Genomic DNA, 41,060 nt, shown 5'->3' with positions numbered 1-41,060 from the left:
ATTATGGTCATTCGCCGCCCGCGCGGCCGAGTTCGCCAGTCCTGCCGAGTTCGCCAGTCCTGCCGAGTTCGCCCATCTTGCCGATCTTGATGGTGCGCGCCCGGGATTCGGCCCGCGGCCTGGCGAGATCGATATGGAGCAAGCCTTTATCAAGCCATGCCCCTTCCACTTCGATCCCCTCGGCCAGGACGAAGCTGCGCTGAAACTGCCGCGCAGCGATGCCGCGATGGAGAAACACGCGCCCTTCCATCTCCTCGGTCTGACGCCCTTTGATCACCAGCTGATGGTTTTCCGTGGTGATGTGCAAATCCCCCATGCCGAACCCCGCCACCGCCAGGGTGATGCGGAGATGGGAGCCGCCGAGCTGCTCGATATTGTAGGGAGGATAGCCGTCGGCGGCGGATTTTGCGGCACGTTCGAGGATCTGCTCGAGATGATCGAAGCCGAGAAAGAGCGGCGATGGAAAGACACGTGACGACATCGGGCCTCCTCCTAGGAGCGAAGCTGGCACCGGAACCCGCTTAGGCATTCCGGCTGGAATTCATCTTGGTAGGGCATCGCGGCGTTGCAAGAGGCGGCAAGAGAGCGGCGCTCTGGAAACCGCGTCAGCGGCACGATATATGCCGGCCTATGTCCGCATCGTCCCTTGCTGCGCCGCTCACCATTTTGATCGCGCCCGACCCGCGCCTCAAAGCCCGCGCCCGCCCGGTGCGGCCTGAGGATGGCGCCGAGGTCGCGGCCCTGGTGCCACGCCTGTTTGACGCGATGTATGCCGCGCCCGGCATCGGCCTTGCCGCGCCGCAGGTCGGCGTTGGGCTCAGGCTTTGCGTCGTCGATCTGCAGCCGGACGATAAGCCGGCGCCGCTGGTGCTGATCAATCCCAGCGTCATCGCCGCCAGCGCCGAGACCGCGACCCGCGAGGAAGGCTGCCTTTCGCTACCCAATCAATACGCCGATGTCACCCGCCCGGCGCGCGTCACCGTGCGTTTCACCAATCTCGAGGGAAAAACCCAGGATCTCAGTGCCGATGGCCTGCTCGCCGCGTGCCTCCAGCATGAGATCGACCATCTCGATGGGATCCTGTTCGTCGACCATCTCTCGGCCCTCAAGCGCAACATGATCCTTCGCCGTCTCGCCAAGGAGCAGCGCCAGAAAGCGGCGGGCTGAGATGCGGCTCGCGGTGATGGGGAGTGCTGCCTTCGCCATTCCGGCGCTGGTTGCGCTCCAGGCGGCAGGGCATGAGATCGCGATGGTCTATTGCCAGGCGCCGCGCCCGGCCGGGCGCGGGCAGAAGCCACGGCTGGGTCCGGTGCATGAGAAGGCGCGTGAACTCGGCCTTGCGGTCGCGACCCCGCTCAGCCTCCGCGATCCGGCGGCGCAAGCGGCGTTCGCGGCGCTCGATCTCGACGCCGCGGTGGTCGCGGCCTACGGGCTGATCCTGCCGCCGGCGATCCTTGCCGCGCCCCGCCGCGGCTGCCTCAACATTCATGCCAGCCTGCTGCCGCGCTGGCGCGGGGCGGCGCCGATCCAGGCCGCGATCCTTGCTGGCGATCACGAGACCGGCATTACCATCATGCAGATGGAGGCCGGTCTCGATACCGGGCCGATCCTGCTCCAAGAAAGCGTGCCGATCACCGAGGAGACCACGGCGGCGGCGCTGCATGACACGCTCGCCGCGCTCGGCGCCAGGCTGATCCTGCGCGCACTCGATGAAACGCCGCCGCCGCGGCCGCAGCCGCCGGGCGCGACCTATGCCGCGAAACTCACGCGCGCGGATGGCCGGATCGACTGGGCACGCCCGGCGGCGGCGATCGCGCGCCAGATCCGTGCCCTCAATCCCTGGCCCGGCACCTTTACCGACCTCGCGGGGGCGACCCTCAAGATTCTCGCCGCGCGCGCCGAGGCAGGCACGCCGCCGGCGGCGCCGGGGACGGTGCTCGATGACCGGCTCGCGATCGCCTGCGGCGAGGGGGTTTTGCGCCCGCTCCGGGTTCAGCTCGCCGGCCGCGCTGCCCTCGATGTCGCGGATTTCCTCCGCGGCCATCCGATCGCGCCGGGGCATCGGCTCGCCTGATGGCGGATTTCGCCCTCGTTCTCGAATATGACGGGGCGCCTTTCATCGGCTGGCAGCGCCAGGGCGTCGGGATTTCGGTCCAGGAGGTCTTGGAAACCGCGGCGGCGCGGCTCAATGGCGGCGCGCCGGTCGCCGCGATCGCTGCCGGGCGCACGGACGCCGGCGTGCATGCCGCAGCACAGGTCGTCGGGATCGCCCTCGCCGCCGATTTCGCGCCCGCGCGTCTGCGCGATGCCCTCAATTTTCACCTCAAACCCCATCCCGTCGCGGTGCGCGCCGCCGCTTTCGCGCCGCCGGGCTGGCATGCGCGGTTTTCGGCGATCGGCCGCGCCTATCGCTACACCATCCTCAACCGCGCAGCGCGGCCGGCGCTCGCCGCCGGGCGGGTTTGGCACGTCCCGCACCCGCTGGACGCGGCGGCGATGCATGCGGCGGCGCAAACGCTGCTCGGGCGCCATGATTTCACGTCCTTCCGCGCCCGCGCCTGCCAGGCGAAATCCCCGCTCCGCACGCTCGACCGGCTCGATGTCACGCGCGACGGTGAGGAGATTGCGATCGCCGCCGAAGCGCGCAGCTTTCTCCATCACCAGGTGCGCAACATGGTCGGAACGTTGAAACTGGTCGGCGAGGGGCGCTGGGGGGCGGCTGACGTCGCGGCCGCGCTCGCCGCGCGTGATCGCGCCCGCGCCGGCCCGACCGCGCCGGCGGCCGGGCTCTGCCTCATCGGCGTGCGCTATCCCGAGACCCTTGATCCGTTTTAGCAAAGCTGAGAGCGTTTTTACTTCAGAAAAAAAGACTTTTTTCCCGTTTTCTGGGAGTTGCCAATGCCTAGGCACGGGCAGTGCCTAGGGCACTGCCCAACGGACAAAAAGTTTTTTGGTTCTTTTTTTCAAAAAAAGAACCACTTTACCTTTCGTGAGCGCTCAGGCGAGCAGATCGGCGAGGCCGGCCAGCGCGACGCCGAGGGCGAGATCGAGGAGGGTAAAGAGTGCCGCTGGCAGCCCGCCGATCGCGAGTGCCGTGCGGGTTGCGTACCATTCCAGCCAGATCGCCCAGCCCAAGGTCACCAGCGCCGTGGTCTGCTGCATGATCACGGGCGCGCCGAGAAATTCTGGCACCGCGCCGAGGGTGAGCAGGACGTATTGCGCGAAATTGCACCAATTCCACACCGCGAGATAGCGCGGCCAGAGCGGCGCGCGCCCGATCGCCGCAACCAGCGGCCGGGTCAAGAGCGCGAACCCCGCCCAGCCGATGATATAGCCGAGGAGATCGAGTCCGATCGCGTGCCCGGGATGCGGCGGGAGGGCGCCCTCGGACCAGTCGAGCAAGCGCAGCAGGAAAAACAATGGCAGCGAGAGGAGAGCGGCGAGAAAGCTGCGCCGCGCGCCGGCGAGGCCGGGTTCGATCGCGGTCACCCCGTCGGCCCGGCCGGCCGCCAGCAGGGCAGCGGTGCGCAGGCCCGCGGCGAGGGCCGCAACCCCGGCGTTCATGCTAGGAAATCCGCCAAAATCCGGGCGTAGATCGCCTTCAGCCGCCAGAGATCGGCGATCGCCACCCGCTCATCCACCTGATGCATGGTATCGCCGACGAGACCGAATTCTGCGACCGGGCAATAGCGGGCGATGAACCGGGCATCCGAGGTGCCGCCGCCGGTCTCGAGCGTCGGCGGCGCGCCGCATTCGGCCGCGATCGCCGCGACCAGACGCTCGACATCCGGCCCCGGCGCGGTCAGGAACGCCTCGCCGCTGAGCGCGGTTGCGATTTCGAAGCGCTCGGCGTGCTGCGCGAGGGTGGCGCGCAGCCAGGCTGCCAATGTCGCCCCGGTATGGCGGTCGTTGAAGCGGATATTGAGCCGCGCCGTTGCTTCGGCGGGGATCACGTTGGTCGCCGGGTTGCCGATATCGATGCTGGTGATCTGCAAGGACGAGGGCTGGAAATGCGGCGTGCCGGCATCGAGGGGGGCGGCGATCATGGCGGCAAGCGCCCGCGTCAGGCGATGGGCGGGATTATCGGCGCGGTCGGGGTAGGCGACGTGCCCTTGTGTTCCGAACACCGTGATCGTTGCGTTGAGGCTGCCGCGGCGGCCGATCTTGACCGCATCGCCGAGCCGGGCGCGGCTGGTCGGCTCGCCGACCAGGCAGAAATCGGGGATCTCCCGGCGCTCGGCGAGCCAGGCCATGAGCGGCGCGGTGCCGTCTTTCGCGACCCCCTCCTCATCGCCGGTGATGAGCAAGCTGATCGACCCCCGCGGCGGGCCGGCGGCCAGGTGATCGGCGCAAGCGGCGACGAAGGCGGCGATCCCGCCTTTCATATCGACCGCCCCGCGGCCATAGAGCCGCCCGTCCTGCACGACGGCGCCGAAGGGATCGAACGACCACGCGCCCGTGCCGGCGCCGCTCCCGGGCGGGACGACATCGGTGTGGCCGGCGAAGGCGAAATGCGGCGCGCCGGCGCCGATGCGGGCGTGAAGATTATCGATCTCACCGAAGCGCAGCCGGGTGACGGCAAAGCCGAGCCCGGCGAGCACTTCCGCCAGCACGTCCTGCGCGCCGGCGTCACGCGGGGTGACCGAAGGGCGGCGGATCAACGCCGCGGCCAGCGAAACGGGGTCGGCGGGGTTCACTCGCGGAGCAATTCGTTGATCGCAGTCTTGGCCCGCGTGCGGGCATCGACGCGCTTGACGATCACCGCGCAGGCGAGGGAGGGTCCCGGCCGGCCATCGGCGAGCGGCGCGCCCGGAAGGCTCCCCGGCACCACCACCGAATAGGCCGGGACGCGGCCGTAAAACACTTCGCCGCTGGCGCGATCGACGATCTTGGTCGAGGCGCCGAGAAAGACGCCCATGGCGAGGACGCTGCCGCGCTCGACGATCACCCCCTCGGCGACCTCGGAGCGCGCGCCGATGAAGCAATCATCCTCGATGATCACCGGATTGGCCTGGAGCGGTTCGAGCACGCCGCCGATCCCGACCCCGCCGCTGATATGGCAATTGGCGCCGATCTGGGCGCAACTGCCGATCGTCGCCCAGGTATCGACCATGGTGCCGCGCCCGACATAGGCGCCGACATTGACGAAGGAGGGCATGAGCACGACGCCGGGCGCGATATAGGCGGCACGGCGCACGATCGCGCCGGGGACGGCGCGGAATCCCGCCGCGGCAAAGTGCTGCTCGTCCCAGCCGGCGGTCTTGAGCGCCACCTTGTCGAAGACCGGCGCGCCGGCGGCGCCGGTCATCGGGACCGAAGGATTGATCCGGAAGGAGAGCAGAACCGCCTTTTTCAGCCATTCCGCGACCTGCCAGCCGTTTTCGCTGGGGGCTGCGACGCGGAGTTCGCCGCGGTCGAGCGCATCGAGCGCCGCTTCGATGGCGGCGCGCGCGGGCCCGGCGGTTGCGGGGGAGAGGGTGTCGCGTGCCTCCCAGAGGGCCTCGATGGCGGGGCGGAGTGTCGCTTCGGTCATGCGGTCTCACATCGGCTTCGCGGTGGTGGTGGCGGGCGCGGCGCGACCATGCGATCCCCGCCCGGCGCTGTCAACGCAAGGGAGGGCATCGGGCCGGGGCGCGCGGGGCCTCGCGACGAATCGTCAGCACGGTAACGCCACATTTACTCTTCCGGTGTCTCATTGTCGCCACAAGCGTGCACGAGAGCGAAGATGGCGGATGGCGGAATGGAAAGCGGGCAAATGGCGCCCCAATCGCAGGTATCGCGGCCGATGACCGAGGTCGATCGCAAATTCGCCGAACCGCTGATCGAACCGTTGCGCTCGGCGCTGTTCGATAGCCGCCAGCGCTGGCGGGAATTCGTTCTGCTGACCGCGGATTTCGTGTTCGAGACCGATATGGCGGGCAGGTTCACCTTCATCGGCCCCGATCCCGCGTTGGGCTGGTCGGCGCCGACGCTGCTTGGGCGCAGCGGCAGCGAGATTCTCGCCGAGCCGGCGGCGCAAGGCAACGTCTTCGTGCCGACGTCGAGCCGCCAGCGCCGCCAAGTGTGGCTGCGGCGCCACGATGGCTCGCTCGCCTGTCTGCGCCTTACCACCGCACCGATGATCGATGGCGAGGAACGGATCGTCGGCTTGCGCGGCTCTGGCGTCGAAATCACCGAGGAGGAGGACCATCGTTGCGAAATCATCGCCGCGCTCCGCCGCAATGAGGTGATCGACCATATTCTCTGGCACGTTCGCCAGGAGATAGTGGCCGCCAACATGGCGCGGGCTGGGCTCGGCGCGTTGTGCCGTGCGCTCGGCGCAGACGGCGGGGCGGTGATCGATCTGCATCGCGACGCCGCCCTCGAATGGCGCGGCGACCCGGTGCGCCATCAGACGATGGACGTTCCCGAAGAATTCGTCGAGGTTGCGCTCGAGCATCTCTGCCGGCCGCAGCAGATCGGGCCGATGCCGATCGCAGGGCCGCTCGGCGAGCGTCTTTTGGTCAGCTCCTGCGCCGCCCGTCTCGGCGGGGCGGCGGCGGTGCTGCTCTGGCGCGGCGTCACCGGGCGTGAGTGGGAGGCGGAGGATCGCGCGGTGATGGCCGCCGCGGTTGGCATTCTTCGTCTCGTGCTCGAACAAGAGAGCATCCAGCAGGACATGGCGCGCCAAGCCCGCACCGATCCGCTGACCGGCCTCTTCAACCGCCGCGCCTTCGTCGAGGAGGTCGAGCGGCGCATCGCCCGCCTCGATCGTGAGAGCCTGCCGGGCACCCTGATCTTCGTCGATGTCGATAATTTCAAGTCGGTGAACGATCGGCTCGGCCACGAGGCGGGGGATCAGGCGCTCATCATCACCGCAAACTTGCTCCGCGCGACGGTGCGTCCGACCGATCTCGTCGCGCGGTTCGGCGGCGATGAATTTGCCCTCTGGCTCGACGGCGCGGACGAATTCTCCGCTTCCGAGCGCGCCGCGGCGCTCTGTGAACGTGGCCCGAGCGAGCTTGCGCATCTCGCGGCCGGGGAAGCCGCGCCGATTTCGCTTTCGATCGGCATCGCGACGCGCTGGCCGAACGAAGGGCTCGATCTCGACCATCTCATGCGCCGCGCGGATCAGGCGATGTATGATGTCAAGCGGACCGGCCGCGGCCGCTGGCGGGTTGCCCGTGCGCCCCGCGACGGGGATCGGCAGTGATGCCGGCCGGGATCACCAACGCGCCTGGCGTGCCACTCGGGGAGGCCAGTGAGGCCGCGCGGGTGCGGAGCGGCGCCAGCCGCACCACCGCGCCGGCGGTGCTCGAACGCCTGGCGAGTGACCCCTCGGTGACGGTGCGGGCGGCGGTCGCGCTCAATCCGGCGACGCCGCCGGCCGCCGACGAGATCCTGGCCGCCGATACCGATGAACGGGTGCGGGTCTTGCTGGCCCGCAAGCTCGCGACATCGCTGCCGCTGATCGACGCCGGCGATCAGGCGCGGCTCTGCGAACAAGCCTATCAGACCCTGATGAATCTCGTCGCCGATGAAGCGGTGCGGGTGCGCGCGACGATCGCGGAGATGATCAAGGAACTCCCGAACGTGCCGCAAGCGCTGGTGCTTCGCCTCGCGCGCGATGCGACCAGCGTCGTCAGCGTGCCGATCCTGCGTTTCTCGCCGCTGCTCGAGAGCGAGGATCTGCTGGCGCTGCTCGCCGATCCGCCACACAGCGGCACCGCCAGCACCATTGCCCGCCGCGCCTTCGTTCCCGCCGCCGTTGCCGAGGCGATCGCGGCCAGCAGCGACAATCAAGCGATTCAGATCCTGCTCGAAAACCCGCGTGCGCAAATCCGCGAGGCAACGCTCGATGCCCTCATCGCCCGCGCCAAAGGCGAGCCACGCTGGCACGCGCCGCTGGTTCGCCGCCCGGCGCTGACCGCGAAAGCGGCGCGCGCACTGGCCGAAATCGTCGCGACCGATCTCCTCGGAGAATTGTCCCGCCGCGCCGATCTGCCGGCCGAGGCGATCGCCCTGCTTCGCCAGCGCTTGAGCGTCCGGCTGGGCGTGCCTGAGAAACCAAGCGCCCCGAACATCCCGCCCGATCTCGAAGCGGCGCTCGCCTGGGCGCGGGCGCGCAATGCCGAAACCCGGCTCGATGAGTCGCTCCTTCTCGCCTGTGTGCGGAGCGGCGATATCGTTCGCTGCATCGCCATTCTGGCGGTTGCCGCCGAGGTGCCGGCGGCGCTGATCGAGCGCTCTCGGCGGCTGCGCCACGCCAAGGGCTTGGTCAGCCTGGTGTGGAAGGCCGGGTTTTCGATGCAGGTCGCGGGGCTGCTGCAAACCTTGCTCTGCGATTTGCCGCCGGCGAGCCTGTTGTCGCCGAAAGCCGGCGGCGGTTTTCCGCTCACCGCCGAGGAGATGCACTGGCAGATAGAGTTCCTCGAGCATATCGCCGTCTGAGCGCCGTCTTACGCCCGCGGCGCGGCTTGCGCGGGCGCCGCCGCCGCGCCAGAACGGCGCCGGCCAGCGGAGGACGAAACAGCGATGGACCAGCGCGTTCTGGTGACTTACCGGGTGCGGGGCGAGGCGGCGACGATCGCCGAACGCGCCGCCGCCCTTGCCGTCGAGCAGAGCGTCGAAATGCCGCTTGCGGCAATCAGCGAGCGCTCTGTTTTGGAGGAGATCGTCGGCGAGGTCGCAACGATCGTGGATCGTGGCGAGGGCGTGTTTGAGGTCGGCATCGCGCTGGCCGTGGCGACGATGCTCGGCCGGCGCGGCGGCGAGGCCGGGCAGATGCTGAACATGCTGTTTGGCAATTCCTCGATCCATGAGGACGTCACGCTCTGGGATATCGCGGTGCCGGCCGGTTTCGCCGCCGGGTTCGCGGGGCCACGGCACGGGATCGCCGGGTTGCGCCGGCGCCTCGGGGTTGGCTCGCGGGCACTGACCTGTGCCGCGCTCAAGCCGCAGGGGCTGGGGCCGGCGGCGCTGGCGGCGCTGGCCTCGCGTTTTGCGCGCGGCGGCATCGACATGATCAAGGACGATCACGGTATCGCCGATCAGCCCTATGCGCCGTTTGCCGAGCGGGTGCCGGCGTGCGCCGCGGCGGTGGGCGCGGCGGCGGCGCAAACCGGTCACCCGACCCGCTACGCGCCCAATCTTTCGGGCACGCTCGATGATCTCCGCCGCCAAATCGAGATCGCGCGCAAGGCTGGGCTCGATACCGTCCTGATCGCGCCGTTGGTGGTCGGCTTGCCGGCGTTTCAGATGATCACGCGGGAAAATCCCGATTTCGCGTTTCTCGCTCACCCCGCCTTGGCCGGCGCTGCGCGCATGGCGCCGGCGCTGCTTTATGGCAAGCTGTTTCGTCTGTTCGGGGCCGACGCCGCGATCTATCCCAATCATGGCGGGCGGTTCGGCTATACGCCGGAGACGTGCCGCGCCATCGCCGAGACGGCGCGCGCGCCCTGGGCCGATCTCGTGCCCGCGCTGCCGGTGCCGGCGGGGGGGATGACACCGGCGCGGGTTCCCGAGATGCTGGCATTTTATGGCCGCGATACCATGCTGCTGATCGGTGGCGCGCTGCTCGCCGCCGGCCCCGCGTTGGTCGCGGAAACCAGCGCCTTCGTGCGCCAGGTCGCGGAGAGTTCCGATGTCTGATCCCGCCCTTCCCGCTTTTCGTGCCGCCGAGGCCGGCACCGCCGCCGACGCGCTCGCGCGTGGCGGTCTCCGCTGGGAGTCCGTGCCGGTCCTCGCCTACAAGGAGGACGCGACGACGCCGTTTCGCGCGGTAAACCGCCAGGTGCTGTTTCACACCCCCGAACTTGCCGCCGAGTGGCGCTATTTCGAGGTGGCGCCGGGTGGATATTCGACGCTGGAGCGCCATGAGCACGCGCATGCGGTGATGGTGCTCACCGGGCATGGCCGGGCGCTGGTCGGCGAGGCGGTGCGAGCGGTCCGCCCCTTTACTCTGGTATCGATCCCGGGCTGGACCTGGCATCAGTTCCGGGCCGCCCCAGATGCCCCCCTCGGCTTCCTCTGCCTGGTCAATGTGGTGCGTGACAAGCCGCAACTCCCGAGTACCGCCGACCTCGCGCGCCTGCGCCGCAACCCCGAGGTCGCGGCGTTTCTCGATGGCGGACATGAGTGACGCGCCACCTGATCCGCGGCAGGCTTATTGGAATGAACTCACTACCTGCAAAATTGTCGCTTGCTACGTCAAACGCTATCGTGACAGGCAGGCGGTTTGGATCAGGGCGATCAGGATTTTCAAAGCCACTGTGACAAGCAGAACCATTGGCGCTTGGGCGGTGTGGAAGGAGCACGCTTTCGTCTGAGGCATTCTGTTGGCCGCCGTGCACATCCTCGATGCCGTCAAGGAATTCATGCCGCAGACGAAAAACGTACGGAACGCCAGTGACTTTGTTACCTCACTGCAATAGATCCTCATCGATGCGCGCTTTGAGTGGTATGAAATGTTCAACGGCAAATATGATGCTGACGAGATTATGGCGAGGTGGCGGAAGGCCGAGCGGCGCCAAGCCACTCCCGCAAAAGCCGGCCGGAGAAGCCCCGAAGCCGGACAAGCCATCGTCGTAATTGGCAGTGCCGCAGGCACTGCCGGAGGACAAACGTTTTTTGGTTCTTTTTTCAAAAAAAGAACAATTTTCTTCCCGTTACCCCGGAATCAGCGCCGCGCCGAGGCGGGCGAAGGCGAGGGAGAGGTTGCCGACATCGGCGGCGTTGGCGCTTGCGGCGGTGCCGCGGCGGGCGCGGGCGGCGATACCCTCGAAGATCACCGCGAAGCGAAACAGCGCGAAGGCGGTGTGAAAGGGCTGCAAGGGTGGGGCTGGGCCGCGCCGGCTGCGATAGTAATGCGCGAGATACTCGGCCTCAGTGGGGATGCCGAGGGCCGCGAGGTCGAGCCCCTTGAGCCCGCCATAGTCCTCCGGCCGGCTGCGCCAGGCGAGCGCGCTGAAGGCGAGATCGGCGAGCGGGTGGCCGAGTGTCGCCAATTCCCAATCCAGCACCGCGACCACGCGCGGCTCGGTCGGGTGGAACATGAGATTGCCGATGCGAAAATCGCCGTGGCAGAGCGTCGTCGTGTCGTCATCGGGGATATTGGCGGCAAGCCAGGTGGCGAGGCGCGAGAGATCGGGGATATCGCGAAATCGTTCGCCCTCCCATTGCCGGGTCCAGCGGCTGATCTGGCGCTGGAAATAATTCCCGGGCCGGCCGAAGCCTTCGAGCCCGACCGCGCGCCAATCGACGTCGTGCAGCGCGGCCAGCGTTTCGGCGACCGAGCGGAACATCGCCCCGCGCTCGGCAGCGTTCGCCCCGGCCATCATGCTTTCGGCGAAAACTCGCCCCTCGATGCGCGCCATGATGTAAAACGGTGTCCCCACGATGTCGCGCTCGCCGTGATAAAGCAGCACCGGCGGCACCGGCACCGCGCTCCCGGCAAGCGCTGCGAGCACCCGGTATTCGCGATCGACGGCGTGGGCGGAGGGCAGGACTGGCCCGTCCGGCTGCTTGCGGAGCACGAGGCGGCGGTCATCGAAGGTGACGAAATAGGTCGGGTTGGATTGTCCGCCCGCGATCGGTTCGAGCCGCATCTCGCCCTTGGTGCCAAGCTGGCGGGTGAGAAAATCGGCAAGGCGTGCCGGATCGAAGGGCGGGGTCACTGGGGGGTTGGGCATAATCCTCGGTTTCCTTGGTCTTGTACGCCGAGTCTTGCGGATTGCGGGTCTTTCGCCAAGTCTTGGGCTATCGGGCATGGGAGCGCGGCGTTTGGTCAGGGTCTGGCTGTGGTTGTTTTTTCTTCTCGCCGCGCTGGCGCCGGCAACGGCCCAGGAGATCAAGCTCGCGACATGGAATCTGGAGTGGCTTACCACCCGCGATGCCGGCGATCCCGCCTTGCCGCCCGATGTCACCCCGAAGCGTCCCGAGGATATCGCCGCCCTGCGCGCCGTCGCCGGCCGGCTCGATGCCGATGTGATCGCGATCGAGGAAGTCGATGGCGCGCAGGTGGCGGCAGCGGTGTTCGCGCCGGAACGCTACGCCGTTTACATGACGGGGGATCGCGTGGTGCAGCGGGTCGGCTTCGCGGTGCGGCGTGATTGGCATGTGATCGCGCATCCCGATCTCACCGCGCTCGATACCTACCCGCCGCAAGTGCGCGCGCATTTGCGCAGCGGCGCCGATATCACCCTCGATCTCCCGGGCGGCCAGCTTCGCTTGCTCGCCTTGCATCTCAAGGCCGGCTGCCGCAGCGATCGGCTCGCCGAAAGCCGCCGCCCGGCCTGCCATGTGCTGCAAGCCCAGGCGCGGGTGCTCGAAAGCTGGATCGCCGCCCGTGCCCGCGCCGACGAGGCGTTCGTGGTGATCGGCGATTTCAATCGCCGGGCCGAGGGCGACGATGATTTCGCCGCCGCCCTCGCCGAGGCCGCGCCGCTCACCGAGGCGACCGCCGGCCACGCCTCGCCCTGCTGGGGCGGCGAGCCTTTCATCGATCGTGTTTTTCTCGGCGGCGCAGCGCAGCGCTGGCTGGAGCCGGATAGTCTGCGCGTATTGGTCGATCACGGCGCCGATCGTAAGACCTCGCGGCTTTCCGATCATTGCCCGGTCTCGGTGCGCCTGCGCGTCGGCGAGGGATCATGAAGCGGCGCGAACTCCTGGCGTCTGCCGCCGTGGTCGCGCTCACCGGCTGCGCGGCGCAAAGACCGGAGAGCGGGTTGCGCTTCTTGACCCCGGAGGAAGCGGCCAGTGTCGCCGCCATCGCCGATCGGCTGATCCCGCCCGATGAACTCGGCCCCGGCGCGGGCGAGGTGGGGGCGGCGATCTTCATCGACCGCCAGCTCGCCGGCGCCTATGGCAGCAGCCGCGATCTTTATATGCGCCCACCCTTTCTTCCCGGCCTTCCCAGCCAGGGGATGCAATCGCCGCTGATCCCGGCGGCGCGCTATCGCGCGGCGCTCGCCGATCTCGATCGCCATTGCCGGGCGGCGTTTGCGGGGCGCGGGTTCGCCGCGCTCGATCCCGCAACGCAGGACCGCGTGCTCAGCGATCTCGAAAATGGCCGGATCGGGATCAGCGGCGGCGGGCGGGCGTTTTTTGACCTCGTGCTGCGCGATACGATCGATGGCTTTTTCGCCGATCCCCGCTATGGCGGCAATCAGGGCATGGCGGGCTGGCGGCTGATCGGATTCCCAGGTGCGCGCTATGATTATCGCGACGTCGTCGCGCGGCACGGCGAGCCCTATCGCGCGCCGCCGGTCGCGCTCGCATGACGACACGGCTGAAACCGGTCGATGCGGTGATCATCGGCTTTGGCTGGAGCGGCGCGTTGCTCGCCGAAGCGCTGAGCCGTGCCGGGCTTTCGGTGATCGCGCTCGAACGTGGCCCCTATCGCGACACCGCCGAGGATTTTCCGCCGAGCCGCGCCCCCGACGAGTTGCGCTATGCGGTGCGCCATGATCTTGTCGTCAAACCCGCTGAAAATACAATCACTTTCCGCAATCGCAGCGATCAGACGGCGCTTCCCGTGCGGGCCTGGGGCTCGTTTCTGCCGGCGAGCGGGGCGGGCGGCGGCGGGGTGCATTGGAACGGCCAGACCTGGCGCTTCCGCCCGAGCGATTTTACCCTCAAAACCACCGTGCTCGAACGCTATGGCCGGCGCTTTCTCCCGCCCGATCTTACCATCCAGGATTGGGGCGTTTCCTATGACACGCTCGAGCCGTACTATGACCGTTTCGAATATCTCTGCGGCATTTCGGGAAAATCCGGTAATCTTCAGGGGAAAATCCAGCCTGGCGGCAATCCCTTCGAAGGACCGCGAGCGCGCGACTATCCAAACCCGCCGCTCACCATGCCGTATGCCGCGGCGCTGTTTGCGAAAGCGGCGGCGGAACAGGGCTATCATCCGTTTCCGCAGCCCTCGGCCAATCTTTCGCAAGCCTACACAAATCCGTTTGGCGTAACCCTCGGCGCGTGCAGCTATTGCGGATTTTGCGAGCGCTTTGGCTGCGGCAACTACGCCAAGGCGAGCCCGCAAACGACGCTGATGCCGCTGTTGCGCCGGCGCGCGAATTTCTCGCTGCGCACCGAATGTTTGGTGCTGGCGATCAACCATGATGGTGCTGGCAAAAAAGCGCTTGGCGTCACCTATAGAGATGCGAGCGGCGAGGATTTCTTCCAGCCCGCCGCGATCGTTCTTCTTGCCGCCTATACGTTCGAGAATATCCGCCTTCTGCTGCTTTCAGGGATCGGAGCACCCTATGATCCGGCGAGCGGCCGGGGAGTCGTCGGACGCAATTACAGTTATCAGACGACGTCCTCGGTGCAGCTCGGCTTTGCCGATAAGATCCTCAACCCTTTCATCGGCGCCGGCGCGCTCGGCATGGTGGTCGATGATTGGAACGGCGAACATTACGACCATGGCCCGCTTGGGTTCATCGGCGGCGCCTATCTCGCGGCGCTCGCGACCAATTCACGGCCGATGCTGAACCATCCAACGCCACCCGGAACACCGCGCTGGGGGGCTGAGTGGAAGCGGGCGGTTGCGAAATCCTATCTCCGTACCACACGACTTCTCGCGTCGGGCAGTTCGCTCAGCCATCGCGGCGCCTATTGCGATCTCGATCCCACCTATCGCGACCGTTTCGGCCGGCCGCTCCTTCGCTTGACTTTCGATTTCCATCCCAACGATCTTCGCATGTCTCATTTCGTAACCGATCGGCTTGCCCAAATCGGCCGCGCGATGGGGCCGGAATGGCTCGCGGTCGAGCAACGCAAAGCGCCCTACAGCATCGTTCCCTATCAGAGCACGCATAATGTCGGCGGCGCGATCATGGGCGCGGACCCGGAGACGAGTGTCGTCAACCCTTATCTGCAAAGCTGGGACTGCGATAATCTCTTCGTCGTCGGCGCCTCTGCCTTTCCGCAGAACGCGAGCTATAACCCAACCGGGACGGTTGCCGCGCTTGCGCTGCGCACGGCGGACGCGATCATCGGCCGCTATCTTAGGGCACCCGGGTCGCTTGCATGAAAACCGTGCTCTGCGCAGCCTTTTTCTTGTTGCTTGCGGCTCTCCCCGTGCGCGCCGAGGAGCGCGTGGCGGCGGGGCAATATCTCACCATCCTTGGCGATTGCGCCGCCTGTCATACGCCGCCGGGGGGCGCGCCGTTTTCTGGTGGCCGGCGGATTCCAACCCCGTTCGGCTGGGTGATCGCCCCCAATCTCACGCCCGATCGCGAGACCGGGCTCGGCGCCTGGTCGGCGGCGGCGTTTGATGGGGCACTTCGGTTTGGGCGAAGACCGGATGGGAGTTTTCTTTATCCCGCCCACCCTTTTCCCTATTTCGCACGCCTCAGCGCTGAAGATAGCGCGGCGATCCGCGCCTTTCTCGCAACCCTCCCGCCCGTCCATCAGCCGGCGCGCGGCGCCGATCTTTCGTTTCCCTTTGATCTCCGCTTCCTGCTCGTGTTTTGGGATGCGTTATATGCCAAGCCGGCGCCGCCGCTGCCCGATCCCAGCCATGACGCGCTTTGGAATCGCGGCGCCTTCATCGTTACTGGGCCGGGGCATTGCGGCGCCTGTCACACACCGAAAACCGCGCTCGGCGGGGATATCGCGGCGCGCGCGCTGAATGGCGGGGTGGTCGCGGGCTGGGTCGCCCCGGCGCTCGATGGCGATCGGCGCACCGGGCTCGGCGCCTGGCGCGAGGACGAGATCGCGCACTTCCTCGCAACCGGCGCGGCCCATGGCGCGCTCGCGAGCGGCCCGATGGCTGAGGTGGTGACGCTGTCGGGCGCCCGCATGACCGCGGCCGATCGCGCGGCGATCGCGCATTATCTGAAAAGCCTGCCGCCACCCCCACCCAGCCAAGCCGCCGCGCCGCCGCCGCAGGCCGCAATGGCCGCAGGCGAAGGGCTTTACCGCCTCCGCTGCGCCCCCTGTCATGGGCGAGACGGCGAGGGAACGACCGGGCTTTTCCCGCGCCTTGCCGGCAGCGCGCTCGTGCAGGCTTCGAACCCCGCGACCATCCTCCGCGTGATCTTAAACGGCGCCCGCGCCGCCGCGACCGACGCCGCCCCGACTGGTGCCGCCATGCCGGGTTTCGCGGGCGCGCTCGATCGTGCCGAGATCGCCGCGATCGCGAGCTATATCCGTAATGCGTGGGGCAATGCCGCGCCGGCGGTCGCGGCGGGCGACGTCACGCCGTAAGCGGCATCACATGCACCGCTTCCGGGGCGAAGGCGATCGCCGCCGCTTCCCCCGGTTGCGGCAGCGGCGGCCCGGCGCCGGGCGGCGGGCGCGGCACGACGAAGGCAGCGCCGTCGCCAGCGAGAAAGACGACGCGGGCGATCCCGGGCAAGATCGCGACCTCGCCGATACGCCCGGCGAGGACGTTGGCGGTGCTCTCTCCGGGTCGCGCGGCGTGGAGCGTGATCGCCGCCGGCGGCACCGTCCAGGCGATCGCGGTGCCGGGCGGGAATGGGAGGGAGCCGCCGGCGCGAATGGTCTCGCCCTGCCAGGCGATGCGCGTCTCGGCCGGCGTCTCGCCACTGGCGAGAATCTCGCCATCGAACAGATTCGGCAAATCGACGACGCGCGCGACGGCGCGCGAGGCTGGCCGCGCCATGATCGCCGCCGGCGCCCCGGTTTGCAGCGTCCGCCCGCGCTCGAGCACCGTCATCCGGTCGGCCAGTGCTGCCGCCTCCTCGAGATCGTGGGTCACGAGGAGGATCGGGATTGCTAGCCGGCGGCGCAACGCCGCGAGTTCCTGGCGGAGATGGCGGCGGGTTCTGGTATCGAGGGCGGCGAAGGGCTCGTCGAGCAAAAGCAGCGCCGGCTCGCGCGCCAGCGCCCGCGCGACCGCGACCCGCTGGCGCTCGCCGCCTGAAAGCGTCGCCGGCCGGCGCTCGGCGAGCGCCGCGAGGCCGAGCTGACCAAGCAGGGCGCGGGCGCGGGCCAGGCGAACGCCGCGCGGCAGATGGCCCAGCGCGGCGGCGACATTGCCCGCCGCCGAGAGGTGCGGGAACAGCGCATAATGCTGAAACACCAGGCCGACGCGTCGGCGTTGCGGCGGCAGATCAACCCCGCGCGCGGCATCGAACCAGGTGTCATTGGCGCAGGCGATGGTGCCGGCGCGGGGGCGATAGAGCCCCGCAAGCGCCCGCAGCAGAGTGGTTTTGCCGCTGCCCGAGGGGCCGATCAGGGCATGCAGCTCACCCGCCGGGACGCAGAGCCGGGCATCGAGCGGGATCGGCCCGGGTTGCGCGAGAAAAGCGGCGAGCCCCGCCGTCGCCGTCTCGCTGATCTCAGCCATCGCGCCCGCCGACCCGCCCGCCGAGGATCTGCACGAGCCCGAGGGCAGCCAGGGCAAAGGCGAGGAGAAGCAGCGACATCCGCCCGGCGCCGCTGCCATCGAGCGCCTGGGCGCGGTCATAGATCGCGATCGCGACGGTCCGCGTCTCGCCGGGAATGCCGCCGCCGACCATCAAGACGACGCCGAATTCCCCCATGGTGTGGGCGACGGTGAGGGCGAAGGCGGCGAGGATGCCGGGCCAGGCGAGCGGCAGTTCGATGCGCAGGAATCCGGCCCAGCGGCTGAGCCCGCACACCCAGGCGGCCTCGCGGATCTCCGGCGCGATGGCGGCGAAGGCGCGTTCGATCGGCTGCACCGCGAAGGGCAGGTTGACGATGAGGGAAGCAAACACCAGGCCGCTGAAGCTGAACGCGAGCGGATGCCCGAACAAAGCCTGCCAAACCCGCCCGAGCGGCGAGGCGATGCCGAACGCGACCAGAAGATAATAGCCGAGTACACTCGGCGGCAGCACCAGCGGCAAAGCGAGCAGGGCTTGCACCAGCCCCTTGCCGGCGAACGCCCGCGCCGCCAGCGCCCGCCCGGCCGCGACGCCGAACGGCAGCAGCAGGAACGCCGTGGCGCCGGCGAGTTCGAGCGAGAGGGCGAAGGCGGCCCAGTCCACCGTGATCTCAGCCGAGCCGGTCGCCGGGGAGGAGAAACCCATAGCGGCGGAGGATGGTGCGCGCCGGCGGTTTTTGCACGAAATCGTAAAACGCCGTCGCGATCGCCCCGGCGCCAGGCAGGAGCACCATGCGCTGGCGGAGCGGCTGATGCCAATCGGCGGCGATCAGGGCGAAGGCGCCGGCCTGCGCAAAGGTCGGCGCGCGGGCGAGCGAGAGCGGGATGACGCCGCCTTCGGCGGCGCCGGCGCGGATGAATTGCGCCACCTGGGCGACGTTCTCGCCGAGCACGAGATGGGGGAAAAGTGCCTCCCACAGCCCGGCATGCTGCAATGCCTCGCGCGCGGCGCGGCCATAGGGGGCATGGGTGGGGTTGGCGATCGCGAATTTCCGCACCCTCCCTTGCGCGAGCGCGGCGCGGAGGCCATCGAGCGCCGGATCGGCGGTGAACGCAGCACCGGGGCCGGCGAGCAGGCCGATCCTGCCGACCGCGTAGAGCACGCCCTCGTCACGCGCGTGGCCGCTCTGGACGAGAGACGCGACATACGCCTCATCGGCGCTGAGAAACACCTGAAACGGCGCGCCATGGGCGATTTCGGTCGCGAAATTGCCCGAGGAGCCGAACACCAGCTTGACCTCGTGGCCGCTTTCGCGGGCAAACGAGGCGGCGATTTCGGGCAGCGCGTAGGTGAGGTCGGCGGCGGCGGCGATCGCCGGCGGCGTGGCCGCGCGCGCGCGCCCGGCGCCAAGGATACCAAAGGCGGCGGCGCGCAAGAGGGTTCGGCGTGACGGGCAAGGACGGGACACGGGCGGGTTCCGGCGGGAAAGGGCGACAGCGATATAGCGGCCTGAACATAACTCGCGCCGCCGCCCTCCGCCAGTGCCGGGCGCGGGGTCAATACATCCGTTTGCGCGCGAGCCAGGCGGCGGCGATCATGGTCGTAAGGCCAATCGCCGCGAGCGGCCAATATTGGTCGAGGAGATCGCCGGCGCGATCTCCTTGGAGGAAGCTGCCGCGCAGAATGACCATCAAATAGCGCATCGGGTTGAGATAGGTGAGATATTGCACGAATTGCGGCATATTGGCGATCGGGGTTGCAAATCCCGAGAGCAGAATGGCCGGCACCAGGAACAGGAAGGCGCCGAGCAGCCCTTGTTGCTGGGTCGCCGCGAGTGCGGAAATCATCATCCCGATGCCGATCGCGGACAGCAGGAACAAGCCGAGCCCGAGAACCAGCGCGACCACGCTGCCGGTGAAGGGCACGCCGAACCAGAGGATCGCGACCAGGGCGATGAATGTCGCCTCGCCGCTGCCGATGATGAAGCCGGGGATGGCTTTGCCGAGCAGGACCTCGGCCGGGCGGAGGGGGGTTACCAGCAATTGGTCATAGGTGCCCATCTCGCGCTCGCGGGCGATCGAAAGGGCGGTCACCAGCATGGTCACGACCAGGGTCAGCAAGCCGATGATGCCTGGGATCACGAACCAGCGCGACAGCAGATCGGGGTTGTACCAAGCGCGCATGACGAGTTGCGCCGGAAGATGCGCCCAAGGATGGGTGCTGCCCCATTCGGCGTCGAAATCCAGCAAAATCGTGTTGGCATAGCCGAGCACGATCGCCGCGGTGTTGGAATTGCGGCCATCGATGATCACCTGCACCCGCCCCGGCCGGCCGGCGAGGATATCGCGGCTGAATTGCCGATCGATGTGTAAAACCACCAACACGTCCTGGCGGTCGATCAGGGGCGCGATCCGCGCGTCAGACGAAAGGGTCGCGACGCGCTGAAAAACCGGCGCGCCGTCGAAACGCGCGAGCAATTGGCGAGAGGCGAGGCCGGGATCCTCGTTGAAGACCGCGAACGGAATATGGTTGAGATCGAAGGTCGCGGCATAGCCGAAGACGACGAGCTGCACCACCGGCGGGCCGATGAGCACGAAACGGCTCGCCTTGTCGCGCAGAAGGGCGAGAAATTCCTTGATCACGAGCGCGAAAAGCCGCTGCCACATCTCAGTCGAGCCGCTTTTGCGAGCGCCGCAGGGTAAGGCCGAGGAAAATCGCTGCCATCAGGACGAGTGCCAGCAGATTGGGCCAAAGGATCGGCCACACGTCGCCGGCGAGAAAGACGCTTTGCAAAATGGCGACGAAATAGCGCGCGGCGACGACGTGGGTGATGATCTGGATCGCCGTCGGCATCGAGCGGATATCAAAGACGAAGCCGGAGAGGATGAACGCCGGCAGAAAGGTCACGATGATCGCGATCTGTCCTGAGACGAACTGGCTTTTTCCGACCGAGGAGATCAACAGCCCCATCCCGAGGGCCACCAGCAGGAATAACGCCGAGGCGAGCGCGAGGGTCAGGAAATGGCCATGCAGCGGCACCGCGAAAAGCCAAAGCGCCATCGCGACCGAAAGCGCCATGCCGCCCATCCCGAGCACGAAATAGGGGAGAAGCTTGCCAACCAAAATCTCCGCCATCGTCACCGGCGAGGCCATCAGCGCCTCCATCGTGCCGCGCTCCCACTCGCGCGCGACGACGAGCGCGGTGAGCAGGGCGCCGATCAACGTCATGATGACGGCGATCAGGCCGGGGACGAGATAATCGCGCGAGCGCAGCGCCGGATTGAACCAGATGCGAAACTGAGAGGCGACGGGAAAGCCGGGCGCCGCCTGATGCGCCTGCTGCTGGGCAAGCCAGATCTGCCAGACCTGCAAGAGATAGGATTCGATCAGCCGCGCATCATTGGCATCGACACCGTTGACGATGACGCCGACATCCTCGCCATTGCCGGCGAGCGCGTTGCGGCTGAAATCACTGCGTAGCCAGAGGATTGCTTTTACCTCGCGCGCTTGCAAGGCATTCTTTGCGGCATCGATGGTGCGAAAGAGGTGCGGCTCGAAATAGCGCGAATGACCGAGCCCGGCGATCAGCGGGGCGATTTGCGGGTTCGGATGTTCGGCGACCACGGCAACGGGCACATGCTGGGAGTCGAGCGAAATGCCATAGCCGAACAAAAGCAGGAGAAAAATCGGCATGACGAAGGCGATGCCGAGGGCTGAGGGGTCACGAAAGATCTGGATGAATTCCTTGCGCAGCAAGCCGCGCAGCCGCAGGCCGTTCATGCCGCCCGCCTGATCTTGGCCTCGTTTTGCTCGATCAAGGCGATGAAGGCTTCCTCCATGCTGGGCGCGGGGAGGCTTGCGCTTTTTGCCTTGGCGCGGACCTCGGCCGGCGTGCCGGCGGCCAGCACTTCCCCGAGCGACATCAAGACGAGATGATCGCAATATTCCGCTTCATCCATGAAATGCGTCGTCACCAGAACCGTGGTTCCCGCCGCGGAATAGTGATTGATGCGTTGCCAAAATTCGCTGCGCGCCAGCGGGTCAACGCCCGAAGTCGCCTCGTCGAGAAAGAGGATGGCCGGCTCATGGAGGAGGGCGATAGCGAGCGCGAGGCGCTGTTTATAGCCGAGCGGCAAATCCCCGGCAGTCATCGCGCGATAAGCGGCGAGTTCGAATTCTTCCTCCGCCCAAGCCAGGCGTTCGCGCTTGCGCTTGCCGCGCAGGCCGTAGGCGGAAGCGAAGAAGGCGAGGTTTTGATCGACGCTGAGATTGGCATAAAGCGAGAATTTTTGCGCGACATAGCCGATATTGCGGCGCGCCTCCGCCGGTGCTGTACGCAAATCCTGGCCGGCCACCTGCAATTCGCCCGAACTTGCCGGCAACAAGCCGCAGAGCATGCGAAACGTCGTGCTCTTGCCCGCTCCATTGGCGCCGAGCAAGCCAAACACCTCGCCCCTTCGCACCGCGAACGTGACGTCCTTGACCGCGTGAAAACTGCCGAACATCCGGTTCAAGCCACGCACCGAAAGCACGATTGCCGCGCCCTCGCCAGCGTCCGCCTTGGGCGGGTTTGCCGCCTGCGGCCGGCGCGCGGTCTTGCCGGCGGCCAGACGCTCGAAGAAGGCATCGGCGAAATCAGGATTTCTCGCCTCCCAGGTGACGCCCGCGATGGCCGGCGGGCGAGCGCCCGGGCTGAGCAGAACCCGCACCGACTCGGTCTCGATCCTGGCTTCGAGAACCGTCTCCTCGGCGTATAGCGTCTGTTGCAGGGCGCGGCGCGAACGCTGCCGATCATGGCCCGCGAAACACCGCCCGGCGAGCGGCGCGATGAACGCGGCCGGCGTGCCTTCGGCGAGAAGACGCCCCTGATTGAGCAGTAAAATATCATCGCAGCGTTCCGCCTCGTCCATATAGGCGGTGCTGATCAAGACGCTGACGCCCTCAGCGCGCAGCCCGACGACGATCGCCCAGAGTTCACGCCGCGAAATCGGATCGACGCCGACCGTCGGCTCATCGAGCAAGAGCAGCTCCGGCACCCGCAAAAGCGCGCAGGCAAGGCCGAGTTTCTGCTTCATCCCGCCGGACAATCGTCCCGCCTGGCGCTTGCCGAACGGGCCGAGCGCGGTGAGGCGGAGAAGTTCATCATAGCGGGCTTGGCGCACCTCTCGCGCAAGACCCTGCAAATCGGCATAGAGGTCGAGATTTTCCTCAACCGTGAGATCCTCATAGAGCCCGAAGCGCTGCGGCATGTAGCCGATCCGCCCATGCACCGCGCGCGCGCCACGCCGCGTCTCGTGCCCAAGCGTGATGACCTCGCCGCGCTCGGGCAGCAAAAGCCCTGCGGCGAGCCGCATTAAGGTCGTCTTGCCGGCGCCATCGGGGCCGATCAGGCCAGTGATGCGCCCGCGCGCGAGCGAAAACGAAAGACCATCGAGGGCGACGATAGGTTGCGCTCCGCTTTGAAACTCTTTGACGACGTCGCGGAAGTGCAAAACATCATCTTCCATTGCCGCTCTCGCAAGGGTTAGCCGCCTGGGCGCCGGGCGCGTTGTTTTCGAGCGGGATGATCACCGTCACCGGCGCGCCGAGCCTGAGCCGGCCGCCGGGATTGCAGGCATAAACATGCAGCCGATAGACCAGCGCGGTGCGAAGATCGGTGGTTTCAACGGTTTTTGGCGTGAACTCGGCGGTGGTTGCGATAAAGCCGATCCAGGCGGGGAATTTTTCCCCAGGGTAGGCGTCGGTTTCGATCCAAGCGTGCATGCCGGTGCGAATTTTGCCGAGTTCGTGTTCGGGGAGATAGGCGCGGGCATAAACCGGATCGTCGAGATCGAGCGTATAGACCGGGGTTTGCGGCGTCACCATGTCCCCGGGCTCGAGGATGCGATCCTCGATCATGCCATTGGCCGGGGCGAGCAGTTTGGCATCCTCGAGTTGGCGGTGTGCGTAGGCGGCGGCGGCCTTGGCGGAGGCGAGTTGCGCGCGCGCGACCGCGATATCTTCCCACCGTGGTCCCTCGAGTGCGAGCGCGAGCGCTTGCTCGGCGGCCTCGCGGTTGGCGGCTGCGACTTTCAGGCTTTGCTCGGCGTTGTCGCGATTTTGCTTGGTCTCGGCGCCACTCGGTGACAGCGTATTGTAACGCGCGAGATTGATCCGCGCATTCGCCTCCGTCGCCACCGCCGCGGCAAGGGCCGCGCGCGCCTCGGCGATTTCTTCCGGCCGCGAACCATCGAGCAGCCGGGTCAGGGTTTTGTCCGCCGCCTCAACGTCCGCATCGGCTTTGTCGGCATTGGCTTTGAGGCGGGCCTCATCGAGATCGCCGAGCAACTGTCCGCGAGTCACTCGATCCCCCTCATGGAAATAGAGATGGGCGATGCGGTCGCTGTCGTTGAAGGCAATTTGGGTCTGGCGAATATCGATGGTGCCGAACACGGTGACTCTGGTCGCGGCGGCGGGCGGGTGGGAAAGGCGCCAATAGGCCGCGCCTGCCGCGGCGAGAAGAAGCAGCAGCAAAGCGGCGGGCAGCAGAATCCGCCGCGGCGAGCGCGCCTTCGCCGGCTTCGCCGCCGCGGTATCGCGCGCCACCACGCCGCCGACCTCCTGGCTCATCGTCGTGCCACCTTTTCCGCGCCCACTGCCGCAGCCTTATCCGACGAAGGGAACGGGCTCGACGAACGTGGTTTTGTCGACGACGCTTTTCACGCCGGGCACATTCTCGGCGGCGACCACGAGCGCGGCGCGGGCGGCGTCGTCGAACAACACACCCTCGAGCGTGACGGTGCCGTTTTCAACCACGATCGACACGCTCTGCGCCCCGAACCAATTCTGTTTCTTGAGTTCGCCGAGCAGCGCCTCGCGGATCGCCGGATCGTCGCGCTTGGCATCGGCGCGGGCGCCCAGCGCCTCGCCGATGACGCGGATGAGATCGGCGCGGCTGATGATGCCGACCACGACATCGCCGCGCATCACCGGCACGCGGCGGATGCCGCGCTGCTCCATGAGTTCGACGACCTGATCGATGCCGGCATTCTCGGGAACCGAGGCGACATCCTTGGTCATCACGTCCTCGACATGGCGGCTATGGGTTGCCACGTATTCGGCGGCGTTGCGGGCCGGGCCGCGCAGGAATTGCTGCCATTTCGAGCGCTGTTTTTCGGTGCTGAGTTCGGCGCGGCGGAGAAGATCGCCCTCCGTCAGCATGCCGACCAGCCGGCCTTCGAGATCGATCACGGGCAGGCCACTCACGCGCGCCTCGACCATTTTGGTGATCGCCTCGCTGAGTGTCGAGCGTGGCCCGACGGTGACGAGTGTCCGGGTCATGATATCGCTCGCGTGCATGGATCCCTCCTATTTTGACGTTGACAACAGAAGCGATCATAGGTTGGCGCGCACGTTCCGCCTTGATCTGCGTCAAGTTCTTTGATCGAGATCACGTTTGCGCGGCCGCGCCGCAGGCGCTCAGCCCGCCGTCAGGCTGCGGGTGTGTTCGGCGATCATCGCTTCCTCGTCGGTTGGGATAACCCAAAGAGCGAGGCGGCTGTCCTTGGCGCTGATCCGCCGCGGGCCGGTGGTCGGGCGGGCGTTTTCGTCGGCGTCGAGCACGGCGCCAAGCCAGGTGAGACGGGCGGCGATGGCGGCGCGGATGTCGGGCGCGTGCTCGCCGATGCCGGCGGTGAAAACCACCCCATCGAGCCCGCCGAGCGAGGCGCTGAGCGCCCCGATCTCACGTGCTGCGCGAAACACGAACAGCTCGACCGCCTCGCGCGCGTGCGGGTCGCGGCTTGCGAGCAGGGTCCGCATATCGGCGCTGATGCCCGAGACGCCGAGAAGACCCGAGCGATGATAGAGCAGATCCTCGATCGCCGCGGCGTCGAGCCGGTGTTGCTGCATGAGATAGAGCACGACGCCGGGATCGATGCTGCCGGTGCGCGTTCCCATCACCAGCCCATCGAGCGCGGTGAAGCCCATGGTGGTATCGATGCTCTGCCCCGCGTCCATTGCGCAAAGACTGGCGCCGTTGCCGAGATGGGCGGCGATCACCTTGCCGCGGGCGAGTGTGGGCGCGCACGCGGCGAGCGCGCGGGCGATGAATTCATAGGACAGGCCATGAAACCCGTAACGCCGCACGCCTTCCTCGGCGAAGCGGCGGGGCAGCGCGAGCCGGCTCACCACCGGCGCGATGCCATGATGAAACGCGGTGTCGAAGCAGGCGACTTGCGGCAAGCCGGGACGCAGCGCGGCGATGGCGCGGATCGCGGCGAGGTTGTGCGGTTGATGCAAGGGCGCGAGCGGCGTGAGCTTCGCCAGCGCCTCGAGCAGCGCCGCATCCACCCGCGCCGGGCCGAAATGCCGCTCGCCGCCATGAACGACCCGGTGGCCGACGGCCCGGAGCGCCTCCCCGACGAGTTCCTTGTCGATCAGGGTGAGCAGCGGGTCGAGCAGATCCTCATGGGTATGGCTCTCCCCGACCGGCCAATAGCGTTCGGCGCGGACCTCATGCGCCGGGCCGAGCACGAGGAGATGCGGCGCCGTGCCAATGCCTTCGATTTGGCCATGGGCGATCGTTGTGAACTGGCCGGCGCCGGCGAGATCGTAAAGCGCGAACTTGATGCTGGAGGAGCCGGCATTGACGACCAGGATCGCATCAGCCATGGCACGCAGCCCCCCTCGGCGTTCGGCGGCCGGGGCTGTGGGATCGTCGGGGCAGGGGCATGGCGACATCCTTCGCGGGCGGTTTCCTCACGCAACACTACCTGCGCCGGGGGCGGGCGTCGCGCCTTGAGCCAGATCAATCCGCGTGTCGCGGCGCTTGCCAGGCTTGGCAGGACCGCGGTTTCCTTGCTCTATGCGGCACATGACACAAGGTTTTGAGTCTCATGGTTGAGGCCGGCGCGCCGACGCTCGGCATTCTCGCCGGCGGCGGGCCGCTCCCCGGGCGGGTTGCGGCGGCGGCGGTGGCGGCGGGGCGCGCGGTGTTCGTGATCGGCTTCGAGGGCTTCGCCGACCCCGACATGCTGGCGCCCTATCCGCATGCCTATGCCCGGCTCGGCGCCGCCGGGCGGATTCTCGAGCTGCTCCGTAGGCATGGGTGCCGCGATATCGTTCTGGTCGGGCCGGTGCGCCGCCCGTCACTGCTGGCGTTGCGTCCCGATGCCGAAGGCGCGCGGATTCTGGCGCGCATCGGCCGCGCCGCCTTCACCGGCGATGACGGCCTGCTCGCCGCCATCGTGCGGGTGTTCGGCGAGGAGGGGTTTCGCGTGCTCGGCGCGCATGAAATTCTCGCCGAGCTGGTCGAGGCGCCGGGGCTTCTCGGCGCCGTCGCGCCGGATGCCGCGGCGAGGCGCGACATCGCGCGCGGGGTTGCGGTGGTGCGGGCGCTCGGCGCCGTCGATGTCGGGCAGGCGGCGGTGGTGCAGCAGGGTATCGTGCTCGCGGTCGAGGCGATCGAGGGCACGGATGCGATGCTCGCACGATGCCGGGCGCTGGCGCGGCCGGGGCCGGGCGGGGTGCTGGTCAAGCTGGTCAAACCGGGGCAGGATCGCCGCGCCGATCTGCCTACCATCGGGCCGGAGACGGTGCGGCGCGCCGCCGAAGCCGGGCTTCGCGGCATCGCTTTCGAGGCGCATGGCACGATGATCACCGCCCGTGCTGCGATGATCACGGCGGCTGATGCCGCCGGCCTGTTCCTGCTCAGCCTCGACCCCGAGGCGGCGCAAAGCGAAGTGCTGATCGAATGATTTTTTCGCAAAGGAGCCATCATGACCGAACCCACCAGGCGCTATCTGCACACCATGCTGCGGGTGAAAAACCTCGAAAAGAGCGTCGATTTCTACACGCGTTTGATGGGCATGAAGGAATTGCGCCGGCGCGAGGTGCCGGACGGCAAATACACCCTGGTTTTCGTCGGCTATGGCGACGAGGCGAGCCATACCGTGCTCGAACTCACCTATAACTGGGGCCAGGATAATGGCTACGACCTCGGCACCGGCTTCGGCCATCTCGCGGTCGGCGTCGCCGATGTCGCGGCGACGTGCGCCGAACTGCGGGCCGCCGGGGTGAAGATCACCCGCGAGCCGGGGCCGGTGAAATTCGGCACCACCATCATCGCCTTCATCGAAGACCCGGATGGCTACAAGATCGAGCTGATCGAGGGACGCTAACGAAGTTATCCGCCAGAAGAAAGTTCTTCTTTTTCTGAAGAAAAAGAAGCAAAAAGACGTTTGTCCTGTTTTCTCGGAGTTGCCAATGCCTCGGCACGGGCAGTGCCTGCGGCACTGTCCAACGGGAGAAAAGTTTTTTGGTTCTTTTTTTAAAAAAGAACCTCTTTTTTGAGGTCATCGCAGCGCGCGATGGGTGTCGGGGGTGAAACATGGCGGTGGTTTTGACGATTGCGCAACAAAAGGGTGGCGCCGGCAAGACCACGCTCGCCGCTCATCTCGGCGTCGCCTTCGCGGCAACGCGGCGTGTCGCCCTCCTCGATATCGATCCGCAGAAAAGCCTTGCCCGTTGGTTCGCGCTGCGCACGGCCTTGCCGGCGGGGCGAGAGCGTGTGCCGCTCGGCTTCTCGGATGTTTCGGGCTGGCGGCTCAGGGCCGAGCTTGACCGGCTCAAGCGCGATTTCGACATGATCCTGATCGACAGCCCGCCCGAGATCGCGACCGATGCGCGCACCGCTCTCCGTGCCGCCGATCTGGTCTTGGTGCCGATCCAGCCGAGCCCGCCCGATCTCTGGGCGGCGGAGGGGACGCTGGCGCTCGCCGCGAGCGAACGCCGCACCGTGCATCTGGTGTTCAATCGCGCGAGCGCCGCATCCCGCCTGCGCCAGACGATGGCGGCCGACATCGCCGAGCGCGGGCTTGCGCTGCTGACCAGCGCCCTCGGCAACCGCGCGGGCTTTGCCAATGCCTTCGCCCGCGGCCTTGGCATCAGCGAAGCGGCGCCGAACTCCCGCGCCGGCGCCGAACTCACGGCGCTGGCGGGGGAAATCTCGGGACTGCTGGCATGAGCGGCGGCCGACCTTATATCGTCTGAACGCTTGATCCGGATCAAAGCCGACCCGTTCAAAATCTGTCCATAGAATGCCATGCCACCTTGTTTCTTTCGGCGTGCTCTCGCATTGTCCGTCGCCACATGAGCACGCAAACCTCGCAAGACGCTGCCTGGCTGAAGGCCGAGAGCCGGGCGGCGCGGCCCTTGGTCGTGCCTTTGATCGGTCTCGGTCTGGCGGGGGTTGCGTGCGGCATCGGCCAGGCGGCGGCGATCGCCGCCCTCCTTGCTCATGCCCTGATCGGCCGGCCGGCCGCGATCGCCCTGCCGCTTACGGGATTTGCTTTGCTCGCCCTGCTCCGCGCTGGCCTTGCCTATGTCGCCGAGGTCGCGGCCAGCCGGGCCGGTATCGCCGGGCGGCGCCGGCTGCGCGCTGCGGTGATGGCGCGTGTGCTCGAGGCCGGCCCGGCGCTGCTCCGCCGCCAGCATTCGGGCGAAATCGCGACCGCGGCGATCGACCGCATCGAGGGGCTGGACGGATTCTATGGCCGCTGGCTGCCAGCTGCCGGGCTTGCCGTGCTTGGCCCGGCGCTGGTCTTGGTGGCGGCGGCTGTGGTCGATCCTTGGGCGGCATTGGCGCTGCTCTTGGCCGGGCTTTTGGTGCCGGCCGGCATGGCGTTCGCCGGGATCGGCGCGGCGCGCGCGGCGCGGCGGCAGTTTCTCGCGATGGCGCGGCTGCAGGCGCGCTTTCTCGACCGGGTGCGCGGCATTGCAACCCTCGTGCTCTATGGCCGCGCCGAGGACGAGGCCGTCCGGCTCCAAGCCGCCGCCGATGAATTGCGCCGGCGAACGCTGCGCGTACTCAGGGTCGCGTTTCTTTCCTCGACCGTGCTCGATCTCGCGATGGTTGCGGCCCTGGTCGGGTTTGCGCTGCATCTTTGGCAGGCGCCGGTGTTCCCGGCGCTGTTTCTGCTGCTCCTGGTGCCGGAATTCTTTGCCCCGCTGCGCGCCTTCGCCGCGGCCTATCAGGACCGGATGCAGGCGCATGCCAGCGCCGGCGTCCTCGCCGCCCTGCCTCAGGCGCCGCCATCAGCGCCGGCGGCGGCGATCCGCCATGTCAGCGCGAGCGGTGTCAGTGTCGCGTTCTCGGGGGTGTCTTTCACCTGGGATCCGGCGCGTGGCCCGGCGCTCAGCGATGTCAGCTTCCGGATCAGCGCGGGTGAGAGCCTGGTGCTGGTCGGGCCGTCGGGGGCGGGAAAATCGACCATCCTCGAAATCCTGCTCGGCTTCATCCGCCCCGACCAAGGGCGGGTTTTGCTGAACGGCGCCGATATCACCACCATCGTGCCTTCGGCGCTCGCCGAACTCACCGCTTGGATCGGCCAAAAACCGATGATTTTTGCTGGAACCCTGGCCGAGAATATCCGCTTCGCCCGCCCCTCGGCGAGCGATGAGGCGGTGCGCGAGGCGGCCCGCCTCGCCCGGGTCACGGATTTCGCCACCCATCTGCCGCACGGGCTCGAGACCGAGATCGGCGAGGGCGGTTTCGGCCTTTCGGGCGGCGAGGCGCAACGCGTCGCGATCGCCCGCGCCTATCTCAAGAACGCGCCGCTGCTGCTGCTCGACGAGCCGACCGCGCATCTCGACCCCGCGACCGAGGCAGAGGTGATCGCGAGCTTGCGGCGGCTGGCGCTCGGGCGGACGGTTGTTCTGGCGAGCCACGCGACGGCAGCGCGTGAATTCGGCGGCCAGCGTCTCGATCTCCGCGATGGGCGGGTGGTCGCCTTCGCGGCGCGGGGGGCGGCATGAGAGCGGCGATCCGACCGGTTTTGCGTATCATGGCGCTGTGGCGGCGGCGCTGGCCGATGCTTGCGCTCGGCGGGCTCATTGCGCTCGTCTCCGCCGCCGCCGGGGTCGCGCTGATGGCTGGCGCCGGCGGCCGGCTCGCCGGTGGCCTGATCGGCGCCGCCGGGATCGGCGTCGGCTTGGCGGGCGGGCTGCGCGCGCTGGGCGCGAGCCGCGTCATTCTGCGCTATGGCGAGCGTCTGGTGAGCCATGACGCGATGTTCCGCGCGTTGGGCGATCTTCGCGTCTGGTTCTTTCGCGGCCTTGCCCGCCGTGCCGCCGGCGGCCTCGGCTTTCGCCGCGCCGGTGATGTGCTGGCGCGCCTGGTCAACGATATTGAGGCGCTGGATGGGCTCTATCTTCGCTTCCTGATCCCGCTGGCGACGATTTTGGTGCTGCTGCCGGCGCTGATCATCGTTGCCGGACGCGAGAGCTGGCCGCTCGCGGCGGTGCTTGCGGTGTTGTTTTTGCTCGCGGCTGTCTTTCTGCCGTGGCGTGCGGCGCGCGGCACCTTGGCTGCTGGCCAGCGTCTTGGCCTGGCGACGGCAGGGTTGCGGATTGCCGTGCTCGATGCGGTGAGCGGCATTCGCGAGGTGCGCGCCGCTGGCGCCGAGGGCAGGATGCTCGCGCAAATAGAGGCGCGGAGTGGCGCGTTGTTCGCGGCCCAGCATGACGAGGCGCGCGGCCTCGCCCGCGCCGGGGCGGCGGCGATGCTGGTTGGGCAGGCGGCGGTGTTCGCGGTGTTGCTGGTGGTCGCGGCCATGCCGGCCGGGGCGGCGGCTGGGGTCGCGGGCGCGACCCTGGTGTTCCTCACCCTCGCCGCCTTCGAGGCGATTGCCGTTCTGCCTCGCGCCGGCGCTTTTGCGGGCAAGGTCGCGGCGGCGGCGGCGCGGGTGGTGGAGGCGGCCGAGGAGAAAGTGGCGATGGCAGAGCCGCCGCTGCGGCTCGTGCCGCGCGACCATACGCTGCGCTTTGAGGCGGTTTCGTTCCGCTGGCAGGCCGACCGTCGGCCAGTGTTCGATGGGCTCAGCCTCGACCTCCCGGCAGGCGCCCATGCCGCGCTGCTCGGTCCTTCTGGCGCCGGGAAATCGACCCTCGCCGCCCTCGCCCTCAAGGTTGTGCGACCCGATAGCGGGCGGATTCTGCTCGGCGATGCCGATTATGCCGGCGTGCCGGCCGCCGAGATCCGCCGCCGGATTGCTTGGCTCGGCCAGACGACGCATCTCTTCGACGATACCATTCGCGCTAATCTGCTGCTCGCCCGCCCTGACGCCGACGAGGCGGCGCTGTGGGCGGCGCTGGCGGCGGCGCGTATCGCCGATGCCGTCGCGGCTCTGCCGGAGCGGCTCGATACCTGGGTCGGCGAGGGCGGGGCGCGATTTTCCGGCGGCCAGGGGCGGCGCCTCGCGCTCGCCCGGGCGCTGCTCTCACCGGCGCCGATCCTGATCCTCGACGAGCCTTGCGCCGGGCTCGATGCCGCGACCGAACGGGATTTCCTTGCGACCCTCAACGAGGCGGCGGCGGGGCGGAGCGTGCTCCTCATCACTCACCGGCTGACCGGCGTCGAGCGGCTCGACCGCATCTGGCGCCTTACCGCCGGCAAAGCGATCGCTGCCGCCGGCTGAACTCAGAGGCAAAGTTTTTTGGTTCTTTTTTTCAAAAAAGAACATTTTTCTCGTTTTTTTATTTATTTCTCACCCCTCACCCCTCACCCCCACGTCGCCACGCGTGCAGCCGCGCGAGCCAGGCCAGCGCGCGGGGAGAGGCGTGGTTTTGCCGCCAGATTCCGGCGGCGGCGCGCAGCGCCTCGCTCCGCGTCGGGTAGGGCTGGATGGTCGCGAGGATTTTTCGGAGACCGAGGCGGTGGCGCAGCGCGAGCGTCGCCGGCGCCAGCATCTCGCCGGCGCCGTGGCCGACGATGGTCACGCCGAGCAGCCGGTCGCGCCCGGGCGGGGTTAGGATTTTCACGAACCCCTCGCTTTCGCCCTCGATCAGGGCGCGATCGAGTTCGGCGAGATCGTAGCGTGTCACCTCGTAGTTTATGCCTTTCTCCCGCGCCGCACGCTCATTGAGGCCGACGCGGGCGACCTCGGGGGTGGTGAAGGTGACGGCGGGCACCGCGGCATCTTGCGGGCGGAGCCGCCAGAGCCAGCCGAAAAGGCCGTTCAGCGCGGCGATGCCGCCCTGATGGCCGGCCATGTGGGTGAATTGCCACGGGCCGACGACATCGCCGCAGGCGAGGATGTGCGGATAATTGGTTTGCAGCCAGGGATTGGTCTCGACCGTGCCGCGTGCCGTGAGGCGAACGCCGATCTCTTCGAGACCGTAGTCGGCGACGCGCGGCTTGCGCCCAATCGCGATCAGCAGGCGGTCGAAGACGATCTCGCGCGGCCCGCCCTCGCCCCCGCCCTCGCTCTCGACCCGTAATGCGAAGCCGTCGCCCGCGCGCGTCACGGCCAGCGCACGGTGGCCGGTGAGCCGCGTGATCCCCTGGCGCGCCATGGCTTTGGCAAGCAGGGCCGAGACCTCGTCATCCTCGCGGCTCAGAAGGCTTGGCGCCTGTTCGACGAGGGTGACCGCGGCGCCGAGGCGGGCGAAGGCCTGCGCCAGCTCGCAGCCGATCGGGCCGCCGCCGAGGATGACGAGGCGGCGCGGCAGATCGGCGAGATCCCAAAGTGTTTCGGAGGTGACGAAGGGCGCTTCGGCGAGGCCGGGAAGCGGTGGGATCACCGGTGCGGCGCCGGCGGCGATGACGATCGCGCGGGTGGTCAGGATTTCCCCCCCGATCGCGACCCGCCAGGGGTCGAGCAGCCGTGCCTCACCCACTCGGACATCGACGCCGAGGCTCTCGTAGCGCGCGATCGAATCGTGCGGTGCGATGGCGGTGATGGCGGCCTCGATCCGGGCCTTGGCCGCGGCGAAATCGAGCCCGGCGGCGGCGGCGTGGATCAGTGCTTTCGAGGGGACGCAGCCGGAATTGAGGCAATCCCCGCCCATCCGTCCGCGTTCGATCAGGGTGACACGGGCGCGCAGCGCGGCGCCGAGATAGGCGGCGACGAGGCCGCCGGCGCCGGCGCCGATGACGATGAGATTGCGGTCGAACCGGCGCGGCCGCCGCGGCGCGTGCGGGTTCGCCGCCATCTCAGGCGCGTTTGCGTAGAGGCCTCGCCCGCGCCGGCGGCGCGACCGGTGGCGCGGTCACGGGGGCGAGAAGCGGGGCCAGAAACCGGCCGGTATGGCTCGCGGCATTGGCCGCAATCGCTTCCGGCGTGCCCTCGGCGACGATCCGCCCGCCGCCCTCGCCGCCTTCGGGGCCGAGATCGAGGAGCCAGTCGGCGGTTTTGATCACTTCGAGATTATGCTCGATCACCACCACGGTATTGCCCTGATCGACCAGGGTATGGAGCACGCCGAGGAGCTTACGCACATCCTCGAAATGAAGGCCGGTGGTCGGCTCGTCGAGAATATAAAGCGTGCGGCCGGTGGCGCGGCGGGCGAGTTCCTTGGCGAGCTTGATGCGCTGCGCCTCGCCGCCGGAAAGCGTCGTCGCGGGCTGGCCGAGCTTGATATAGCCGAGCCCGACCTCGCGCAGGATGGCGAGCCGGTCGCGGATGCGGGTTTGCGCCGAGAAGAACGGGAACGCCTCGTCCACCGTCATCTCCAGCACCTCGGCGATCGAGCGGTCGCGGAATTTCACCTCCAGCGTCTCGCGGTTGTAGCGCTTGCCCTTGCAGACATCGCAGGTGACGAAGACATCGGGGAGGAAATGCATCTCGATCTTGATCACGCCGTCGCCCTGGCAGGCCTCGCAGCGGCCGCCCTTGACGTTGAAGCTGAAACGGCCGGGCTTGTAGCCGCGGGCCCGCGCCTCGGGGAGTTCGGCGAACCAGTCGCGGATCGGCGCGAAGAGATCGGTATAGGTCGCGGGGTTGGAGCGCGGCGTGCGCCCGATCGGCGATTGGTCGATATCGATGATCTTGTCGAGATACTCGAGCCCCTCGATGCGCTCATGCGGTGCCGGGACCTCGGCCGCGCCCATCAGCCGCCGCGCTGCTGCCTTGTAGAGCGTGTCGATGATCAGCGTCGATTTGCCGCCGCCGGAGACGCCGGTGATGCAGGTGAAGACGCCGAGCGGGATGGCGGCGTCGATCGCTTTCAGGTTATTGCCGCGGGCGCCGATGATTTTGAGCTGTCTGCCGCGCGCGATCGGCCGCCGCTTCGCCGGCACCGCGATGCGGGCGCGGCCGGAGAGATAGGCGCCGGTGAGGCTTTCGGGGTGGGCCGCGACCTCGGCCGGCGTGCCTTCCGCAACCACCCGCCCGCCCTCGGTTCCCGCGCCGGGGCCCATGTCGATGAGATGGTCGGCGCTGCGGATCGCATCCTCGTCATGCTCGACGACGAGGACGGTGTTGCCGAGCTTTTGCAGCCGCCGCAGGGTCGCCAGCAGCCGGGCATTGTCGCGCTGATGGAGGCCGATCGAGGGCTCGTCGAGGACGTAGAGCACGCCGGTGAGCCCGGCGCCGATCTGGCTGGCGAGCCGGATGCGCTGGCTCTCGCCGCCCGAGAGGCTCGCCGAGCCGCGCGCGAGCGTCAGATAATCGAGCCCGACATCGACGAGAAAGCGCAGCCGCTCGCCGATTTCGCGCAAAATCCGCTCGGCGATGGCGCGTTTTTGCGGCGAAAGCTGGTTGGCGACGCCGGCGAACCAGTCATGGGCGGCGCGGATCGAAAGGTCGGAGGCCTCGGCGATGGTCTTGCCGGCGACTTTTACCGCCAGCGCCTCGGGCTTGAGGCGCGCGCCATGGCACGCCGCGCAGGGTTTTTCCGCTCGATAGCGCGATAACTCCTCACGCACCCAGACGCTGTCGGTCTCGCGCAGGCGCCGTTCGAGATTGCGGATCACGCCCTCGAACGGCTTGGTCACGGTGTAGGCGCGCACGCCGTCCTTATAGTCGATCGCGATCGGCGTCGTGCCGCTGCCGAACAGGATCACCTCGCGGAGCGCGGCTGGCAGATCGCACCAGGGCGTGCGCGGGCTCGCCTTGAAATGGCGGGCGAGGCTTTGGAGGGTCTGGGCGTAATAGGGGGTGTCGGCGCGGGCCCAGGGGGCAACGGCGCCATCCGCGAGAGAGACGCGCTCGTCAGGGACGACGAGGGCGGGGTCGAAGAAGCCTTCCACCCCGAGCCCGTCACAGGCCGGACAGGCGCCATGCGGGCTGTTGAAGCTGAACAGACGGGGCTCGATCTCCTCGATCGTGAAGCCGCTCACCGGGCAGGCGAAGCGGCTGGAAAACACCGTCCGCTCGCCGCTCGCCGCGTTCTCGGCATAGACGATGCCGTCCGAGAGGCCGAGCGCGGTCTCGAAACTATCGGCCAAGCGGGTCGCGATGTCGGGGCGGACGACGATGCGGTCCACAACCGCCTCGAGCGTGTGTTTGAGCTTGCGGTTCAGCGCCGGCACGGCATCGATCTCGTAAATCTTGCCATCGACCTTGACGCGGGTGAAGCCGCGGCGCTGCAATTCGGCGAGTTCCTTGCGGTATTCGCCCTTGCGGTCGCGGATCACCGGGGCGAGCAGGAGGAGCCGCGTGCCCTCGGCCAGCGCGAGCACCCGATCGACCATCTGGCTCACCGTCTGCGCCTCGATCGGGAGGCCGGTTGCCGGCGAATAGGGCGTGCCGGCGCGGGCCCAGAGGAGGCGCATATAGTCGTGGATTTCGGTGACCGTGCCCACCGTCGAGCGCGGGTTGTGGCTGGTGGTTTTCTGCTCGATCGAGATCGCCGGCGACAGCCCCTCGATGCTGTCGACATCGGGTTTGCCGGCGAGTTCGAGGAATTGCCGCGCATAGGATGAGAGACTCTCGACATAGCGGCGCTGGCCCTCGGCGTAGATGGTATCGAAGGCGAGCGAGGATTTCCCCGACCCCGAAAGCCCGGTGATCACGGTTAGGCTGTCGCGCGGGATGGCGACGTCGATATCGCGGAGATTATGCTCGCGCGCGCCACGCACGATGATGGAGCCAGGCATGCGGCAGGGTCCGGGAGGGTGTGTTGTGGGCGGAGGCCGAATGTCGGATATGGCAGCCCCCACCACCCTTGAAAAGGGGCGCGCTTGGAAAGGCGCGCCGGGCGGGGTAGAGTGCGCGCCCGACATTGACCGCGAGCTTGTCCGCGACGAGCTTGCCCCCAAGGAGTGAACCGTCGCCATGGCTGGCAGTGTGAACAAGGTGATTTTGATCGGCAATCTCGGCCGCGATCCGGAAGTGCGGAACACTCAGGACGGCACGAAGATCGTCAATTTCACGCTCGCGACCAGCGAGACATGGAACGATCGCGCCTCCGGCGAGCGCAAGGAGCGCACCGAGTGGCACCGGGTGGTGATTTTCAACGAACGCCTCGCCGATGTCGCCGAGCGCTATCTGCGCAAAGGGAGCAAGGTCTATGTCGAGGGCGCGTTGCAGACCCGCAAATGGACCGACCAAAGCGGCCAGGAAAAATACACCACCGAAGTGGTGCTGACCCGTTTCCGCGGCGAACTCACCATGCTCGATGGCCGCGCCGCCGAGGGCGGCGAGGGTCGCGGCACGCCAGCGCCGGCGCGGGCTGAAAAGGCGAGCACGGGCGGCCGCCCGGCGACCGCCTGGGAGCCGCCGGCCGGCGACCTCGACGACGAGATCCCGTTCTGATCCCGACATGAGCGAAACACCGCCAAGCCCGCCCGAGCCGCCCGAGGGCGGTCCGAGTTTCGGCGTGCAGCCGGTCACCATCGAGGAGGAGATGCGCCGCTCCTACCTCGATTACGCGATGTCGGTGATCGTCAGCCGCGCGCTCCCCGATGTTCGCGATGGGTTGAAGCCGGTGCATCGGCGCATTCTTTACGCCATGCAGGAAGCCGGCTGGACGCCGGATAAGCCCTATCGCAAATCGTCGCGCGTCGTCGGCGATGTCATGGGCAAATACCATCCGCATGGCGACGCCGCGATCTATGACGCCATGGTGCGCATGGCGCAGGGTTTTTCGATGCGGGTGCCGCTGATCGATGGCCAAGGCAATTTCGGCTCGATCGACGGCGATCCGCCGGCGGCGATGCGGTATACCGAGGCGCGGCTGGCCCGCGTCGCGATGGCGCTGCTCGACGACATCGATAAGGATACCGTCGATTTTCAGCCCAATTACGACGAGAGCGAGCGCGAGCCGCGGGTTCTGCCGGCGTCCTTCCCCAATCTCCTGGTCAATGGCGCGAGCGGCATCGCAGTCGGCATGGCGACCAATATCCCGCCGCATAATCCCGGCGAGATCATCGATGCGACGCTGGCGCTGATCAATGATCCCGATCTCTCGCTCGCCGCGTTGACGGCGATCGTGCCGGGGCCGGATTTTCCGACCGGCGGCCTGATCCTCGGCCGCGCCGGCATCCAGAGCGCGTTTGCGACCGGGCGCGGCAGCCTGGTCTTGCGCGCGCGCACCGAAATCGAGCAGATCCGCCGCGACCGCGAGGCGATCGTGGTGCGCGAGATCCCCTATCAGGTCAACAAAACGACGCTGCTCGAACGCATCGCCGAGATGGTGCGCGGCAAGCAGATCGAGGGCATCTCCGATCTCCGCGACGAGAGCGACCGCGACGGCATGCGCATCGTCATCGAGTTGAAGCGCGAGGCGACGGCGGAGGTGGTGCTGAACCAGCTCTTTCGCCACACCCAGCTTCAGACCAGCTTCGGCGTCAACATGCTTGCCCTCGATGGCGGCCGGCCGCGCCAGATGGGGCTCAAAGACGCTCTGGTCGCCTTCATCGCCTTCCGCGAGGAGGTCATTCTCCGCCGCGCCCGCTTCGAACTCGCCGCCGCGCGTGACCGCGCCCATCACCTCGCCGGGCTCGCGATCGCCGTCCAGAATATCGACCTCGTGATCCGCCTGATCCGCCAGAGCCCGGATGTGGCGGCGGCACGGGCGGCGCTGATGGGGATCGACTGGCCGGCCGAGGACATCGCGCCGCTGCTTGCGCTGATCGATGACGCCGGCAACGCTGTCATCGGCGGCCTGGTGCGGCTCACCGAGACGCAAGCGCGCGGTATCCTCGAACTCCGCCTGCAGCGCTTGACCGGGCTTGAGCGCGACAAGATCCACGCCGATCTCGTCGAAACCGCGAAACGCATCGGCGAATTGCTCGCGATCATCGCCTCCCATCCGCGGCGGATGGAGGTGATGGCCGAGGAATTGCGCGCGATCCGCGCCCGTATCGCCTCGCCGCGCCTTACCCAGATCGCCGACGGCATTGCCGACCAGGATGACGAGAGCCTGATCGAGCCGCGCCAGATGGTGGTCACCATCACTCGCGACGGGTTCATCAAATCGACCCCGCTCGAGACCTTCCGCGCCCAGAATCGCGGCGGCCGCGGCCGCACCGCGGCGTCGACGCGGGGCGATGACGTCATCACCCGCAGCTTCAACGCCCATACCCATCAATGGGTGCTGTTTTTCTCCTCCGGCGGCAAGGCGTTCCGCGAGAAGGTCTGGCGCCTGCCCGAAGGCGGGCCGACCGGCAAGGGCCGCGCTTTGGTCAATTTTCTCCCCGAACTCGGCGCCGATCAGGTGACGGCGGTGCTGCCGCTGCCGCAGGACGAGAGCCTCTGGGACGGTCTGCATCTGGTGTTCGCGACCGCGTCGGGCTCGGTGCGGCGCAACCGGCTCTCGGATTTTCGTAATATGCGCGCCGCCGGCCTGATCGCCATGAAGCTGGACGAGGGTGACCGGCTGATCGGGGTTGCTACCTGCCGCGAGGGCGATGACGTGTTCCTCGCGACCCGGCGCGGCCGCTGCTTGCGCTTCACCATCACCGAGGAGAGCTTGCGCGTCTTTGCCGGGCGCGACAGCGCTGGGGTGCGCGGCATCCGGCTCGGCCGCGAGGACGAGGTGATCAGCCTCTCGGTGTTGCGCCATGTCGAGGCGAGCATCGAGGAACGCGCCGCCTATCTCCGGCTGGCGGGTGCCCGCCGGCGCGGCAATGGCGGCGAGCATGGCGCCGCGGAACTCGATCCCGGCGAGAACGAGGCCGCCGCGGAGGACGGAACCGGGGACGAACCCGCGGCCGAGGGGCCGGTCGCCGAGGTGGCGCTGGCGCCGGAACGCTTCGCCGCGCTGGAAGCGGCGGAGGAATTGCTGTTGACGGTGACCGAGGCGGGGTTCGGCAAGCGCTCCTCGGCCTATGAATATCGCGTCGCCGGGCGCGGCGGGCAGGGGATCGCCAATATCACGCTTGGGGCGCGTAACGGCCATGCGGTTGCCGCGAGTTTTCCGGTGCGTCCCGGCGATGACGTCATGCTGGTCACCGATGGCGGCCGGCTGATCCGTCTGCCCGCCGATCAGGTGCGCATCACTGGCCGCGCCGCGATGGGGGTGATGCTGGTGCGGCTCGGCGAGGGAGAGCGGGTGATGAGCGTGTTTCCGGTGCTCGAGGAAGACGGCGAGGAGGCGGAGACGAAGCCGCGGATCGGCGATGAGTGAGGCGGCGAATAGGTCTCGGATCGGCGTCTATCCCGGCACCTTCGACCCGATCACCAATGGCCATCTCGATATTATCGCGCGCGCCGCGCGGATCCTGCCGCGTCTCGTCATCGGCGTTGCGATCAATGCCGGCAAGGGGCCGTTGTTTCCGCTCGAGGAGCGGGTCGCATTGGTGCGCGCCGAAACCGAGCGCGTGGCGCAGACGAGCGGCACCGAGATCGCGGTGGCCGCGTTCGACACGCTGCTCGTCGAGTTTGCCCGCTCGGTTGGCGCAACCGTGATCCTGCGCGGGCTGCGCGCGGTGTCGGATTTCGATTATGAGTTCCAGATGGCGGGGATGAATTACCGGCTCGCGCCCGATATCGAGACGGTGTTCCTGATGGCGAGCGAGCGGCATCAATTCATCTCGTCGCGTTTCGTCAAGGAGATCGCGCTGCTCGGGGGCGACATCGCGAGTTTTGTGCCTACGCTGACGAGAGAGCGCGTGCTGGCGCGGCTCGGCGGCGGGGCGGCGTGACCATCAAGAAGGAAAACCGAGGATGATTCATCGTCGGACATGGCTTTTCGCAACCATAACCCTGATTTTTGGAGGCATGATGCAAGAGAGCGAGGCGGCCATCCCGCCGGCGACACCGGAGAACGAGGTCTATCTCGATCTCAAGGACGGGCGGGTGGTGATCCTGCTGCGCCCTGACCTTGCCCCCAAGCATGTCGAGCGGGTGAAGACCCTCTGCAAGCAGGGGTTTTATGACGGCACCCCGTTCCACCGGGTGATCGAGGGGTTCATGGCCCAGGGCGGCGATCCCACCGGCACCGGCACCGGCGGGTCGAAACTGCCGAATATTCCCGCCGAATTTACCAACAAGGCGCATTTCTTGCGCGGCACCGTGGGCGCCGCGCGCGCCGCCGATCCCGACAGCGCCAATAGCCAGTTCTTCATCATGTTCGCCCCGGCGCCCGGCCTCGATGGCCAGTACACGATCTGGGGCCAAGTAATCAAAGGGATGGAGTTCGTCGATCACATCAAGCGCGGCGATGGCCCCAATGGCATCGTCAAGGATCCCGACCGCATCGTGCGGATGCGCCTTGCGACCGACGTCAAGGATTGACGTGCGGCGCCCTTTATCGTTGAAGGGGCGCGCGAGCCCGTAGCTCAGCCGGTAGAGCACGAGACTTTTAATCTTGGGGCCGTGGGTTCGAATCCCACCGGGCTCACCACAAAATCAAAGAGTTACGCTAGGTTCACTGGAATATATCGAAAAATTGTCCGCAAGGTGTCCGCAAAATCGAAGGCGCCGGCGTCCATAAAACGCCCGGCAAAGAGATCGCCCGGACCATGGGCTGATCCGGGCGTTCCTTGGGGCGGTTTTTTGCTTGGCGGTGCGGCTCCATCGGTCGCCTCGCTGCTCGGCTTGGCGGCGGGTCTTACCC

37 protein-coding genes and 1 tRNA gene are annotated in these 41,060 nt (G+C 67.7%); 21 read left to right on the top strand and 17 right to left on the bottom strand.

Annotation, left to right across the window (positions count from 1 at the left end; translation table 11 throughout):
• Positions 1-7: 7 nt before the first annotated feature.
• Positions 8-481 (bottom strand): Hsp20 family protein, encoded by a 474-nt coding sequence (locus tag ACP5M5_RS08540; RefSeq protein ID WP_427936699.1) that lies wholly within the window; start codon positions 479-481, stop codon positions 8-10.
• A gap of 149 nt (positions 482-630) precedes the next feature.
• On the opposite strand from ACP5M5_RS08540, the gene def reads away from it, so the two are divergent.
• Genes def through truA form a run of 3 tightly spaced genes read left to right on the top strand, consistent with a single transcriptional unit; the run spans position 631 to position 2,835 of the window.
• The gene (def, locus tag ACP5M5_RS08535) at positions 631-1,167 is read left to right on the top strand and encodes a peptide deformylase (protein WP_427936698.1); all 537 of its coding nucleotides are present in this window, start codon (positions 631-633) and stop codon (positions 1,165-1,167) included.
• Between the two features lies 1 nt (position 1,168).
• Positions 1,169-2,074 (top strand): methionyl-tRNA formyltransferase, encoded by a 906-nt coding sequence (gene fmt / locus ACP5M5_RS08530; protein ID WP_427936697.1) that lies wholly within the window; start codon positions 1,169-1,171, stop codon positions 2,072-2,074.
• Complete coding sequence (gene truA, locus ACP5M5_RS08525) at positions 2,074-2,835, top strand: tRNA pseudouridine(38-40) synthase TruA (RefSeq protein ID WP_427936696.1); 762 nt, start codon at positions 2,074-2,076, stop codon at positions 2,833-2,835. The genes fmt and truA overlap by 1 nt, the downstream gene beginning before the upstream one ends.
• Before the next feature lie 162 nt (positions 2,836-2,997).
• Here truA and ACP5M5_RS08520 read toward each other — a convergent pair whose 3' ends face one another.
• Genes ACP5M5_RS08520 through dapD form a run of 3 tightly spaced genes read right to left on the bottom strand, consistent with a single transcriptional unit; the run spans position 2,998 to position 5,533 of the window.
• Positions 2,998-3,564, bottom strand: coding sequence for a hypothetical protein (locus ACP5M5_RS08520; RefSeq protein WP_427936695.1), 567 nt, complete (start codon positions 3,562-3,564; stop codon positions 2,998-3,000).
• A complete protein-coding gene (dapE, locus tag ACP5M5_RS08515) occupies positions 3,561-4,697 on the bottom strand; it encodes a succinyl-diaminopimelate desuccinylase (RefSeq protein WP_427936694.1) in 1,137 nt (378 codons plus the stop codon). The genes ACP5M5_RS08520 and dapE overlap by 4 nt, the downstream gene beginning before the upstream one ends.
• Positions 4,694-5,533, bottom strand: coding sequence for a 2,3,4,5-tetrahydropyridine-2,6-dicarboxylate N-succinyltransferase (gene dapD / locus ACP5M5_RS08510; RefSeq protein WP_427936693.1), 840 nt, complete (start codon positions 5,531-5,533; stop codon positions 4,694-4,696). The genes dapE and dapD overlap by 4 nt, the downstream gene beginning before the upstream one ends.
• Positions 5,534-5,785: 252 nt before the next feature.
• Between dapD and ACP5M5_RS08505 the strand changes: the two genes are divergently transcribed.
• From ACP5M5_RS08505 to ACP5M5_RS08490, 4 genes are all read left to right on the top strand, one after another.
• Positions 5,786-7,192 carry a diguanylate cyclase gene (locus tag ACP5M5_RS08505; RefSeq protein ID WP_427936692.1) on the top strand — a complete coding sequence of 469 codons (1,407 nt, stop codon included), beginning with the start codon at positions 5,786-5,788 and terminating at the stop codon, positions 7,190-7,192.
• A complete protein-coding gene (locus ACP5M5_RS08500; protein WP_427936691.1) occupies positions 7,192-8,430 on the top strand; it encodes a DUF2336 domain-containing protein in 1,239 nt (412 codons plus the stop codon). Before ACP5M5_RS08505 ends, ACP5M5_RS08500 begins: the two co-directional genes overlap by 1 nt.
• Before the next feature lie 84 nt (positions 8,431-8,514).
• Complete coding sequence (locus ACP5M5_RS08495; protein WP_427936690.1) at positions 8,515-9,630, top strand: RuBisCO large subunit C-terminal-like domain-containing protein; 1,116 nt, start codon at positions 8,515-8,517, stop codon at positions 9,628-9,630.
• A complete protein-coding gene (locus tag ACP5M5_RS08490) occupies positions 9,623-10,120 on the top strand; it encodes a cupin domain-containing protein (RefSeq protein ID WP_427936689.1) in 498 nt (165 codons plus the stop codon). The genes ACP5M5_RS08495 and ACP5M5_RS08490 overlap by 8 nt, the downstream gene beginning before the upstream one ends.
• Positions 10,121-10,646: 526 nt before the next feature.
• Here ACP5M5_RS08490 and ACP5M5_RS08485 read toward each other — a convergent pair.
• Positions 10,647-11,669: a phosphotransferase family protein gene (locus ACP5M5_RS08485; protein WP_427936687.1), complete on the bottom strand. Its 1,023-nt coding sequence runs from the start codon at positions 11,667-11,669 to the stop codon at positions 10,647-10,649.
• Between the two features lie 76 nt (positions 11,670-11,745).
• Between ACP5M5_RS08485 and ACP5M5_RS08480 the strand changes: the two genes are divergently transcribed.
• From ACP5M5_RS08480 to ACP5M5_RS08465, 4 genes are read left to right on the top strand one after another with little or no spacing between them, the layout of a single operon-like run.
• The gene (locus ACP5M5_RS08480; RefSeq protein WP_427936686.1) at positions 11,746-12,630 is read left to right on the top strand and encodes an endonuclease/exonuclease/phosphatase family protein; all 885 of its coding nucleotides are present in this window, start codon (positions 11,746-11,748) and stop codon (positions 12,628-12,630) included.
• Complete coding sequence (locus ACP5M5_RS08475) at positions 12,627-13,259, top strand: gluconate 2-dehydrogenase subunit 3 family protein (RefSeq protein WP_427936685.1); 633 nt, start codon at positions 12,627-12,629, stop codon at positions 13,257-13,259. The genes ACP5M5_RS08480 and ACP5M5_RS08475 overlap by 4 nt, the downstream gene beginning before the upstream one ends.
• Positions 13,256-15,016, top strand: a complete 1,761-nt coding sequence (locus ACP5M5_RS08470; protein ID WP_427936684.1) for a GMC family oxidoreductase — start codon at positions 13,256-13,258, stop codon at positions 15,014-15,016. The genes ACP5M5_RS08475 and ACP5M5_RS08470 overlap by 4 nt, the downstream gene beginning before the upstream one ends.
• Entirely contained in the window at positions 15,013-16,194 is a 1,182-nt protein-coding gene (locus tag ACP5M5_RS08465) for a c-type cytochrome (RefSeq protein ID WP_427936683.1), read from the top strand. The genes ACP5M5_RS08470 and ACP5M5_RS08465 overlap by 4 nt, the downstream gene beginning before the upstream one ends.
• On the opposite strand, the gene ACP5M5_RS08460 is transcribed toward ACP5M5_RS08465, so the two are convergent.
• The 9 genes from ACP5M5_RS08460 to ACP5M5_RS08420 all read right to left on the bottom strand — a co-directional run bounded on the left by ACP5M5_RS08460 (position 16,184) and on the right by ACP5M5_RS08420 (position 25,949).
• Complete coding sequence (locus ACP5M5_RS08460; RefSeq protein WP_427936682.1) at positions 16,184-17,299, bottom strand: ABC transporter ATP-binding protein; 1,116 nt, start codon at positions 17,297-17,299, stop codon at positions 16,184-16,186. The two genes, ACP5M5_RS08465 and ACP5M5_RS08460, sit on opposite strands and share 11 nt — an antisense overlap.
• Positions 17,292-17,960 carry a molybdate ABC transporter permease subunit gene (gene modB, locus ACP5M5_RS08455; protein WP_427936681.1) on the bottom strand — a complete coding sequence of 223 codons (669 nt, stop codon included), beginning with the start codon at positions 17,958-17,960 and terminating at the stop codon, positions 17,292-17,294. Before modB ends, ACP5M5_RS08460 begins: the two co-directional genes overlap by 8 nt.
• Positions 17,961-17,967: 7 nt before the next feature.
• On the bottom strand, positions 17,968-18,765 hold the full coding sequence (gene modA / locus ACP5M5_RS08450) for a molybdate ABC transporter substrate-binding protein (protein WP_427936680.1): 798 nt from the start codon (positions 18,763-18,765) through the stop codon (positions 17,968-17,970).
• An 88-nt stretch (positions 18,766-18,853) separates the two neighbouring features.
• On the bottom strand, positions 18,854-19,963 hold the full coding sequence (locus tag ACP5M5_RS08445) for an ABC transporter permease (RefSeq protein WP_427936679.1): 1,110 nt from the start codon (positions 19,961-19,963) through the stop codon (positions 18,854-18,856).
• 1 nt (position 19,964) lies between these two features.
• Positions 19,965-21,077: an ABC transporter permease gene (locus ACP5M5_RS08440; RefSeq protein WP_427936678.1), complete on the bottom strand. Its 1,113-nt coding sequence runs from the start codon at positions 21,075-21,077 to the stop codon at positions 19,965-19,967.
• Positions 21,074-22,804 carry an ATP-binding cassette domain-containing protein gene (locus ACP5M5_RS08435; protein WP_427936677.1) on the bottom strand — a complete coding sequence of 577 codons (1,731 nt, stop codon included), beginning with the start codon at positions 22,802-22,804 and terminating at the stop codon, positions 21,074-21,076. The genes ACP5M5_RS08440 and ACP5M5_RS08435 overlap by 4 nt, the downstream gene beginning before the upstream one ends.
• Positions 22,794-23,906: an efflux RND transporter periplasmic adaptor subunit gene (locus tag ACP5M5_RS08430; protein WP_427936676.1), complete on the bottom strand. Its 1,113-nt coding sequence runs from the start codon at positions 23,904-23,906 to the stop codon at positions 22,794-22,796. The genes ACP5M5_RS08435 and ACP5M5_RS08430 overlap by 11 nt, the downstream gene beginning before the upstream one ends.
• Positions 23,907-23,942: 36 nt before the next feature.
• The gene (locus ACP5M5_RS08425; RefSeq protein ID WP_427936675.1) at positions 23,943-24,635 is read right to left on the bottom strand and encodes a CBS domain-containing protein; all 693 of its coding nucleotides are present in this window, start codon (positions 24,633-24,635) and stop codon (positions 23,943-23,945) included.
• A gap of 120 nt (positions 24,636-24,755) precedes the next feature.
• Positions 24,756-25,949, bottom strand: coding sequence for an acetate/propionate family kinase (locus ACP5M5_RS08420; RefSeq protein ID WP_427936674.1), 1,194 nt, complete (start codon positions 25,947-25,949; stop codon positions 24,756-24,758).
• A gap of 224 nt (positions 25,950-26,173) precedes the next feature.
• Here ACP5M5_RS08420 and ACP5M5_RS08415 point away from each other — a divergent pair, with 224 nt between their 5' ends.
• From ACP5M5_RS08415 to cydC, 5 genes are all read left to right on the top strand, one after another.
• Positions 26,174-27,034: an LpxI family protein gene (locus ACP5M5_RS08415; protein ID WP_427936673.1), complete on the top strand. Its 861-nt coding sequence runs from the start codon at positions 26,174-26,176 to the stop codon at positions 27,032-27,034.
• A 21-nt stretch (positions 27,035-27,055) separates the two neighbouring features.
• Positions 27,056-27,457 carry a lactoylglutathione lyase gene (gene gloA, locus ACP5M5_RS08410; protein WP_427936672.1) on the top strand — a complete coding sequence of 134 codons (402 nt, stop codon included), beginning with the start codon at positions 27,056-27,058 and terminating at the stop codon, positions 27,455-27,457.
• A 209-nt stretch (positions 27,458-27,666) separates the two neighbouring features.
• On the top strand, positions 27,667-28,302 hold the full coding sequence (parA, locus tag ACP5M5_RS08405; RefSeq protein ID WP_427936671.1) for a ParA family partition ATPase: 636 nt from the start codon (positions 27,667-27,669) through the stop codon (positions 28,300-28,302).
• Between the two features lie 125 nt (positions 28,303-28,427).
• Positions 28,428-30,092, top strand: coding sequence for a thiol reductant ABC exporter subunit CydD (cydD, locus tag ACP5M5_RS08400; protein ID WP_427936670.1), 1,665 nt, complete (start codon positions 28,428-28,430; stop codon positions 30,090-30,092).
• Positions 30,089-31,753 (top strand): thiol reductant ABC exporter subunit CydC, encoded by a 1,665-nt coding sequence (gene cydC, locus ACP5M5_RS08395; RefSeq protein ID WP_427936669.1) that lies wholly within the window; start codon positions 30,089-30,091, stop codon positions 31,751-31,753. Before cydD ends, cydC begins: the two co-directional genes overlap by 4 nt.
• Before the next feature lie 76 nt (positions 31,754-31,829).
• Here the strand turns inward: cydC and ACP5M5_RS08390 are convergent, their stop codons facing one another.
• Together ACP5M5_RS08390 and uvrA are read right to left on the bottom strand one after the other, a co-directional pair.
• Complete coding sequence (locus ACP5M5_RS08390) at positions 31,830-33,269, bottom strand: dihydrolipoyl dehydrogenase family protein (RefSeq protein WP_427936668.1); 1,440 nt, start codon at positions 33,267-33,269, stop codon at positions 31,830-31,832.
• 1 nt (position 33,270) lies between these two features.
• On the bottom strand, positions 33,271-36,156 hold the full coding sequence (uvrA, locus tag ACP5M5_RS08385) for an excinuclease ABC subunit UvrA (protein ID WP_427936667.1): 2,886 nt from the start codon (positions 36,154-36,156) through the stop codon (positions 33,271-33,273).
• A 178-nt stretch (positions 36,157-36,334) separates the two neighbouring features.
• On the opposite strand from uvrA, the gene ssb reads away from it, so the two are divergent.
• The 5 genes from ssb (at position 36,335) to ACP5M5_RS08360 (ending at position 40,847) form a co-directional block, all read left to right on the top strand.
• Positions 36,335-36,814, top strand: coding sequence for a single-stranded DNA-binding protein (gene ssb / locus ACP5M5_RS08380; RefSeq protein ID WP_427936666.1), 480 nt, complete (start codon positions 36,335-36,337; stop codon positions 36,812-36,814).
• Between the two features lie 7 nt (positions 36,815-36,821).
• Positions 36,822-39,629 (top strand): DNA gyrase subunit A, encoded by a 2,808-nt coding sequence (gene gyrA / locus ACP5M5_RS08375; RefSeq protein WP_427936665.1) that lies wholly within the window; start codon positions 36,822-36,824, stop codon positions 39,627-39,629.
• The gene (gene coaD, locus ACP5M5_RS08370; RefSeq protein WP_427936664.1) at positions 39,622-40,146 is read left to right on the top strand and encodes a pantetheine-phosphate adenylyltransferase; all 525 of its coding nucleotides are present in this window, start codon (positions 39,622-39,624) and stop codon (positions 40,144-40,146) included. Before gyrA ends, coaD begins: the two co-directional genes overlap by 8 nt.
• Before the next feature lie 79 nt (positions 40,147-40,225).
• The gene (locus tag ACP5M5_RS08365) at positions 40,226-40,738 is read left to right on the top strand and encodes a peptidylprolyl isomerase (RefSeq protein WP_427936702.1); all 513 of its coding nucleotides are present in this window, start codon (positions 40,226-40,228) and stop codon (positions 40,736-40,738) included.
• 33 nt (positions 40,739-40,771) lie between these two features.
• Positions 40,772-40,847, top strand: a tRNA-Lys gene (locus ACP5M5_RS08360).
• Positions 40,848-40,860: 13 nt separating this feature from the next.
• Here ACP5M5_RS08360 and ACP5M5_RS08355 read toward each other — a convergent pair.
• Positions 40,861-41,060, bottom strand: a 200-nt coding sequence (locus tag ACP5M5_RS08355; RefSeq protein ID WP_427936663.1) for a hypothetical protein, incomplete at its 5' end; no start/stop codon positions are given.

It is taken from the genome of Acidibrevibacterium sp. (assembly GCF_049965395.1).
In the GTDB taxonomy this organism is placed as follows: domain Bacteria; phylum Pseudomonadota; class Alphaproteobacteria; order Acetobacterales; family Acetobacteraceae; genus Acidibrevibacterium; species Acidibrevibacterium fodinaquatile.
This window is presented reverse-complemented; position numbering and strand designations above follow the sequence as displayed.

Excerpts from the sequence above, each read along its gene's own strand:
- uvrA (WP_427936667.1), bottom strand. The coding sequence starts at position 36,156 with ATGCCTGGCTCCATCATCGTGCGTGGCGCGCGCGAGCATAATCTCCGC.
- ACP5M5_RS08365 (WP_427936702.1), top strand. The coding sequence starts at position 40,226 with ATGCAAGAGAGCGAGGCGGCCATCCCGCCGGCGACACCGGAGAACGAG.
- ACP5M5_RS08470 (WP_427936684.1), top strand. The coding sequence starts at position 13,256 with ATGACGACACGGCTGAAACCGGTCGATGCGGTGATCATCGGCTTTGGC.
- ACP5M5_RS08415 (WP_427936673.1), top strand. The coding sequence starts at position 26,174 with ATGGTTGAGGCCGGCGCGCCGACGCTCGGCATTCTCGCCGGCGGCGGG.
- ACP5M5_RS08430 (WP_427936676.1), bottom strand. The coding sequence starts at position 23,906 with ATGAGCCAGGAGGTCGGCGGCGTGGTGGCGCGCGATACCGCGGCGGCG.
- def (WP_427936698.1), top strand. The coding sequence starts at position 631 with ATGTCCGCATCGTCCCTTGCTGCGCCGCTCACCATTTTGATCGCGCCC.
- gloA (WP_427936672.1), top strand. The coding sequence starts at position 27,056 with ATGACCGAACCCACCAGGCGCTATCTGCACACCATGCTGCGGGTGAAA.
- truA (WP_427936696.1), top strand. The coding sequence starts at position 2,074 with ATGGCGGATTTCGCCCTCGTTCTCGAATATGACGGGGCGCCTTTCATC.
- ACP5M5_RS08425 (WP_427936675.1), bottom strand. The coding sequence starts at position 24,635 with ATGCACGCGAGCGATATCATGACCCGGACACTCGTCACCGTCGGGCCA.
- fmt (WP_427936697.1), top strand. The coding sequence starts at position 1,169 with ATGCGGCTCGCGGTGATGGGGAGTGCTGCCTTCGCCATTCCGGCGCTG.
- ACP5M5_RS08435 (WP_427936677.1), bottom strand. The coding sequence starts at position 22,804 with ATGGAAGATGATGTTTTGCACTTCCGCGACGTCGTCAAAGAGTTTCAA.
- ACP5M5_RS08540 (WP_427936699.1), bottom strand. The coding sequence starts at position 481 with ATGTCGTCACGTGTCTTTCCATCGCCGCTCTTTCTCGGCTTCGATCAT.
- ACP5M5_RS08495 (WP_427936690.1), top strand. The coding sequence starts at position 8,515 with ATGGACCAGCGCGTTCTGGTGACTTACCGGGTGCGGGGCGAGGCGGCG.
- cydD (WP_427936670.1), top strand. The coding sequence starts at position 28,428 with ATGAGCACGCAAACCTCGCAAGACGCTGCCTGGCTGAAGGCCGAGAGC.
- ACP5M5_RS08390 (WP_427936668.1), bottom strand. The coding sequence starts at position 33,269 with ATGGCGGCGAACCCGCACGCGCCGCGGCGGCCGCGCCGGTTCGACCGC.
- ACP5M5_RS08490 (WP_427936689.1), top strand. The coding sequence starts at position 9,623 with ATGTCTGATCCCGCCCTTCCCGCTTTTCGTGCCGCCGAGGCCGGCACC.
- ACP5M5_RS08460 (WP_427936682.1), bottom strand. The coding sequence starts at position 17,299 with ATGGCTGAGATCAGCGAGACGGCGACGGCGGGGCTCGCCGCTTTTCTC.
- ACP5M5_RS08505 (WP_427936692.1), top strand. The coding sequence starts at position 5,786 with ATGACCGAGGTCGATCGCAAATTCGCCGAACCGCTGATCGAACCGTTG.
- dapD (WP_427936693.1), bottom strand. The coding sequence starts at position 5,533 with ATGACCGAAGCGACACTCCGCCCCGCCATCGAGGCCCTCTGGGAGGCA.
- ACP5M5_RS08500 (WP_427936691.1), top strand. The coding sequence starts at position 7,192 with ATGCCGGCCGGGATCACCAACGCGCCTGGCGTGCCACTCGGGGAGGCC.
- coaD (WP_427936664.1), top strand. The coding sequence starts at position 39,622 with ATGAGTGAGGCGGCGAATAGGTCTCGGATCGGCGTCTATCCCGGCACC.
- ACP5M5_RS08420 (WP_427936674.1), bottom strand. The coding sequence starts at position 25,949 with ATGGCTGATGCGATCCTGGTCGTCAATGCCGGCTCCTCCAGCATCAAG.
- ACP5M5_RS08465 (WP_427936683.1), top strand. The coding sequence starts at position 15,013 with ATGAAAACCGTGCTCTGCGCAGCCTTTTTCTTGTTGCTTGCGGCTCTC.
- parA (WP_427936671.1), top strand. The coding sequence starts at position 27,667 with ATGGCGGTGGTTTTGACGATTGCGCAACAAAAGGGTGGCGCCGGCAAG.
- ACP5M5_RS08520 (WP_427936695.1), bottom strand. The coding sequence starts at position 3,564 with ATGAACGCCGGGGTTGCGGCCCTCGCCGCGGGCCTGCGCACCGCTGCC.
- cydC (WP_427936669.1), top strand. The coding sequence starts at position 30,089 with ATGAGAGCGGCGATCCGACCGGTTTTGCGTATCATGGCGCTGTGGCGG.
- ACP5M5_RS08475 (WP_427936685.1), top strand. The coding sequence starts at position 12,627 with ATGAAGCGGCGCGAACTCCTGGCGTCTGCCGCCGTGGTCGCGCTCACC.
- ACP5M5_RS08480 (WP_427936686.1), top strand. The coding sequence starts at position 11,746 with ATGGGAGCGCGGCGTTTGGTCAGGGTCTGGCTGTGGTTGTTTTTTCTT.
- ACP5M5_RS08440 (WP_427936678.1), bottom strand. The coding sequence starts at position 21,077 with ATGAACGGCCTGCGGCTGCGCGGCTTGCTGCGCAAGGAATTCATCCAG.
- ACP5M5_RS08485 (WP_427936687.1), bottom strand. The coding sequence starts at position 11,669 with ATGCCCAACCCCCCAGTGACCCCGCCCTTCGATCCGGCACGCCTTGCC.
- gyrA (WP_427936665.1), top strand. The coding sequence starts at position 36,822 with ATGAGCGAAACACCGCCAAGCCCGCCCGAGCCGCCCGAGGGCGGTCCG.
- ssb (WP_427936666.1), top strand. The coding sequence starts at position 36,335 with ATGGCTGGCAGTGTGAACAAGGTGATTTTGATCGGCAATCTCGGCCGC.
- ACP5M5_RS08445 (WP_427936679.1), bottom strand. The coding sequence starts at position 19,963 with ATGTGGCAGCGGCTTTTCGCGCTCGTGATCAAGGAATTTCTCGCCCTT.